Genomic DNA, 56959 nt, shown 5'->3' with positions numbered 1-56959 from the left:
CTGATGCCGCCCATGTTGCCCTCGACAACGATGCGGGCGGTCAGGGTGCAGGCTTTTGCGATCTCTTCCACCACCATGGTGACATCCAGAAAACTCGCGCCCTGCCCACCATATTTCTTGGGAATGGTCATACCCATGATGCCAGCATCGGCCAATTCGCCAACATTCTGCCAGCAATACCTGCGCGATCTGTCCCAATCTGCGGCACGTTTCTCAAATTCTGGGGCCAGTTCTTTCGCAACGTTCACAAGCGGATGCGGCATGCGTATCCCTCGTCTCTGTTTTTTAACAGAATACGCTTGCAGTAATACAACACAATCGAATAAAATTGGATATCTAATCCAGTATACTTTAACTTATGCAGACACGTTCTCTCAGAACCCTCATACGGGTCTCGAATGTCGGCTCCTTTGCGAAAGCGGCCGAGCAGCAAAACATGACATTGTCTGCACTTTCAATGCAGATGAAGGCGCTTGAGGTGGAGCTTGGCGTCGACCTCTTTGACCGCACCGTACGACCACCGCGACTTACGCCAATCGGCCGGAGCGTCGTCGAGGCATCGATCCCGCTCCTGCAGCACGAAGACAGCCTTCTCAAAATCTGTCGCCCGACGGACACGCTTGTCGGGCATTTCCGAATAGGATTTGTCACAACTGCTGCCGTTCGCTTGCTGCCGAACTTCCTGAACAACGCAAAACGTCAAACACCGCAAGCGACCTTCTCATTCGAAACCGGCCTGTCCAAGGTTCTACAAGAAAAGGTTGTAAGCGGTCAGCTTGATGCCGCCCTTCTTACAGATGCAGAAGGTGTTCCAGACACGCTTGCGGAAAAGGTGCTTCGAGAGGAACCCTTTGCCTTTGCAGCCCATGAGAAATTGCTGAAAGACGGCCTCGCGGGTTTATTGAATGCACAGCCCTTCTTTCACTTTATGCCCGACACCGGGATCGGAAAACTCATTGCTGGAGAGATGCTTAAGCACAAAAGACCAAAGGGTTCCGAAACCATTGTCCTTGATAACCTTGAAGCGATTATGGAATGTGTTTCGGCAGGCCTGGGATTTACGCTTCTGCCTGTCCCCGATGTTTTGCGGTATCGGTCTGACGACGTCAAAAATATTTGTCTCCCACAATCGTCGGCTCGGAAACTTGTTCTTGCGACCGTGCGCAAGGGCGCGCTGGCTGGAAGTGAGGCGATGCTTGCCGCGCTATTCTCGACAGACGAGGCCGTCGCTGCGGGCGAATAAGAAACACCTTTCCTGCACTCGCGGCTTCGGCTTGATCGACTCAGGTCTTGAAACCCTCTTTTGGGTTCACGCAAGAACGACCGGAACCGGCCTTGGATAAACCGTTTAGATGCTGCGATGCAGCCTGTCTAACTAGCCACTCGCTACGGGAGCGATGGCCGCATTCACGGGAACTCAAAAATCGCGGAACAGATCAGGCTATTGCAATTGTAAAAGGCGTGTCCGCCTCGTGCATTTCTCCAAACTGGCGCCGTGATGTCTTAAGGCGCGCTTGACCAATATTGGGATCATGTTTCCCAAGGTGGATTTGAGCCAATCTCTGCGATCAGAAAATCCATGAATACCCGAACTTTGGGGGATAATACGTTGGACTTGGGATAGATAAGCCATAAAACATTGTCTTCCGTAGCCTCAAAGTCTGGCAGAATTTGCAACAACCGGCCCGATTTCAGGTGATCATACACGCTCCATAGTGCGTTTAGGGATATTCCGGCGCCGGCCAGAGTGGCGCAGACCTGGCTTTGGCCGTCGTCGATGATCAATTGACCCTTAGCCATCGCTGGGTCAAATCCGGCTTTCTCACCTGCCTTTCCCGTTAGCGTGCGCAATTGGCGATTTTGGAAAGCGATCAGGTGGTGGCTTTTCAGATCGGCAGGTGTTTTGGGTGTGCCGTATGTGTCAAGATAGTGCGGCGCAGCGCACAGTATGCGTCGGTCATCAGCCAATTTTCGGCCTTTCAGGCTGGTGTCGACAAGCGGCGCATTTCTTAGTGCAAGGTCGTAACTCCCCTCGATAAGATCGAACTGCACATCCGACAGGCGCAAATCGAGCGTCAGATCGGGGTGCTGTTGAAGAAATTTCGGTAGGATTGGTGCAATGTAGAGCTGAGCAAAGGTGCTGGGTGCAGCGAAGCGCAATGTACCGCGGATGGTCGCTGTTTGTTTGCCCAACGCCGTAAGTGCCGCCTCTTCCTGCGCAATAATCTCTCGGGCGAAGGGCAGGAAATCGGCACCTTCAACAGACAGCGACACTTTGCGCGTTGTGCGATGTAACAGTTCGGAACCCAGGCTTTGCTCCAACTTGGCAAGCTTTGCGCTCGAGACAGCTGGAGCCATGCCCAAAGCGCGCCCCGCCGCACTGATGTTCAGCCTTTCTGCCGCCGCCACAAACAATCTCAGCGCGTCTGTATCAAGCCCCATTATATCGCAAACCCGAATTATCAATCCATGAATGGGCAGTTTATACGCAAATAGATTAGCGTTAAATCCCCTTCATGGATGCAACTCGGCATGGGAAGGAGACGCAGATGACGCGAACAGCCACAGTCAACTACCACGTTCACAAGCCCTGGCGGCAAGCCTTTGAACTAGATGCAGGCGGGATTGCTGGTAATTTGATTTCGCCCGAACTGGCCAGCACGGCTGTTGCATTGACAGATGCCCGCACCACGAGCAACACAGTTACATTTGCGTCTGATGCTGTTGAGTTCGCGCTGCTGGAAACGCAGGTACAAGATTTTACCGGCGAGGTCTGGAAACCGACATACGATGCGGAACTAACGGCAATGCTCTCGTACAAGTTAGGTGCGCGCGAGGTTGTGGTTTTTGATCATACGGTTCGGATAGATGACCCAGGAGCGACGCGCAAACCCGCGCGCAACGTCCACAGTGACTATAGCAAGGACGGAGCCGAACAGCGGCTTGTCGATCTTTTGGGTGCCGAGGCCGCAGCGGAGTGGGCGCGCGGTCACTATGCTTTTGTTAATGTGTGGCGCCCTGTGGATCATCCTATCAACTCAGCACCCCTGGGCTTTGTTCGCCCGTCATCAGTTGAACCGTCTGATTGGATTTTGCTGGACCTGATCTATCCCGACCGCAATGGGCAAATAATGGGGCTGGTAGGAAACCCCAGGCATGAATGGATTTATCAATCGAAGATGACGCCGGATGAGGTCGCGATCTTCAACATCTATGACAATCAAGGTGCTCCGTCGATCGCGCATAGTGCGCTTGATATGGTCGAAGACTCAAACGTCAACACCATTCGCAAAAGCATCGAGAGCCGCACACTGGTGCGCTATTAAAGGAGAGCCGGACATGTTGGATAAAATGCAGCCTGCTGATTTTGCCCAAATCAACGTGGCCTATAACCGGGTATTTCGACCGGGACGGCTGAGCGTTGGCCTTGTGTTGCCGCTCGAAGCATATGCAGTCGGTGCAGAACCGACGCTTCGCGATCATCTGGAAGCGGCTCGGAAAGCGGAGAACCTCGGGTTTGCATCACTTTGGCTGCGCGACGTGCCATTCAACGTTCCAAGCTTTGGTGATGCAGGACAGATTTTCGATCCATTTGTCTATCTGGGTGCGCTTGCTGCGGTGACGGACCGAATTGCCCTTGGAACTGCGAGCGTGATCCTGCCATTGCGTCACCCCGCTCATGTAGCCAAGGCGGCGGCGAGCGCGGATGTGCTCTCGGGCGGACGGTTGCTCTTGGGTGTAGCCTCCGGGGACCGGCCTGAGGAGTATCCGGCTATGAACCAGAGCTATGATGACCGCGGGGCACGTTTCCGCGACAGCTTTGACTATATCCGCGCCGTTGGATTGGACTATCCCGAGCGTGAAAGTGCACAGGGTACGCTGTCTGGCGGGATTGACCTGCTGCCAAAGCCGCATGGGACCCGCCTGCCGATGATTATTACGGGTGGTAGCCAGCAATCCCCCGATTGGGTGGCGCAGAACGGCGATGGTTGGATGACCTATCCGCGCAATGCGACTGCCCAAAGGCAGGCTATTGCGGACTATCGGAGGCGCGGTAAGGAAGCGGGCCAGCCAGACAAGCCTGTCATGCAATCCCTGTATATCGATGTCGTTGCCGATCACGCCGCACCACCGCGCCCGATCCATCTTGGGTTTCAGTCTGGCACCGATTTCCTGCGTAGCTATCTACGTGAAATAGAAACGCTTGGGGTCAATCACGTTGCACTGAACCTACGGTTCAATCAAGCGCCCATCGATACGACCCTCGAACACTTGGCAGATACCGTACTGCCCGACTTTTCCTAAAGGATCAGATCAATGACCAAGACTATACTCATTACAGGTTCAACCGACGGCATTGGTTTGCTCACGGCAAAGAAGCTGGCCGCCGATGGACACAAAGTACTTCTGCATGGACGCAGTACCTCCAAATTGGACAGCGCTGCCACCGACGTCGGCGGCGATGTCGAAACTTATACCGCTGATCTGAGCGATCTGTCCGCAGTGCGAGAACTGGCTGAAAGCGTAAAGGCCAAACATGACAAACTGGACGTGTTGATCAACAATGCAGGTGTGCTGAAAGCTCCGCAAACCGTGCTTGCGAATGGGCAGGACATCCGCTTTGTCGTCAACACACTCGCACCCTATCTGCTCACAGAATTGCTGATGCCGATCATTCCCGCCGACGGGCGCGTCGTGAACCTGTCATCGGCAGCGCAGGCCCCGGTGAATTTAAATGCACTGGAGGGCAGTGTTCCGCTGGATGATATGGAGGCTTACGCGCAAAGCAAGCTGGCGATCACCATCTGGACCCGGGAATGGGCCAAATCTCTGTCCGATGCACCCGTCATGGTCGCGGTAAATCCGGGATCGCTGTTGGCCTCAAAGATGGTGAAAGAAGGATTCGGCCTAGCCGGGAACGATATGAACATCGGCGCTGATATCCTGATTGACGCAGCATTGGGTGATCGGTTCGCTGATGCGTCAGGTGCCTATTTTGACAATGACAGCGGTGCCTTCGCGAATCCACATGCCGCAGCACTGGACAAAGCACATGTTGCCGACGTCATGAACTCGATCAGAGGTTTGATTAACCAGACCAACTGACCCGCGCTGCGCTAAATCCAGACGCGCTTCCAACTTTAACCTCCCTTGCCCCTCGCGCGTGCCGCGTCGAGGCCCAAGAAAGGACTGTCTGATGAAATATGAGAGCTTTCAAACCTTTGACGTTGCTGTTGAAAACGGCATCGCAACAGTCACATTCAACTTTGGCACCGTAAACGTGCAAGGCCAGGAAATGCTGGCCGACCTCAACAGTCTGGCCATGCGGCTAGAGCGAGACCGCGAAACCAAGGTCGTGATCTTTCAATCCGCCAACCCGGAAATCTGGGTCTGCCACTACGATACCGAGCTGCTCAAGGATATGTCGACTGAGGCCGTATTCCGCGAGGACGCACAGCTTTTGGACCTTCAATCGGTCTGCGAGCGGATCAGCAAGGTGCCACAAGCCACCATCGCAAAGCTGGAAGGGTTCGCACGTGGTGGCGGACACGAGTTGGCGTTGGCGCTCGACATGCGATTTGCGGCGCGGGGTAAGTACAAGTTCATGCAGATGGAAGTTGGAATGGGCATCCTGCCTTGCGGCGGCGGTGCTTCGCGCATGGCACGTCAAACCGGCCTTGGAAAAGCGCTTGAGATCATCCTGAGCGCACAAGACTACGATGCGGATGATGCAGAACGTCTGGGCGCCATAAACAAGGCTTTGGAGCCAGATGAGATTGGCCCGTATGTGACGGCTCTGGCCGGGCGGATCGCAAAATTCCCGGCAGAGTCGATCAATGCCTGCAAGCAGATGGTCTATGAATCCATTGACAAACCAATTGATGAAGCGCTGAAGGCCGAAGCCTATTGGCTGTATCAGGCCACAAGCAAAACCCCGGCGGTCAAACGGTTCACCATCGCGGATGAACAGGGTCTGGAACACGACATCGAAAACCAGCGCAAGTGGGGCGATCTGGTTATGCAGGTTCAGGATATCAACTGATCCGTCCTCCAACACAATGATCACGTCAGGCGTGCGCTGTTCAAAGCCGCGCCTGACACTTCGCTAAAAAAGGAATATCCCAATGAAAGCAATGGTTCTGAACGCCTACGGACCCGATGCACCGTTCGAGCTTGTAGAAATGCCTGACCCGGTCGCAACGTCTGGGCATGTAGTCGTCAAAGTGGCCGCGGCCAGCGTCAATACCGTCGATACAATGATCCGAAGCATGGGCGCGGATCTACCTCTGTCCCCCAATTTGCCCGCGGTCCTTGGCATGGATTTTGCTGGCACAATCACCGCCGTTGGCGAAGGTGTTACAGGTTTTTCCATAGGCGATGAGGTGTATGGCTGCGCCGGTGGTTTGATGGACCTCCCTGGTTCGCTAGCCGAGTACATCAATGCGGATGCCCGCCTGATTGCACACAAACCCAAGACGCTGAGCATGCGAGAAGCCGCGGCGCTGCCTCTCGTAGGCATCACCGCCTACGAAGGATTGACGCGCGCCGGTGTCGGCGAAGGGCAAACCGTTCTGGTTCAAGGCGGTGCCGGTGGCGTTGGTCATGTTGCCGTTCAAGTTGCGCGCCACCTTGGCGCAACCGTGTCGGCAACAGGTCGCGGAGCGGATCAGCTAGCCCTGATCGAGGGTCTCGGTGCGCGCCCGTTGGATTTCACAACCCAAAAGGTCGAGGACTACGTGGCCGAACACACTGATGGCGTAGGCTTCGATGTGGTGTTTGATAGCGTGGGTGGGCCTAACATGACGAACTCGTTCGAAGCGACCAAGCTCAATGGCCAAGTCGCCTCAACCGTCGCGATGGTCGAGATTGATCTGACACCTGTGCATTTCAAAGGTCTGTCTCTGCACGTCGTCTTCATGCTGATCCCGATGATGCATGATGTCGGGCGTCAATCCCATGGTGACATCCTGAAAACTCTGGCGGAAATGGCGGACGCGGGCCAACTCAAACCAATTGTTGACGAACAGAAGTTTGGGTGGACCAATGTCGATGCAGCCTATGAGCACCTGACAAACGGAGCGGCGGTCGGGAAAGTTGTTGTAGAGCTGTGAACGGAACCGGCCGGGATTGGTGCGCAGAGATATAATTGTGCACCATTCCAGTAGGGCCTGATATTGATATCGACCATCAGTACTCAGCCAAGCTGAATGCAAGTTGCAGCTCAGATTGCTATGAACTCAAAGCACTGGTCGGAGCTGACGCAGCACATGGATCCCCTCCGCTGCTGGCGATACTAACTGGTACCGCCATTGCGGTTTCCAGTCCCAAGAACCTTTACTTCCAGCCAGTGGAAACCAAATGCGATCACGCCCGCGACGAGAATATAGAATACGGCCAACAGGATGAGCGGCTCGTAAATAATGAAAGTGTCGGAGCGCACACGTGAAGACACGGCGTAAATGTCGACGACAGTGATCGTCGCAACCAATGGAGTTGCTTTGAGTTGCAATATGGTTTCACCGCCCAATGTCGGCAGGACGTTGCGGATAGCCTGCGGCAACCAGATACGGCGAAACATGGTGAAACGTGGCATGCCAAATGCCTTGGCTGCCTCAAGCTGACCCTTGGCGACCCCTTTGAAGGCACCGCGCATCACCTCTCCTTCGTAGCCGGCATAGGACAACGTCAGCGCCAGTACTGCATAAGGCCAGGCCTGCCGCAAATAGGGCCACAACTCGGAAGAGCGTATCCAAGGGAACTGCGGAAACAAAGACCCAAGCCCATAATACAATAACCAGAGTTGCAGCAGCAGCGGTGTGCCGCGGATGATAGTGCAAAATGCCTTGGCCGGGGCGGCAAGATACCAAGGCCCAACCGCCTGTGCCAATCCAAGTGGAACGGCGAGTAGGAAACCCAAAACTACGGTGACCACCAACAGCCAGATTGTCGTCCAAATGCCCTGAAGGGCGAGCGGCGCATATTTCGGGATCCAGTCCCACTGAAGAGAGACGGCGCACCAGACAACGATTCCAGCGAATATCAGCATCATCACAATGCGATGTGGTTGCATCAACGATCTGAAATCAATCATCTGCCCCCTCCTTTAAGGGAGGGTTGGCCGCGACGCGCCCATTTCTCAATCCGAGCGAAGATGCCGCCCGAACACAGCGTTACCATGAGATAAAGAAAACCCGCTGCCAGAAAGAAAGTAAAATAGGCGCGTGTACTGCTTGCAGCCTGGCGGGTTTCCAGTGTCAGCTCGTTGAAACCCACAACAGCGAGCAACGCGGTATCTTTGGTTGCAATCAGCCACAGGTTGGCAAGACCTGGCACGGCGAAGCTCATCATGGCCGGGATTGTCACGCGGCGCATGGTCATAAAGGCGGGCATACCGTAGGATTTGGCGGCTTCGATCTGACCGGGCGGAACCGCCTGAATTGCGCCGCGCAAAATCTCGGTCGCGTAAGCACCCTGGACAACACCCAGCACCCATATGCCTGCGCCAACACCACTGACCTCAACCCGACCCCCGCCCATTGCGGCGGAGATTTTGTTTATGATGTCAGATCCCACGTAATACAGGATCAGTATCAGGACCAGCTCGGGCACAGCCCGGATCACCGTCGTGTAGATGGCGAGAAGATCGCGCGTGACCTTCCCGCCATAGAGTTTGCCATAAGCTCCGAACAATCCGATCACGAGACCGAGGGCATAAGCGCCGAAAGCGATCTGCAATGAGTGGGACAATCCGCGCAGCAGATTGGCCCCCCATCCCGGCGGCGAGAGCGACAAAAGCTCTGCGCTCTGCGCCAATCCAAGTGAATCCAACAGTCCGTTCACAGCAGCGGCTTAGTAAATGCTGGCCGAGAAATAGTTCGACGTGATCTTCTCGTGCGTGCCATCGGCAAGAATTGCGGCGATGCCTTTGTTCAGCGCCTCACGCAGGTCATCTTGCCCTTTGCGCACGCCAGCCCCAACGCCGCGTCCCAGAATAGCGGGATCATCTGCAACGGCGCCTTTAATTTCACAGCAAGCGCCCGCATCCGAGTTTACAAAGTCGGCCATGGCGATGCTGTCTGCTTGAGTTGCATCAATACGGCCTGCGAACAGGTCCTGATTGGCCTCATCCTGTGTCTGATAAACCCGCAGTTCAGCATCCTTGAAATATTCCTGCGCATAGGCCTGGTGGATGGTCGAAGCCTGAATGCCAACAACTTTACCCGCCAGCGACTCCGGTGTCGCTTCGATATCCATCGATTTGTCCGCAACGATTACAGCGGGTGTGTTGTAGTAAGGATCGCTGAAATCAATGGTTTTCAGCCGCTCCTCGGTGATCGACATAGAGGCCATGATGGCGTCGATTTGCTGCCCGGTCAGCGATGGGATGATACCGTCCCAGGCTACAGGCGTTATAACACAGTCCAGTTCGGCAGCTGCACAGACGGCATTGATAACATCGATCTCCCATCCAACCCAGTTGCCTGAGCTGTCAAGCGAAGCGAATGGTGGATAAGGTTCAGCCGCGATACCGATCTTGACCTCTTCGGCACTGGCGACACCAGCTGAAAGGATGGCGGCGGCAACTCCGGACGCAAGCAGTTTCTTAAGGTTCATTTTGTTACTCCCTTTTGGTTCATTAGTTTGTTTTGACTGGATCAGGCGACCGAGCTGAGGAACTGCTTCAACCGCTCTGATTTTGGATTACCGAAGACCTCGGCAGGTGGACCCTGCTCTTCAATACGGCCTTCGAAAAGATAGACAACGTGGCTGGCAACTTCGCGCGCAAATTTCATTTCATGGGTGACGAGCAGCATGGTGCGTCCTTCACCAGCGAGATCACGGATCACGTTCAAGACTTCGCCGACCAACTCGGGGTCCAGCGCCGATGTGGGCTCATCAAAAAGCATTACCGTAGGATCTACGGCAAGCGCTCGGGCAATGGCGGCACGCTGTTGCTGACCGCCAGATAGATAGGCCGGAAAGGTGTCGGCCTTGTCACCAAGCCCTACCCTTTTCAACAGGTCGTGCGCCCGCGAGATAGCCTCTGCCTTTGGCACCTTGAGGACATGTATCGGCACTTCGATCACGTTCTCCAAAAGCGTGCGATGCGTCCACAAGTTGAACTGCTGAAAAACCATTGCCAGCCGCGTCCGGATACGCTCGATCTGGCGGCGGTTCGCAGGACTGCCATCGGCGTGCATTTCAATCAATTCACCGCCAATGGTGATTTTTCCCGAGCTCGGCGTTTCCAAGAAGTTGATGCAGCGCAGCATGGTGGATTTGCCCGAGCCTGATCCCCCGATGATTGCGACAACGTCCCCCTTGTTGGCAGTCAGGGAGACACCCTTCAGGACCTCTAGCGCACCAAAGGATTTGTGCAGGTCCTCAATCTTTATCGCCTCAATGGACGCAGTGGCTTCGGGTGTGGGTGATGCTGCTTCGGCTGTGTCCATATCTAACAATCTTCTGATTTCAGCTTGCAGTAAGCCTCGAATCTCGCAATTATGCAAGTGTATAATAACTCCATGCCATGGATGACACTGACGTGCAGGACGACAGCCGCAAATTTAAACGTGAGTCTGCTGAGTTTCGGCGCGAGGCGCTGATATTGGCGACTTTGGACCTGATCGCCGAGATGGGCGTCCGCGGTGCCACGGTGCGTGAGATTGCAGCCCGCGCGAACGTGACCCAAGGGTTGATCCGTCATTATTTCTCTTCAAAAGAAGAGTTGGTTCAAGCGGCGTATGAGCACCACATGAATACGCTAACCGATCAGACAGCAGCTTCGTCAGGAACGGGAAGCGCAGTATCTCAGTTGACCAACTTCGTTGACGCGTCGCTACGACCACCAATCGTTGATCCAAGCGCCGTGGCGTTGTGGGCCAGCTTTCTGAACAAGGTGCAACATGATTCAAAAATGCAGCGCATTCACCAGCAGACCTATAACTATTTCCGGGGTCACCTCGAGGAACTGATCGTCGCCGCATTGCTGGAAACCGGACGTTCAGTTGCTGCAACGGAGGCAACGCAACTGGCCATTGCTTGCAACGCGGTAATCGACGGCCTTTGGTTGGAAGGCGGTGCGCTTCCGGACGCGTTTTCCGAAGGGCAACTGGCGCAGATCGGCTTAGACTCGGTAAGCGCCATCTTAGGGATTCCAATAAACAAAGAGGCGGAGCAGCCATGAAGACCACATCTGTGACTGAGCGTTTAGCGGGGTTGGGTGGTGCCAAATGGGGTGTACACCTGAAAGCACGCGATCTTATCAAAGCCGGAGCGGATATCGTCGAAATGACGATTGGAGAACCGGATGTGCCCGTGCCAGCCGCATTGGTAGAAGCCACCGTAACCTCCTTGCGGGCACAACGGACAGGGTATTCCAACGGGCGCGGTGAAGCCGGACTGCTTGACGCGCTTGCTGCTCGCTATTCAACCTCTCGTGGGCGGCCCTTCGGACCCGAGAACTTTTTGTGCTTTCCCGGGACGCAAACCGCCCTTTTCGCAGTGATGTCCGGGATTGCAGAGGCCGGAGACGAAGTTTTGGTTGGTGATCCGATGTACGCGACATACGAAGGAGTCGTGCGTGCATCCGGGGCGGATATGGTGCCTGTGCCGCTTCGGCCAGAGCACGGGTTTCGCATGCAAGCCGAAGATATTGCCGCACGCATCACTCCACGCAGCCGCGCCATTCTTCTGACAACGCCACACAACCCGACAGGTGCAATTCTGACTACCACGGAAATTGCCGAAATCGGGCAGCTCGCCATGGCGCACGATTTATGGATCATCTCGGACGAGGTCTATGAAGAACTGATCTTTGACGAGGCCGAATTTGCTTCACCATTGGCAGACCCGAAACTGGCGGATCGTGTCATAGGTGTATCATCCATCTCGAAATCACATGCTGCCCCAGGGTTTCGTAGCGGTTGGTGTGTCGGACCAGCAGCGTTTTGTGAAGCGCTGCTGCCGTATTCCGAAACAATGCTCTTTGGCAATCAGCCCTTCATCGCGGACATGACCGAATTGGCAATCCGCGACGGGTCCGAGGTTGCGCCCGGCATGGCCGCTCGTTTCTCTGGCCGCGCCACCCTGCTGGCTGATCGTCTTGAAGCAGAAACGGATCTGACGGTTCATCGCCCAGAGGCGGGAATGTTCGCCCTCATCAACGTTTCCGCCACCGGGTTTGATGGCGAAGCTTATGCGTGGGATCTGTTACAGGCCGGGGTGGCTGTCATGCCAGGGTCCGCCTTTGGCGGCGGTCTGAAAGACTGGGTCCGGGTCGCGCTGACGATTAGTGACGCCGATTTTGCCACAGCGGTTTCTCGCATCATTGATCACGCCAACAGCAAATCACGCGAGGTTGCATGAGCGGAATGACAATCGGTGAAGCTTTGGTTGCCAAGCTTCGCCAAAGAGATGTGACCTGCGTCTTCGGAATTCCGGGCGTTCACACGGTCGAACTTTACCGCGGTCTTGCTACTTCGGGCATTCGTCATATCACGCCCAGGCATGAACAGGGTGCTGGTTTCATGGCTGATGGCTACGCGCGTGTTTCGGGGAAACCGGGTGTGACCTTTGTGATCACCGGCCCCGGATTGACCAACACCTTGACACCGATGGCGCAGGCGCGCGCTGATTCAATTCCGATGTTGGTGGTCTCTGGTGTCAATAAAACCGCTTCACTTGGCAAGGGCTTGGGACATCTGCATGAATTGCCAGACCAACTGGGACTGGCCAGAACAGTTGCGTTGGTGTCAGAACAAGTTCCCGACTCCAACGCTCTGGACCCGGTCTTGGACCGTGTTTTTCACGATCTTGCCAACGGTCGCCCAGGGCCGGTGCATATAGAGATCCCGTTGGATGTAGCAGCAGAAAAATATCAAAAAACACCAGTCGAGACGCTCGATCCAGCACCCCCGTTCAATCCAGATTTAATCTCACAAGCGGCAAGGCAACTGGCTAAAGCAAATCGAGTTGTCATTCTGGCGGGCGGTGGCGCGAAAAAAGCGGAAACCGATTTACAGACATTGGCTGAAACCCTCGATGCCCCCGTCGTGCAAACCGTCAACGCACGGGGCCTGATGCACGGACATCCACTGACCGTTCCTGCCAGCCCGAGCCTCAAAGCAGTACGCGAGCTGATAGAAAGCGCTGATTGCGTTCTGGCTTTGGGAACCGAATTGGGGCCAACCGACTATGACATGTACGCCACCGAGCAAATAGCAGGAAGGTCAGGCCTGATCCGGGTGGATCGCTGCAGCGATCAACTGGCGCGACATGAGGCAGCGCTAGCCATTCAAGGTGACGTTAATTTGGTTGTACCGGCGCTGTTTGGGGCATTGTCCAATGAGGCAAAGCAAGACGACGGTGCCGAACGCGCCAGCAAAACACGCCGCGCCGCCTGGGAGGAAATTGGTCCGGACTATCGCCATCAGGTCGAAATCCTGAACGCCATTCGCTCGGCAGTTCCGAATGCATTGATGGTCGGAGACTCAACCCAACCAATTTATGCCGGCAATCTTTTCTACGACCACGACCGGGCCGGAGGTTGGTTCAACGCAGCAACGGGATATGGCGCGCTCGGCTACGGGATACCCGCTGCCATCGGCGCGTCGATCGCCGATCCGACAGCAAGGGCGATCTGCATTGTCGGCGATGGAGGTGCACAGTTTTCATTGCCTGAAATCATGGCCGCAGCAGATGAAAACCTGCCGGTCACCTTCGTGATCTGGAACAATCATGGATACCAGGAAATTGCCGCGTCGATGCGGGATGTGGGTGTGACCGTCATAGGTTGTGATCCTTCGCCCCCGAATTTTTCTGCATCAGCCAAGTCTTTTGGCATTCCATTCACCAAGGTTCCGGCCGAACCACAGGCTGTCGCGCAGGCGTTGCGCGAAACTGTCGCTTTAGATGGGCCTGCAATGATCGAAGTCATCGCTCCGAAATGTGAACCTCAGAAAGATTGAAACATGTCAGACCCGACCTTTGAATTCTCCCGCGCCATCACCCGCCGCCCGGCTGCGACCATTGCTGGCGGTTTGCGTGCAAAGGATATTGGAAACCCCGATTTCGAAGGGATGATGGCGGCACACAAGGCTTACGTGGCTGCACTGAAAAGCACCGGGGCTGAAGTGATCGAACTTGATCCCCTCGACGCGTTCCCCGACGCGCAGTTTGTCGAGGATACGGCCCTTTGCCTGCCGCAAGGCGCTGTGCTGATGCGGCCAGGCGCACCATCGCGGATGGGTGAGGTGGCAGAAATGGCGCCAAATCTTCGCGCTTGCTACGAGACGGTTCTGGAAATCAACGGCCCCGGCCATATCGAGGGCGGAGATATTCTTGTAACTGGCCGCGAAATTTTGGTGGGCAGATCAGACCGCACGGACGTTGAAGGTGTCGCCGAGCTGTCTAAAATCACCTCCGCGTGGGGCCACAAACTGCGCGAAGTGTTTACACCGGAAGGCGTTTTGCACTTCAAGACAGATTGTTCACTGATGGATGCAGAAACAATCCTGTCTACTCGAAGACTTGATGCATCAGGCTGCTTTGAGGGCTACCGAGTGCTTCATGTTGCTGATGGGGAAGAAGCTGCTGCCAACGCGATCCGCTTCAACAATCTGGTGCTGATGGCCGCAGGCTTCTCGCGCACAGCAGACATGTTGGATCGTGAAGGGTTTGAAATCGTAGAAATTGACAACACCGATTGCGCCAAGCTGGATGGCGGCATGTCATGTCTCTCGCTAAGATTTTGAAGGGTTATTCGCCAACTTTTGGTCATCGGCGGTCTTTTAGTTGGCGAATGAATATCAAGCCGCACGCTATCTGCGACAACCGGGCCGTTCTAAGAATCGGTTCATCGCGGCAGGACAAGTCAGCTATGCATATCCGCATCTATGATGGCGCGGATCCGTTGCAAATCCTCAAGTTCGATGCTCGTGATTTCGTCATAAAGGTTGCGAAACTCGGGCTCATCCATCAAAAACTCAATCTTAGCCTGGTGCCAGGCAACAGCTCTTTCGTGTAGCTGCGCAATCTGCGGAATGGCTAGCAACGCTTCCATCGCCACTGACAATCTGGCCAGGTTGCGTTGGATAGTAACGTCCTGATACTGGTTCCAATCCATCCGTATCCAATAGTTGCGCCCGACAGTGCGATCCACATGCAGGGCCCGTCCACGCTGGCGCTTGACCAAGAAAGACTGCGCAGATCTTAGTGCGTAGTGGTTTAGCTGGACCAGCTCATAGCCGATGGTCTTGATATCGGACCTCCAGCCATTCTTTGCCACTTTGTGCGTGATATCCTGACCCGATCCATTGACCCATAGCACCTTTTCGGCTTTTGCTTCTTTCAGCTTATTTGGCCGGTGACAGCTTAGTTTGCGATAGGCACGAATATTCCTGGTGGCGGTCTTGAAGCCCCAAGCGGTATGCGGTTTGGGCAGATATGACGGAGCGCATCGGTCAAATTGCGCCAGGACCGGCCTGTCTTCGTAGGTCTTTATCCCGGCCGACCCAAATTGCCGCCAGGTCATGGCAATATTGCTGACTCCCTCGGGCAGGCGCCTATAAAGTTCCGGCAGTGTCCCGTTACCAAAGCGGATGTTGATAAACTCATCCACATCAATATGGATAACCCAATCAGCACGTTTGACCACCTTGAGCTTTGCAGACTGGTTCAGAGCCCACTGTTGCGGGGAATTGCCCTTCCATTTGTTGTTGTCGACATGCGTGACCAGACCGGTTTTGGCCAGCGCATCCAGCATCAGATCCGTGCCATCCTCGCAGCCATTGGTATAGATAACAAAGTGATGCACCCCGATCGATTGGTGGTATGCAATCCATTCCAATAAGAATGGGCCTTCGTTTTTCATGCAACCGATCAGCACCGTGCCGCTGGAACCCTCTGGCGGCCTGAGGTCCACCGGCACCGTGTCACCCATGGGTCGACTTTCGTCAAAACTTGTCAGGTCATTGCGCGGCAAGAAGCGACGGGCAAATGGCAGCACTTCTTTTGGAGTGGATTCTTCTTTTGCAGAGGAGGCCAGGGTAAAGAATGCAGGAGGCTGCGCAGTCAGATCATCTGGCCATTCAATCCGGTTAACTATCGCATCGGCACCAAATTGTGTGGCCCAAATTCTGGCGCGATCAGATCCTGAATCAAGATCAGTCAAAATCAGGATGTCGGCCGCCAATTGCCCCAAAACTTCGTGGACTCGACCAACAGAGACTTCCGTGGTGAGGTTTTCTGCTAGCCCTGGCATGGCCAAAAGCATGAACCGCGGTCGCTCATTAGCAATCGCACTGGCGAGTGCGGGCAAAAATTCGGGCGGCTCGGCCTTTGCACGTCTTCGCCGCGTAATCTGCGCGAACGTAACCAGTTGCTGCTGCAAATCCGCATTATCGATACTCAAAACAGACGCAACCCCATTGGCTTGGCGCGCCTGATCCCGAGCTGTGTCGCGTATATCCAGGATTAGCTGCATTAGTCAGCGGGCTCTTGATGGATGGGAACCAGCTGGTCGCCAAGGGCTTTTTCCAGTTTTCGGATGGTTCGCCGCCGCTGCCGCCAGAACATTTCTTCCCAGGCCAGATCAGGTGAGACAAATCCTGCATCGGCAAGCATTTTATGCAATCTGGACATGTCAAGCTCTCCAAGTGAATGGCGGTTGGGCCGACCGCGCGAAGCCAATACCCAATCAGTGCGAATGGCATTGGCGACTAAAGGCTCTTGCCCGCAAAAGGCCGCTAGCTGAGCTGAGATATTGTGATGCACCGAAGAAGTGCGGCGCGGGATCATTGCAACCTGCTGATCTGGACGGCCTACCAGAGCAAAAAGATGCAGTGCCGACCCGTCTAGTGCAACGATCTGACGGGCGGCTTTGTAACGCGCGATCTGCTTTTCCATCGGGTGTTGTTCCGGATAGAAAATCTCGTACCCGTTCTGGCGCAAATTCTCTTCGAGAAACTCTTCTCCGATAACGCCACCCCGCCGTATTCCAAGACCTGCGCGCGAGATATAAAGCCGCTCCGGCCCATCAGGGGGAACGTCGGCGCCAAAATTTTGATGGATCAAGGCACGATATTCAGGCGTTCCCGCCACAATCGGACCCAGCCCAAACCCCTGACCGGGCACATGCAGATGTTCTATCTGAGTTGGCTCGGTCACCACTTTGATTGGAAGATCAATACCCAGAAGCGTAAAAAAATTATGCTGCATAGGGCGTGTTTCATCCCCATTGGCGGGTCGCTTGGGGGTAAAGAGGACCCCATCAATATCCTTCGCGATTGCCGGCAGCGGCCAAAGACGTGCGGTGCTTTCAGCCAGGAAATGACCAAAGTGTACCCATAACAGCCCGGCATAAAGCCAGCGACCCGACAATTGCGGCAAAGGGTCTGTTGGCGATACCGGTTGGGTGGTCATGGCACGCTTTCCCCGCCAAAGCGCCCCATGCGCGCAATATTCCCGGTCTTCAGTCAGAACACCGGCTTCCTGCACCGTATCGGAGACTGCGGGCGGAACCACGATAGCCCGCTCAAGTGCAACAAGTTCACGTGACCATCCTTGATCAGGCTGAGGAGGTTGGTTCAGATCATTATCGTTAAGCGTAGACATCTTTGTTCACACCCGGTCAGAGCGACCGGGTCGACAAAGACATGCTTTTAGTCGGTCTTCTGGTGTTAAAGGCCGGGATAGATGATCGGCGAATATCCTTGTGATCTGTAGCCAGCTTCTTTGACATTCGCCTATCCCATAAACTGGACCCCAGATTAATCCAAGATCTGTGTTCGGGCTTCATAACATTCGGCCCTATTCACCCCAGTATTCTGATATGGCCGTACCTGCGCCGCTGCAAGTAATCGTAGTGAAATTTCTACGCCAGAAAAAGTAAAGGCTCCATCCGCAGTAGGACAATCGAATATGTTGACAGTGTCGCAGTTTATCATCCTTGCCTGAAGCGACCGCCATTACTTTGATTGCCAAGTTGTTGCACGTTGTACTCAATACAGTGGCCGGTTGGGGAACTGTCTGCCGAACAACTTGGCACTACGGTGTTAGCAGATGACGCCTAGTGTTTTTGATTCCGATCGTCCGAAACTTGGACACATACTGGCGCTTCTGACTTGCCCAGACATTTTAATCTTGGTCAACAGACTTCAGCACATCCTGTGGCATCGCCTTAGAGGGATCGATGTCATGTTTCTTGCATAGCTTGGCGACCTGGCTGTTGGGATGCGGCAAAGGAAACCCACCATCCATATTGTATTTCTTGCGCATGCTCGAGCCGCCAATGTGATGAACCCCCAACGCGTTTTCATCGAGCGATATGCGGGAAAACCGCGGCCGGAAATAATTCAAGCGCATGGCCGTAGGTTCTTGGGAATAGAATGACTCGGGTGGCAGGGCGTGTTTAACTTCACCGTTCTTGCCCAAAAAATAAGAGATAGCCTGAGGCCCGAACGTATAAAATGGCAGCTGCGACAGGTTTTCCAACGGTACCGAGAAAGAGCCGTCTTCATTGGACTTGCCGATGGAAACATCAATATTTTTTTTCCACGGCCAGTCATTGGGGATCACGATCTCGGACCCGTTCATAAAGTCATGCATACCCTGCAATGTTGGAGAACTGTGCGGCAGCCGGAGAGCCGCATTGTTAAAATAGCGTTTCTCTTTTGCGAAAATATACGGAATGTCGGGGATCGGCTGCATACACAACATATCGCAATCCATCCAGATTTCGTCGGATTCCCGAAGCATGTTGATCCTGAAAAAATCCGACAACGGGGCATAAGCGCTGTTTCGCTTTTCGTTTCGCCATATTTTCAGGTGGTCAGGCAAGAAAATACGTGCATCCGCATTTTCAACGCCCGGTGGTGTATTCGTGATTTCATTCAAAGAGTACAACTTGACCTTATGGCCGTGATCCACAAAGCTTTTGAGGCAGAGTTGCTCGAAAAAAGTCAGACTGGATCCATGCCAAAACGATGAAATTACTGGAGAAATATCCATGCTGGATCGATGCCCGTTATGTTTTTCACTTGCTCCGCATTAGCATGGCTCCGGTATTCGATCCACTGGTTTAATGATCCCGATACAGCCGCAATTGTGATGGTGACCCAACCGTCCAATATGAACTGTCTGTAGCGCAGGTCCGTTAGTCAGAATTCTCGCACCTTTGTGTTTCGCGAAAAAGAACGAGCGGTAACGATCAAACTATAGGGGCTCGCAATAAGCAGTAATTGTTTGGTTACCTCAACTTTGGTCCAGTTTTCTCAGTCCTCCCCGACAAAGGTCGCAAGATCACCCAAACTGTCTTAAATCGGATCGTCCAATAAGACCTCAGGATGCTCTTGCTTAAGGCGGAAAATTCACCGATCAAGGTTGCCACAAATCCAGACTTACTGGGCAATAGAGGAAGCCGGTGACTCTAAAGACGTGCAATCAGCGAATTTGGCTCTTCCCAAACACAGGACTCCTTTGAAGATGGCCACCTGGGGTGTCGTTACCATGGTCAAAGAGCCGCCAGAGCTGGTGGCTATATTTGCTTCCTATTATGCGTCACTCGGCGCGCAAGAGATCTTTATCTTTCTTGATGGTGATGATCCGAAAGCGCGGCAACTTCTGGCTCAGATACCGAACTGTCGCGTTGAAGTGATGGATGACACGTTTTTTCGAAGAAACTGGGACTATGCTTATCCAGAAAACAGTTTCAGACGCCAAAGGCTGATAGCGACAAAAGCCTATCGAGAAGCAAAAGTCGATTGGATGCTTTTCCTCGATGCGGATGAGTATCTGCAAGCCGATGACTTTGCACAAGAGCTTGCTGACCTGCCCTCGGATGTCGATACGATTTCAATTCCTAATGGCGAGCGTGTGTTTTCAACCGAGGACACCACACCCGGACTTTTTGGTGGTCTTATGCTGAAGCCTAAGCACACCCGCGGCTATGTCGCCCGAAGCTTATTCGGAGAAGAACGACTCAAGTACAGCGACAGAGGATTTTGTGCGCATCGTTTCGGAAAAAGCGCCACCCGAACGGGGAAAAACATCAAGTTAGGTGTTCATGCGCCACAGCGGTGGAGAGGCAACATCAAGCGACATGTTTCTCAACAATCGGTCATTTGTCACTTTGACGGACTGACCGAAATCCACTGGATGCTCAAATTGCTGAGATATCATGATATGGGCACATATGAATCACCTAAGGGCAGCAACGATTTCCGCTATGAACAGGTCCAATTCCTGAAAAATTCATCTTCTATGAATGCTGTTCAAGAGCTTCATGACATTATCCGAAAATACGACAAGGACACCGAAGAAAGACTAAGGGGTCATGGTCTTCTCGATGATGTGCAGGTCCGCCCTTTCCGGGGTTTGGATACTTATTATCCTGAACACGAGTTTGACTTGTCGGTTGAGTGGTTCAACGATGTTCTGAAGATGAATATGTCGGACCTCTATGCGAGATTACCGACATGATGTTTGATGCAAATAGTCTGACCTTATGCAAAACATGCTCTACCGACCGCTCATCCTTGGAATGGAGCAAGTATGACCGAAACGAACCCTGATGTTGCGATCCAGTACCGTGGATTGAAGATACCTTCATCGCCATTTCTGGACGAAACGATCATGAATCTGATCGAGCAGGACAACTATGAAAGCTGGGAAATGGATGGCGCTTTGAGCGTCGTTCAACCTGAGGATCGTATTCTGGAAATGGGCGCCGGTCTGGGTATCGTGAGTGGTGTTGTCGCGCTCGAGAACAAACCAGAGGCTATTCTCAGTTTTGAAGCCAATCCAAATCTAATTCCACACATCCGTCGTTTACATGCCCTAAATGGGCTTTCAGACCGGATCGAAGTCCGGAATGCGATACTAAGCGCCAATCCAAAGGATCCCGACTCTATTCCGTTTCATATTGACGCTTCATATCTAGGGTCTTCAGTTTTTGATAATGAAGGTGAATCAACAACATCAGTGCGCGTAGCTAAAGCGGACTTCGAAGCGGTGAAACGAGAGTTCGCTCCGACGGTTCTTGTGATGGATATTGAGGGGGCGGAACTGGATTTCTTGAGGAATGCGGACCTGTCGGGCATTCGAGCCATTGTTATTGAATTCCATCGCCTCATTTATGGGCACAAAGGTGTCCGGGCCTGTAAAAGGATTCTTTCGAACGCGGGTTTTCTACGGCTGGACGATTTGTCCTGGAGGGTTGTTTGGACCTGCACACGAGATCTTGGCTGAACCGCGTCATTGAGACGAGCATTTTCGAACTATGCGAATTGGCCAAGGCAGTTGAGCGCCCTGAAATGAAACGTTTAGCCGACTTGTGACCTGAATTTGCCCATAGCAATTTATTCGTTGCAACTATGTGCATCTGCGGACGGGAACTTGTGACAAGACCTCAAAGAACTGTTTCTGCCTACAATCTCGGATCGCGGGGCTGGGTCAACGACCACGATGTCGGCGCTGGGTGTCCCTGTCTTATTGTGCCGTTTTCCGGTCATAGCATCTGGAAACACCACCATTTTGCGACACCGGCGACACCCCGAGTTAACTGCAAAGCTCAAAGCGAAGCCGCACCCATCATACGGTGTGCAACAAAACTGTTGACGAGACCTGATCTCATCAATAATCGGTAACCATCTGTTGGGGTGCCCCTCGGGGCTGAGATGCAGACATGCAAACCCATTGAACCTGACCCGGTTAGGACCGGCGGAGGAAACAGGCATACCGGGCGCCCCGTGTCACAACTCGTGTCACAACGCAGGCTACGGGTCTTTCCACGCACATCCTGACCATGACAATGAGGGATGTGCCATGGTTGCGACAGCATTGACGATTGCCGGTTCCGACAGCGGGGGCGGCGCGGGAATTCAGGCAGATCTTAAATCCTTCGGCGCAATGGGCGTGTTCGGTTGCAGCGTGGTGACCGCGATAACCGCGCAGAATACCTGTGACGTGACCGCAGTACATCCGGTACCCGACAATGTGGTCGCGGCTCAGATCAAGGCGGTCCTAGACGACATCCGCATAGACGCCATCAAGATCGGAATGCTGGGTACGCCATTATTGGTCGAAACAGTGGCCCGTGCATTGGAAGGTTTTTCCGGACCTGTCGTCCTCGACCCCGTCATGGTGGCGAAATCCGGGGTCGCCCTGCTTGAAGATCAAGCGATTGCCGCGCTGAAGCAGTATCTTCTGCCGCGCGCTGACCTGCTGACACCAAACCTGCCCGAGGCGGACAAGCTGCTGGGACAAACCCATAAGGGCGACAGTGCCGGACTGGTTGCGCCGTTGCTAGCGCTAGGTCCTAAGGCGGTTCTAATCAAGGGCGGCCACGCCGATGGCATTGAGTGCCTTGATGTGCTGGCAAAGTCAGGGTTCGTTGTCACGCTGGGGGCACCGCGGATCGCGACCCGCAACACGCATGGTACTGGCTGCAGTTATTCCGCAGCAATTGCGGGCTGCCTTGCGCGGGGCATGGATCTTGAGACTGCGGTGCGGCGGGCGCATGGCTGGCTGCACGCTGCAATAAAACGTGCCGACGGGTTGGAGATTGGACAAGGCCACGGCCCGGTGCATCATTTTCACGAGATGTGGGCATGAGCGCTGTCACCATACTGGGTGCAGGGGTTGCCGGGCTTTGCGTTGCAGCCGAGCTGGTGTCACGCGGTGTTTCCGTACGGATGATCGACCCGGCAGGTCCCGTGAATACGCATTCCTGCAGCTGGTGGGCCGGGGGCATGTTGGCACCGGAATGCGAGGGCGCTGTCGCCGAACAGCCCGTTGTGGAACACGGGCGCAAAGCAGCGGATTGGTGGCAAAAGCAGGGGGCGCAGTTCGGCCAGGATGTGATCCGGAACGGTACCATGGTTGTCGCTTTGGGTCGGGATCAGAGCGAGCTGGTGACATTTGCACGGCGCACCGAAGGTGTGGAATGGCTGGACCGTGAGGGCATCGCCCTCCATGAGCCACATCTGGCCGAGCAATTCGGCAAGGCGTTGTTCATCGCGAGTGAAGCGCATCTCAATCCCCGCCCGATGTTGACCGGGTTGCATGCGCAGCTGGTGGCCTCGGGCGTTGAGTTTCTGACCACAAGCGAAACGCTGGGTCAGGTCATCGACTGCCGTGGTCTGGCCGCGCAGGATCGGCTGAGCGATTTGCGCGGGGTAAAGGGTGAGATGCTCATCGTGCGCTGCCCGGACCTGTCGCTATCGCGTCCCGTGCGGCTGCTGCATCCTCGTTTCCCGCTCTACATCGTACCGCGCGGCGATGGCGTATTCATGTTGGGCGCAACCCAGATCGAAAGTGGGCAGCGCACCCGCGCAAACCTGCGATCCGTGATGGAACTAATGAATGCGGCCTATGCGCTGCACCCGGCATTTGGTGAGGCCGAGCTGCTGGAAATTGGCGTCGATGCCCGCCCGGCCTTCGCGGACAATCAGCCGCGCATCCGCCATTTCGAAGATCGCATCATGGTGAACGGGCTGTTCCGGCATGGCTATCTGCTTGCTCCGGCGTTGGCGGAGATGGCGGCAGATCTGGTGACCTGCGGCACGCAGCCCGCGCTTTGGTACGAGAACTGCGAAGGCACGAAAAGCGCGTATGAAACACCGGGGAGAACCACATGAAACTGATGGTGAATGGTGAGGTCACCGAGGCCAAGGGCCCCAGCCTTGCCGATCTTCTGATCGAACTTGGCAAAGGCAATGACAAACTGGCCACGGCGGTGAACGAGGTGTTCGTTCCGGCATCAACACGTGCGGCGCACATGCTTTCCGATGGGGACCGGATCGAGCTGGTTTCGCCGCAGCAGGGGGGCTGACATGCCGGAATTCTACGGCAAGGAAATAGCGTCGCGCCTGATGTTGGGCACCGCGCAGTATCCGTCGCCCGCAGTGCTCGCCGATGCGTTTCGACGTTCGGGCGCAGGCATTGCCACGGTGTCGCTGCGTCGCGAGGCGGGTGGTGAAAGGGCCGGGCAGGATTTCTGGTCTCTGATCCGTGATTTGGGTGTCGAGGTGTTGCCCAACACCGCCGGGTGCCACTCGGTACGTGAAGCTGTCACCACAGCGCAGATGGCGCGCGAGTTGTTTGAAACCAACTGGATCAAACTGGAAGTGATCGGCCATGCCGACACGCTGCAACCCGACCCGTTCGGCCTTGCAGAGGCGGCGCGCATTCTCGCCGACGAAGGGTTCGACGTCTTCCCCTATTGCACTGAAGACTTGGTGCTGTGTGAGAAACTGATCGAGGCTGGCTGTCGTGTGTTGATGCCTTGGGGGGCGCCGATCGGCACCGGACTGGGGCTGAACAACCTTTACGGCCTTCGCTCGGTACGGGCTCATTTTCCCGAGGTGCCTCTTGTGGTTGATGCAGGGCTGGGCCTGCCATCACAGGCGGCACAGGCCATCGAAATCGGCTATGATGCGGTGCTGCTGAACACGGCGGTCGCTAAGGCAGGTGATCCGGCGGCGATGGCCCAAGCGTTTGCCCGCGCGGTTGAAGCCGGTGCCTTGGCCTTCGGTGCCGATGCTATGGAACCGCGCGACATGGCCGCGCCCTCAACACCTGTTTTCGGAAAGGCCATGCTGTGACGCTGCCGTCGTTCTACCCGATATTCGATGACATCTCATGGCTGCGCCGAATGCTGCCGCTCGGAGTGCGGTTGGTGCAGCTGCGCATCAAGGAACATCCCCTGGATGCGGTGCGCGCGCAGTTGGCGGAGGCGCGGGATTTGTGCCGCGACCACGGCGCGCTGTTGGTGGTCAATGACTATTGGGAACTGGCGATTGAGCTTGGCTGCGACTGGGTGCATCTGGGGCAGGAAGATCTGGACACCGCTGATGTTGACGCGATCCGGGCCGCCGGGTTGAAACTTGGCGTCTCAACCCATGACGAAGCAGAGCTTAAGCGTGCGCTGGTTTTGCAGCCGGACTATGTGGCGCTTGGGCCGGTGTATCCGACCATCCTCAAGAAGATGAAGTGGCACCAGCAGGGTGTCGAAAAGCTGACCGACTGGAAGGCGCGGATCGGACCTATTCCGCTTGTGGCGATAGGTGGCATGTCGGTCGAGCGCGCGCCGGGTGCTTTCGCCGCCGGGGCCGACATCGTGTCCGCCGTGACCGACATCACCTTGAAGGACGACCCAGAGGCCCGTGTACGCGAATGGCTAAGGATCTGCCCATGAGCCGCTATGCCCGCCAGATTGCTGTACCTAGCTTTGGCGCGTCGGGGCAGGAAAGCCTGCGCACCGCGCATGTGCTGGTGATCGGCGCAGGAGGGCTTGCCGCACCGGTACTGCAATATCTGGCTGGGGCCGGTGTGGCCCGCATCCGCTTGGTTGATGCTGATAAGATAAGCCTGTCGAACCTGCACCGCCAAACGCTGTTCCGCGAACGCGACATTGGGCAGCCCAAAGTGCAGGTGGCAGCGCGTGAAATGATGGCGCTGAATGATGAGGTGCGGATCGAACCGGTCGAAACCCGCTTTGATCCGGCCAATGCCCAGCAACTTTGTCAGGACGTCGATCTGGTGCTGGATTGCGCCGACAGTTTTGCCGCCAGCTATGTGGCCTCGGATGTTTGCCTTGCTGCCGATTTGCCGCTGATCAGCGCCAGCGTGGTGGGCTCGGAGGGCTATGTCGGGGGCTTCTGCCACAAGGCTCCGGGTCTGCGCGCGCTGTTCCCGGATCTGCCTGCAAGGCTGGTTTCCTGTGACGCCGATGGCGTGCTTGGCCCGACGGTGGGTATGATCGGCAGTCTGCAAGCGCAGATCGCGGTTGCGGTGCTGAGCGGGGACCTTACGCCAATGGGGCGTCTGGTGACCTATGAGGCCACCAGCATGCGCTTTGGCGGTTTTCGCTTTGACGGCGCACCGGATCCTGCACCAGAGCCGGACTTCATAGCGCGCGAAATGCTTCGGGCCGACGATCTGGTAATCGACCTACGCGCCGCAGATGAAACTGGCCCGGAGCTGGCCGGGGCTCGGCGCCTCAGTGTCGATGAAATCGATCCGCGTGACCCCCTTTTGCAAAACAACAGACGCCTCATCCTTGCCTGCCGTTCCGGTCTTCGGGCCTGGCAGGCGGCGATGCGGATTTCCACGAAAAACGGGCCCGAAATCAAACTTCTGGCCCTAGGTGACAACAACTGAAACGAGGAAACCGAATTGAAACATTTTCTGACCGTAGCGGCGATGCTGATGGCTACACCGGCGCTGGCACAAGACAAGATGACTCTGCTGCTGGATTGGTTCGTGAACCCTGATCACGGTCCGATCATCGTGGCGCAGCAAAAGGGTTATTTCGCAGACCAGAATCTTGAGGTCGAGATTGTGCCGCCTGCTGATCCCTCGGCCCCACCGAAACTGGTGGCCGCTGGGCAGGGTGACATCGCCGTGAGCTACCAACCAAACCAGCACCTACAGGTAGCCGAAGGTCTGCCGCTGATGCGCGTAGGTACACTTGTGGCGACACCGCTCAGCTGTCTTCTGACACTAAAGGACGGCCCGATTCAAGAGATCAGCCAGCTAAAGGGCGGCAAGATCGGGTTCTCAGTTGCCGGCGTAGAAGAAGCGGTGCTGAGTGCCATGTTGGGCAAGCACGGCGTCGCGCTGGACGAGATCGAGATGATCAACGTCAACTTCTCGCTCAGCCCCTCGGTCATGTCCGGGCAGGTCGATGCGGTGATCGGTGCCTATCGCAATTTTGAGGTGAACCAGATGGAAATTGAAGGCGTCGAAGGCCGATGCTTCTATGTCGAAGAAGAAGGCGTGCCGACATATGACGAGCTGATCTATGTCGCCAACCCCGAGCTGATGGACAAGGACAAGGTGCGCCGCTTCCTGCGCGCCACCGAGCTGGCCACGCAATACATCGTCAACAACCCGGATGAAAGCTGGGAGGTTTTCAAAAGCTACGCGGAAGAGCTGGACGACGAGCTGAATGCAAAGGCCTGGGTCGACACCCTACCCCGCTTTGCCTTGCGTCCTGAGGCGCTGGACGAAGGCCGCTACATCCGCTTCGAGGAATTTCTGGCCAAAAGCGGCCTGGTCGAGGGCACCCGCCCGGTATCGAAAATCGCGGTCGATCTGGGGGCACAATGAACTACGGTACCTCATTTGAGGCGTGGCGAGCGGCGGCCGGGGAAACCTGGCCTGCCTATACCCGCCACGCATTCGTGCGGGGCATGGGTGATGGAACCCTCCCGCGCGCAGCGTTTCTGCACTATCTCAAGCAGGATTATGTCTTTCTGATCCATTTCGCCCGCGCTTGGGCGCTGGTGGTGACCAAGGCCGAGACCGTCGCGGATATGCGCCTCGCCGCGGGGACCGTGAATGCACTGATCAATGACGAGCTTGCCCTGCATATCGGCATCTGTGCCAAGGCTGGGATTTCCGAGGAAGAACTTATTGCAACGCAAGAGCGTCAGGCTAATCTTGCCTATACACGCTATGTGCTGGATGCCGGGCATTCAGGGGATATGCTTGATCTGCTGGCCACACTGGCCCCCTGCGTCATGGGCTATGGTGTGATCGGGGCGGAGCTTTCGGTGGCAAAGACCTCAGAAACCTATGCCGATTGGATCAACACTTATGGCGGGGAAGATTACCAGCAGGTCTGCTGCGATGTTGGCGCGCTGATCGATGGCGTAGTAGCGCGGCGCATCGGGGATGACCCGCAAAACTGCCCACGTTGGGCAAATCTTTGCGACCGCTTCCACAAGGCGACCGAGCTTGAGGTCGGCTTTTGGGGCATGGCATCGCAGCCATGAGCCCGGCCCCCGCCCTGTATCTGCGCGGATCACTGTCGATTGGCGACACATCCATCGCGCGCGGCATTGATCTGCGACTTGATGCAGGGCGTTGGACCTGTCTTCTGGGGGCCAGTGGTGTCGGCAAATCTACAGTGCTCAAGCTTCTGGCCGGACTGGGAGACCATGTTTCTTTGGACGGTGAAATCTGGGCCTCGGACTGTGGCGCGCTGGCCGGGCGGGTGGCCCTAATGGCGCAGAGTGATTTGTTGCTGCCTTGGCTATCAGCGCTCGACAATGTGGCAATAGGGGCACGATTGCGCGGCGAGACGCTTGACCGGGATCGAGCCGAGCACGTGCTGGAGCAAGTTGGGCTAGGCGCGCATCTAGACAAGAAACCGGGAGAGCTCTCCGGTGGGCAGAGACAGCGAGTGGCCTTGGCCCGAACCCTGATGGAAGACCGCCCCATTGTGCTGCTGGACGAACCTTTTTCCGCCCTTGATGCCCTGACTCGGGTGCATATGCAGGACCTCACCGCACAGCTGCTGAAGGGACGTACGGTGCTGCTTATCACCCATGACCCGGCCGAAGTGGCGCGGCTGGGGCAGAACATCATGATCATGACGCGCGACGGGCTGCACCCGGTCGAAACTCCAATGGGCAGCATCCCGCGCCCTGTTGATGATCCGGGCGTGCTGGGCATCCAGGCCGCGCTGCTTCAACAACTCAGGACGAACAGATGAGCGCAAGCGAAACTCTCAGGGCGCTGAACCAGGACGACTGGACAGCGGCCACGACACATGACTTTACCAATGCGCTGGCAACCGGAATGCTCGATCACGACAAAATGGCTGGCTATTTACAGCAGGATTACCTTTTCGTGGAAGGCTTTGTGCGGCTGCTGGCCTCAGCAGTGGCGCATGCACCCAACCTCGCCGATGCTGTGCCGGGCGCGCGCTTTCTGGGCCAGATCTGCGGGCCAGAGAACACGTACTTCCTGCGTGCATTAGACGCGCTGGACTTGCCCCAGGCAAGCGAAGCCGCACCCGAAACCCTGGCGTTTCAGGCCCTGATGGACGAAGCCCGCACATCCGGGCGCTACGAGCGGATGCTGGCGGTGTTGGTGGTCGCGGAATGGGTCTATCTGGATTGGGCCAGCCCGGTCGAAGCCCGCGCCGAAGATCTGCCGTTCTGGCTGGGGGAATGGATCACTCTGCACTCAGGCGACGGGTTCGAAAGTGTGGTCGCCTACCTACGTGGGCAATTGGACGCGATCTGGTCGACCCTTTCGGACCAGGCACAGGCCGAGGTCGCTGCAACCTTCGGCAAGGCCGTCGCCCTTGAGCGTGCCTTTTTCGATGCCGCATGGGCAGGCTTCCCGGTAGCCCGATGACAGGTTGGCGTGCGGGTATCGCCGCCACCGCAATGGCAGTAGCGCTTTGGCAACTGGTGGTTTGGGCCACCGGCTTGCCGCGTTTTATCTTGCCCCCGCCAGCGCTGGTTTCCGAAACCATTTGGAACAGCCGCAACCTTCTGCTGGAGCATGGGCTGGTCACCGCGACCGAAGTGCTGATCGGGCTGGCCCTTGGCGCAGTGCTGGGCGGGCTGTCGGCCATCGGCCTTGCCGCCTCACCGCTAGCACGCGCGCTGGTGCGACCGATTTTGGTGTTTTCCCAGACCATCCCCGTCTTTGCCCTCGCACCGATTCTGACCCTGTGGCTTGGCTTCGGGCTCGAAGCTAAGATCGCTATGGCTCTGCTGATCATTTATTTCCCGGTCACTTCGTCTTTCTTTGATGCACTAATGCGCAATAATCGAGACTGGCTGGATCTGGCTCGGGTCATGGGGGCGTCGCCCGCCCGAGTAATGTGGCACATCCGTATTCCATCTGCTCTGCCCGGATTTGCCAGCGGCCTGCGTCTGGCTGCTGTCTATGCTCCCATCGGTGCCGTCATCGGTGAATGGGTCGGAGCGTCGCGTGGGCTGGGATATCTGATGTTGTTGGCCAATGGCCGTGCCAAAACCGACCTGATGTTCGCCGCGCTGATTGTGTTGGCGGTACTTACCATCATCCTGCACGCAACGGTCAACGCCCTGTGCAATCGGTACCTGGATCAGCGTGATCAGATATGAACAAAGTACTGACCATCAGTATACGCGAACGCGGAGATCGAATTTAATCGTGCCACCAGCTGTGATGAAAGAGCTCAATGCTAGAGTACATTGATTTCCAGAGCGTCATGTTAAACAAAGCTAATTGGTCGAGCGGCGAACACAAAGTGTGCCGCAGTCACTTGTCCAAGAGTCCTACCGTAAGGATCAACTTGAATTAAGCCGAACCAGAACGCGTAGCGTCATGGTCTGAAGGTGGTTTATCATTGCCAGTGGCCACTACTTCCGCTGGTCAGGCCTCCGCAGCCAGAGAAGCCGAATGGTTTCCGTAATTTTTGCAACGCGGATCACATAGTGAACGCCCCACACACCAAAAGCCTGTTTGGTTGACAGATCCTGATTCCTCAGAAGGTTTTTCAACGTCTTGAAGGAAGGGATCAATTTCTGCAAAGGCGGGATGTAATTTACGATGCCGCGCTTGGCATTGCGGCGCAGCCTAGCACCCTCAATACGACGGGCTTTGGTGATGTGATCCCCAAGACTGTCGCGCGCCGGGTGACGGACGATGGCGTCTTCGGCAAACACAATCGCTTCGCCCGCAGATTGTGCACGATCATTCCATTCCATGTCCCCGCCGGACAACACCGTGTCGTTGAACCGACCGATGCGATCCATAAGCTCCCGCCGAACGATCAGATTGGCCGTAACCGCGCGCCCACGCTCCACCCATTTTTTTTGCTCTAATCCCAAATGAACATCATAGAGTTCGGTCGTCTTCCAATCCTGCCCGTTCGGGATCAGCACAACATTGCCACCAAAGCGATTAACCTCGGGGTGGTCTTCGGCTATTTTCAACCCGGCCTCTAGATAGAGTGGGTCAGGCTGACAATCGGAGTCGGTGAAAAACAGTAGCTCCGAGGCGGCTTCTTCGATTCCCCGGTTGCGCGCTGCGTATGAGCCGGGTTTTGCCTCACTTAGGATGCGGGCGTTGGCGGGCAGGCGAAACCCGTCTGGCATGGGGTCGGTCGGATCATTGTTGACTGCAAGTATCTCGAACTGGTTTGTGTTCAGTGTCTGAGAGGCGAGCCCATCCAGACAAAGCTGCAATTGGTCCCAGCTTTGATAGGTCGGGATGATCACTGACGCGCTCAGGGGCGAACGCGCCTGTGTAATGTCAGGCCGTTGGATCACGTCGGGATCATTCGGCATTGACGGCGTTCGAGTACTGATGGTCATACAGGGTTTTGAATGGCCCCGGTTTCTTCAGCAACTGTTGGGCGCTGCCCTGCTCAAGAACTTCACCAGCCTCAATCACGACGATCTTGTCCGCATGCATGATGGTTGAAAGCCTGTGAGCCACGATGATTGTCGTACGCCCTTCGGTCAGGCGGCCCAAGGCTTCCTGAACCAGATGTTCCGACCGCGAGTCCAGCGCACTAGTTGGTTCGTCCAACAGCAGGATCGGGCTGTCGCGCAGAAGCGCGCGCGCAATCGCAAGGCGCTGTTTTTGACCACCGGACAGGAAGGCACCATTTTCGCCAACCAGAGTGTCAAAGCCTTTCTCAAGCGACATGATGAAGTCATAGGCATTCGCGGCCTTGGCAGCCTCGATCACGTCGTCTTGCGAGGCACCCTCACGGCCAAATCGGATGTTGTCGGCGATTGAGGCCGAAAACAGAAACGTCTCTTGCCCGACGAACGACATGTTCTGGCGCAGTGATTTGAACGAGGCGTATTTGATATCCTGACCATCGATCGATACCGAGCCACTGGTCGGGTCATAGAGGCGCAGGGCCAAATTCAGAATGGTCGACTTGCCGCCGCCGGACAGACCAACGAGAGCGGTGGTTTGTCCGGCTTCGAATGTAAGCGAAAGACCCTTCAGAATCGGATCGCTGCGGCGATACCCGAATGTAACGTCGTCAAACACGACCTCTCGCGGGCCGTCGGGCAGGCTTTTGGGATTGGCCTCTTCCGGTAGGGTATCCGGCTCGTCCAACATATTGAACAGCATTTGCACCCGGCGCAGACCCAGCTCCATTTTAACCCGCACTTTGGTCAAGCGCTTCGCGGGCTCATAAGCCATCATCACAGCTGTCACGAATGACATCAGTTCACCCGGAGTGGACGCTGCAGCGCCAAACAGCTTGCCAGCGCTCAATCCGATGACCGAGGCGATTGCAAAACCGGCCAATATATCCGTCAACGGGCTCGTCGCAGCTTGCAGACGCGCAAGCTTGTTGCGGCGCTTCTCAACGCTTTTCACCGCCGAATTCATCTCGAGGGCCATGCGTTCCTCCAGCCCGAAGGACTTAACCACGCGAATACCTGCCGAGGTTTCCTGAATGACCTTCATGATCGTTCCCATCCCCTGCAGTTCCATATCAGCAATCTCTCGAACTTTGCGGAGAAGCTTCCGAACGCCTAGAATCGCCAAAGGGCCGACGATCAGGGTAAAGAGCGACAAGATTGGCTGCTGATAGAACATCACGGCGAGCAATCCGATCAGGGTGAGCATGTCACGAACAGCGGTAGTAACCATGATCTCGATCACAGTGCGCGCAGCAAGGGCCGTTTGCGTCACCTTCAACAACAGATCCGAGCTTTCGGTCAAATTGAAGAATGACACCCCTTGCCGCAAAAGCTTGTCGTAAAGCTTGATCTGCTGTTTCGAGACAATCCGGTTCCCAGCACGTGTAAGGGCCACAATCTGGACGTAGGTTGCAATGCCTTTGACCAGGAAAATCGTGAACACGGTCATCGAAACGCCAAAAATCTTGGCTGAGTTTTCACTGTCAAACAGCGAATCCACCACATCACGCATGATAAAGGCGATACCTGCTGTGGTTGCCGCAACAAATACCATCGCGATGATCGCGATCGTATAAGGGACCATTTGCTCGCGCATATTTTCGGAGAGCAGTCGCCACAGGACGGAATCACTCAATACGGCCGCAAATTTTGATTTGATCTTTTGCAATGCACATGTCCACTGTGATCAGGATCGAGCTATGTCACATCTGACGCGCTCATAAACAGTTTCCGCTAGATAGTCGCCTGTTGCCAGTTGAGCAAGCCCGCGCCCTATTCTGCCGCTTCAATGCGGATTGTTCGAACCGAAGGGTCTACACGCGAATAAGCGGCCAAAACCCTCCCCGACCATTTCTGTGCGATGTAATCCGCCATGAAACGCGTTGGTGCAATCAGAGTCGCCAGGCCCCCTGCCCTTTCGGCTTCGTTCAGATGCTTGAACCAACTGGACCAAAGTTCTGGGTCACGCTCATGTAGGATCGATTGAACCTGTGCCCAAACGTCTTCACCCTGTGGGGGCGGGATCGATGGCTTTGACTGAAATGGCACAACATTGGTATCGCGCTCTGGCTTCTGCTGCATTCGTTCTTGGAAATCCGTCCCGATGACGGGCCAGGTTTCCATTGTGTCCAGCATGATCTGCTTGAGGTCGAGTTCATAAACCGCAACCCGACCCCGAGCGGCGGGTCGTTTGACCGCAATCCAGCCTGCGCTGCGCAGCTTAGCCATCTCACGTTTAACTGTGCGTTCGTTCACGGACCACAACCGAGCGATCTCTTCCCGACCAATCGACAGTTCATTGGAGCGCCAGTTATAGCGCGTGGTAATTAATGTCATGATGCGAAGAACACTGCGATGACGATGCTTGTCACCTGATAAGGCGTGAACGGCGAGCGCCGACAAGATATCGTACTTCAGTGCAGGCGCATTTCGCCCGACCGGTTTCGCAACCTGCATCCGTTTCCTCACCGCTCTTTTTTGCCTCATGCGGGTTGATCCCGCCGTAATCGCGCCGTTTCCCAACGCTTTTCGTGATTGTTCACTGATTAGCGTCCAATACTTCGATTCTGTCAAGAGTTCGTTGAGATCACGCTATTTGGTAGCTGCTATTCGCTATCAAAAAATAATAGAAATAGGTGAATTTATGGTGATGGGGGACATACTGGGTGTCCCCTTATCGAGCAATAATGTCCCCCTATATGCCGTATTTGCTTGAGTTGTGTCCCCCTAAATCTGGTAGGATATCCGAAGTCAGGAGGATCGCAGAAAGAAGCAGCGTTCCGAATCGGTCAGCACTAGATACGGCCATATTTTCTTACCCGTGGGTAACATCACAACCTTACAATAATTTCTTTTGCCAAATATGCAAATCGGGCGTAAATAACAAAAGAGAGAAAAATAACGTCCAGAAGAATGAGAACTGAGGCATGTACACGCACGAAGACCTGAATGCATTGCGCACCCAGTCCCTGAAATTGCAGGGCTGGATTCGCCAGCAGACTTTCAGCCCTGAGATGGAGAAGACGCTAAGGCGGTTCTCAAGCTGGGAGGTGTCTGAGCTGATCTTTAAGGTGAACCAATCGACTTTCCGAGGAAAGCTGGCTGCCGATCCTTCATTGCCGGGAGGCGAGGTCGAGCCTGATGGGCGGCAGCGTTGGTTTAGTCTGGAAGAGGTAAATGAGCTCAGGCGGCGGCTTAGGGTTAATCGCAAAGCGCTCACTCCCCCACGCCCTGCGGGCAAGCGGGCGGTTCGGGCCGCTGTTGCCAATTTCAAAGGGGGGGCTGGCAAGTCGACCGTGGCGTTGCATCTTGCGCACGCCGCTGCTCTGGACGGCTACCGAGTATTAGTGGTGGATTTTGACCCTCAGGCGACGCTCAGCCATTCGATGGGTCTGACCGATGTCGCTGAAGATTTCACCGTCTGGGGTATCATGGCGCGGGATCTGATCCGTGAAACCGAGCGCATGAATAACCGCCCTGCGGCTGCGGAGTCAGGAACCGCCCTGCCCCGCCGAGAGTTACCACCTTCCATCACGGATATGGGCCTCGGCGAACTGCGCATTTCTGATTTTATCAAGCAGACCTCATGGTCAACGATTGATGCGATCCCTTCTTGCGCCAATGCTGCTTTCGTCGAATTCGCATCAGCACAATATCGGCACCTGAATCCTGAGTGGTCTTTTTTTGCAGCTGTGTCTCGCTATCTGGATCAAATACCGAATGATGCTTATGACCTGATCCTGTTCGATTGCCCGCCTGCGATAGGATACCAATCGATGAATGCGGTGTTCGCAGCAGACATGTTGTATATCCCGTCGGGGCCCGGATACTGGGAATACGATTCAACCACCTCATTCATTGGACAGTTGGCTGAAGCCCTCGAAGATCTGGCCTATGGTTTCGACAAGACCTTACCCACGGGTAAGATTGGTTTACCCAAGACATTCTGCGAAATTCGGTTTTTGCTTACACGCTACGAACCGGGGAATGCACTGCACACAGCGATGTATGACGCATTCCGCAAAGTCTTTGGTGAGCACCTTGCCGAGCACCCGGTCGAGATGACGCGTGCGGTCGAGCAATCTGGTCGGTTCCTGAGTTCAGTTTATGAGATGGATTACCGTGAGATGACGAGGGAAACTTGGCGTCGCGCGCGTTCGACATTTGATAATGTTTATGATGAATTCCGGGGCGTCATGCTATCGGCCTGGGACAAGCTGGAGGATGACGTATGAGCCGAAAACGCAGAATGTTCGATATCGATATGCCAGCGATGGAAGAAATCCCGGTTGGCAAGGTTCCGGATAAAGCGCTTGAGAAAAGGCGCGGACCAATGGCTACTGCAATCTCCGAGAACGCTAATGCGCTACGCGACCAGCAAACTACCGAAGATGCAATCAGAGTCGAAAATGACAGGTTAGCGCACGAGCTTGTACGACTACGTTCAGAAGGGTATGTTACTGAACAGATCGCATTGGCGGATGTTGTTACCGAGCGCCTGACGCGCGACCGCAAGCCTGGCCCTGATCCTGAGTTGGATGAGTTGAAGGCTTCTATTCAGGATGTGGGTCTTTCGAACCCGATCCGGGTCGAGCGTCGCAACGATGGACGCTTTGAGTTAATTCAAGGAATGCGCAGATTATCGGCATTTCGCGCATTACTTGAGGAAACTGGCGACGCGCGATTTGCGACGATTCCGGCCGGTGTTTCTGACGTTGCAGAGCTGGATGATAGCTATCGTCGCATGGTCGATGAAAACCTGATCCGAAAGGATATCTCGTTTGCGGAAATGGGCGCGCTTGCGCGTGCCTATGCGCAAGACCCCGCCAATGATTGTCCGGATGTCGACAAAGCGGTTTCAACCTTGTTTAAATCTGCAAGCTATACCAAGCGCAGCTATATACGGGCGTTTGCGAGTTTGCTGGCCATGTTGGAAAAGGTTCTTATGCACCCAAACGACATTCCACGGAATGTGGGCGTTGATCTCAAACGAAAGCTCGACTCTGATCCTGGATTGATCCGACAAGTCAGTGCGGCTTTGGTGAGTGAACCAAATCGCGACAGCGTGCGCGAAGTGGCCATTCTTCGCGATTTTCTCACAATCGAAAATGCGACCGCCGCTAAGCCAAAGGCTGAAGCCGTAGGTAAACCACGCCGCGCGAAGACAACGTTTCAGGTAAGGGGCAGGGCAGGGATTGCAAAATGTTCTGCATCCAGCGGAAGGATCGAACTTCGCTATGATCTCGACTTTACCCGTGTCGATAGGGCTAAATTAGAACGTGCTGTGGCCACTTTGATCGAGGATCTGCGAGAAGAAGACGATCTTACCCACGGGTAAGACGGGCTTAGCGAGATAGATCCGAAGCGCGGCGCTGGTTAATTTCAGCGCCGTTTTTTTTGCATAAAAAGACCAATCGTGTAATACGGTACCCTGGGAGACCATCTAAACGCTTAGCTTTTACCGCCCGGCCTCAGATTCTTGTTTTGTAGTTCGGGCAGGTACGTTCCGAGCAGAGTTGACGAATACAAGTTCAGGCCATCAGTAGAAGGTTTCTTAACGTATTGATATGGAACTAGGGCAGATAATCTACAATTTATGTAGTTAGTCGCGGCTGAACAGATACACAGTTTTCGCGGCAGGGCAGGGACGACGCCATCGCTTCTATCTTCGAGCGCCCCGGCACTACATTTCAACGGGAAGACCAACATAGCGTACCGAAACATATTCGAGGCGCGTGAGCATATAACGGATTGGCCGTGAGCACCTATCAATGATGGATATGATTGCGCTGTGGCTTGCCAAAGAAAGGGCGGCGATGGGTTGAATGATTGACTGAGTAGAAGGTCATTTGGGCGTAGTGTGCAAAATACTTTAATAAGTATTATTAAGAGCTGTATCGGTCTGCTCACCTTAATGCGAAGGCGCCCCATCTAGCCGGCTTAGGGGCCTGCTGAATCGTGATTTAAGGACAGGCTTTGTTAAAGCTTGCTAAAAAACAATGACTCTTCTCAGTATTGAAACGCCCGAAGCAAACAGAAAGATGTTCGGTAACCTGATCCGATACTACAAATACCGGATTAATCGCGCGAGAAGCGCCTATAAGAATATATACTGGCCTGATAGATAATCAGTATACGGGCGGCGTTATCTGAGACAAAACCTTCTCGCTTACTTTTGTTGCTTCAAGGCTACATATGGCATTCGCCAACAGCGCGCTCTCATCCCTGGATGACGTTCTGACGTTGCGTGCCCAGACCCTGAATACCAAGCTCCATTTTGTCGCCGGGATTCAAGTAGGTCTGCGGGTTCTGTCCCATACCAACACCCGGGGGTGTGCCTGTAGAAATTACGTCACCGGGTTGCAAAGACATAAATTGCGACAGATGCGAGATGACCGTCGCTACGCCAAAATGCATCGTTTTGGTTGATCCGTCCTGATATCGGTGCCCGTTTACCTCAAGATACATCGGAAGGTTTTGCGGGTCGGGGACTTCGTCTCGTGTTACCAGCCAGGGGCCAATTGGGCCGAACGTGTCCGCAGACTTTCCTTTGACCCATTGGCCAGAGCGATGAAGCTGAAAGTCACGTTCTGACAAATCGTTCACTACGCAGTAGCCGGCGACGTGGTCTATGGCTTCCGCCTCAGAGACATATTTGGCCTCTTTGCCGATAACGACGCCCAGCTCAACTTCCCAATCGGTTTTGACCGATCCGCGCGGGATTTCTACGGTATCGTCGGGGCCGGCGATGGCCGAGGTGGCTTTGAAGAAGATCACGGGCTCAGCAGGCAAATCCATGCCGCTTTCTGCTGCGTGATCGGCATAATTCAGGCCAATGCATATGAACTTTCCAACATTGCCAACGCAAGGACCGATGCGCGGGTTGCCGTCTACCAATGGCAGGCTGGCCAAATCTAGTGCGCGGAGCTTTTCAAGAACGACATCGCCAAGAGTATCGCCCGAGATATCATCCACCACACCGGAAAGGTCGCGAACCGAGCCGTCTGAGGCCAAAATGCCGGGTTTCTCAGCGCCCTTCGGGCCATAGCGTAGTAGTTTCATTGTCAGGTCCTTCCTGCTCAGATCGTCCAGCCGCCATCTATGGCAAAGGGCTGGCCCGAAGTGTATTTGCTGGCATCACTGGCCAAATACAGAGCCAGTTCAGCGATCTCTTCCGCTGTGCCAATACGGCCCATCGGTTGGCGGGCGATGAAATCAGTCATTGCCTGCTCATAATCCCCGGTGGTGCGAAGCCGGTCATGCAGGCTGGGGCTGTCCACCGTACCTGGACAAATCGCGTTGCACCGAATGCCCTGGGTCACAAAATCGGATGCCACAGACTTGGTCAGGCCAATCACCGCTGCTTTTGACGCGCAATACGCAAATCGGTTGGGCACGCCTTTCATGGACGATGCGACCGACGACATATTGATGATCGATCCTCCGCCTGCTTTCAGCATTCCGGGTAGAGTCAGTTGGATCAGTCTGAACATGGCCTTTACGTTGAGGTCAAAGCTGAAATCCCAATCCTTTTCAGTGCATTCAAGAATTGATCCCCCCGCTACATAACCTGCGCAGTTAAACAGAATGTCCAGTTGCGGCAGATTGACCGCTGCATCTGTAACGGCCTTATCGTCCATTACGTCCAGTTGCAGCGGTTCGATACCCGGAATACCGCCCAATTCGGCAAGCGCAGCATCGTTGATGTCGCTGGCTATCACCCGTGCGCCTTCGGCAGCGAACAATTCGGCGGTTGCACGGCCAATGCCTTGGCCAGCTGCTGTGATGAGAGCGGTCTTATCTGCAAGCCGGTTGGATGGGTTGATTGTCGACATAAACAACCTCACAATTTCTCGGGTAGAAGCTCGGATGGGATGTCCTGATAACAAACCGGCCGCAGGAAACGGCGGATCGACAGTGTTCCCACGGATGTAGCGCCAAAGTTGGTTGAGGCGGGGTAGGGGCCTCCGTGAACCATGCTGTCGCAAACTTCGACCCCGGTCGGAAAGCTGTTGGCCAACAATCGCCCAGCCTTTCGTTCAAGCAGCGGCAGCAGTGCCTGAGCGTCCGCTTTGTCACCTGCGTCCAGATGCAGTGTGCAGGTCAGTTGCCCTTCGATGGTCCGGGCAATCCGTTGCATCTGAGCGCGGTCTTTCACACGCACGATGATGCCTAATGGGCCGAAAACCTCTTCTTGCAGCTTCCGATTGGCCAGCCAGTCATCACCAGAAACAGTGAACAGGTAAGGGGCCGCATCGCGTGACTTGCAGCTTTTGCCCATAATCTTCGATACACCGGTACCAGCAGCTACACGCGAAACTCCGTTTCGGTATGCCTCCGCAATTCCATCGGTCAGCATTGTCTGCTCGGCCACCGAAGACAGGCCAGCCTCTGCCGCTACTTGAAACGCGTCAGCATCCGGACCTTCGATGATCACGGCGATACCGGGATTGGTGCAGAACTGTCCAGCGCCCATGGTTAGGGACGCGGCCCAGCCATTGCCGATTTCAGCACCGCGCGCGGCCGCCGCTTGCGGCAGTATGAACATCGGATTGACTGAACCCAGTTCGCCAAAAAACGGAATGGGTTCATCGCGTTGCGCGCATAAATCGAACAGCGCCCGTCCACCTCCGAGGCTGCCCGTAAAGCCAACCGCCCGGATCAAGGGATGTTGCACCAATCGCGTGCCCACATCCCGTTTGCCACCCTGTACCAATGAAAACACTCCGGGATGAATTCCTGTCGCTTTGATGGCGGCGTCGATTGCCTGGGCGACAATTTCGCCAGTGCCGGGATGGGCCGAATGGCCTTTGACAACGACAGGGCATCCTGCGGCTAATGCTGCGGCTGTATCACCCCCTGCGACTGAGAAGGCCAATGGGAAGTTCGAAGCGCCGAACACCGCAACAGGACCCAGCGGGCGCTGTATCATGCGCAGGTCGGGGCGGGGTAGGGGTGCACGATCCGGCATGGCCGGGTCATGGCGCATGTCCAGATAATCGCCCGCTTCGATGTGATCGGCGAATAGGCGCAGCTGGCCGACGGTACGGCCACGTTCCCCTTGCAGGCGTGCCTCGGGCAAGCCGGTTTCCTGAGTGCCGATTTCGGTGATGGCATCCTCGCGGGCATCAATCTCATCTGCGATCTTGCGCAACAGCGCGGCGCGTTCGATACGAGATGACCACCCGAAAGTGGCAAATGCCGACTCTGCTGCCTCCACTGCGTTATCAATTATCGCCGCTGTCCCCACAGAAAAGTCATGGCTTGGTCCATGCGCTGGTTCCGACGCAAAAGTGGTGTCTGCGCCGATCCATTCGCCAGCTATCAGGTGTTTTCCGGTCAACATATTCGTTCTCTCTTACAGCAGGCCGCGATGGGCGAGGTTTCGCATCAGGTGTGATGCCCCAAAGGACCATTCGGGGCATTCCGTCGACAGGCGCACGGTGTTTGTCAGCGCTCCAAGGCGCGTATTGGAGATAGTGACGACATCGCCAATTTTGTGAGTGAACCCACCGCCAGGTGTGTCACGGTCTTGGGTCGGGGCGAACAGAGTGCCAAGGAAAAGCATCAGCCCATCAGGATATTGGTGATGGCGCCCGATAGTCTGCTTCACAAGGTCTGCAGGATCGCGACTGATCTGGGACATAGATGAGCTTCCGTTCAGCACAAATCCATCCGATCCGGTCACGGTCAGCGCAAGTTCAGCCTGGCGTATATCGTCCAGTGTGAACCCATCATCGAACAACCGGATCATCGGTCCGATCGCGCAAGAGGCATTGTTGTCCTTTGCTTTGCTCAGCAATAAAGCCGAACGACCTTCAACGTCACGCAGGTTGAGGTCGTTCCCCAGCGTAGCGCCCTTAATCTCGCCCTTAGAAGTAACGGCCAGAACGACTTCGGGCTCGGGGTTGTTCCAGGTCGAAATCGGGTGAAGACCGATTTCTGAACCAAACCCGACCGAAGACAAAACTTGTGCTTTGGAGAACACCTCGGCATCGGGGCCGATCCCGACTTCAAGGTACTGACTCCAGAGGCCTTCGGCGATTAATGCTTCTTTGACATCTGCGGCGGCGTCTGATCCTGGCACGATGTTCGAAAGGCTGTCGCCGATCCGGTCTCCGATGCGCGCCCGGATCGCGTCGGCTTTAGCGGGATCACCGGCGGCTTGTTCCTCGATTACGCGTTCGACCATGGACCCGGCAAATGTGACACCACAGGCCTTGACCGCCTGCAGGTCACACGGGGCCAGCCATTGGTGGTCGGCGTCCAAAGGGCCGATATCTTCACCTTGGGCGTTGCGCACATGATCTGCTTCATCGTCGCGTTCCAGAATGTCCCTGACAGTTGGTGCCGTTTTTGACGTGATATCGATAATCCGCCCTTTGCGCAGGGTCACCACGCTGGGGCCGATTCCGCTGCGCTCAATACGGCCGAGCCACAGCCCGTTCGAATCCAATGTACCTATGGTCATTTCAATTCCTGAGGTTGTAGGCGCGGGCGGCGTTGCCACCCATTATTGCCTGTCGTTCTGCGCTGCTCAGATGTTTCAGCAACATGTCGGTGGTTTCACACCAGCGCTCATAGCTACTGGCCAAGGTGCAAACTGGCCAATCGCTACCCCAGATCAGACGCGATGGACCGAAGGTGTTCAGCAGGTGATCCACGTACGGGCGCAGATCGTCGATCGTCCAGTCTGTAGCAGCCTCGGTCACAAGGCCTGAAAGCTTGCACCATGCATTTGTATCTCGGGCCAAGGCGGTCATGTTGTCGGACCAGTCACCCAAGATTGCGTCTTTGATCAGCGGTTTCGATCCATGGTCAACGACAACACTCATATCGGAATGATGCTGAAGAAGTTGCCTGAGCGGGCCCAGGTGTTGAGGCAAGGTCAAGGCATCAAATGTCAGGCCATGCCGTTGAGCTGCCTCGAAAGCGGGCGTTAGCGCGTCGCCTAGCATCCAAAGCGGGTCGGCGATGTCCTGTATCATCGGACGTAGACCGACAAATGCCTTGTGGGTAGCCAACGCGGAAATCTTTGCGGGTGCATCAGCGGCTTCAAAGTCAACCCAGCCCACAACACCTTTGATAAACGCATTCTGATCGGCCAGAGCGAGCATGTATTCAGTCTCGGCCATTGTGGGTGCTGCCTGCACAAGGACCGTGCCATCAATCCCGGCGGCGCTGAGTAGAGGCATCAGGTCGTGCGGTGCAAAATCCCGGTAGATCTCGCTCAGATCGGGCGTCAGCCAGCCATAGTCGCCCCGCGCCAAAGCCCAGAAATGCTGATGCGCGTCGATCCTCATTCGATCACACCCTTTTTCAGGATGATGTTGCCATAAAGCCTGCGTTCGCCCGTTTGAACGATGGCAAACGCGTTGGCTGCACGCTCGTAGAATGCAAACCGTTCCAAGCCCTGAACTTTGGCCGGGTTGTCGGCGGTCGTGTCGATGATGCGTTGAAAGTCCGCGACTGCGTCGGGAACCGCCTCCGCGTCGCCGACAACCTGCATGGTCAACGCCGGATCAGGAACGAATGTGTCCAAGGGCATCACCGACAAGACCGCTTGCAACACTTCACTGGCCGAAGATCCATCCGCCCGAATGCAGTCCGGCCCGCTGCTGGAACCCGGGAAGTTCGCATCTGCAATAACGATTTCATCCCCGTGGCCCATGGCCCTGAGGGTATACAGCAGCTCCGGCGACAGGATCGGATCGATGTTACGCAGCATCTGCAGTCTCGCTTGGCAGTGGCGCATCCGGTCGGATCAGACCTTCGGATCGTAGGTCCGCCCACAGGCCCGGGGGAATGTCACGCTCCATCAATGCCACATTGGATTGGACTTCGGATGCGTTTACAGCCCCGGGTACAACTGTTTTGACGCATTGATGGCCCAGAACAAATTGCAACGCCGCCGCAATCAGCGGAGTGTTGTGGGCTGCGCACACGGCTTCGATCTTGCGGACCCGGTCCAGAATGTCTTCTGGTGCGTCTGCATAATTGTACTTGGCGCCGGGTACAGCTCCGGTGGCGAGAATGCCTGAATTGTAAGGCCCCCCGAGGATAATCCCGACATCGCGCTGCTCACAGAGTGGCAGAAAACTGTCGAGCGCTTCCTGCTCCAGCAGCGTATAGCGCCCGGCCAGCAGGAACCCGTCGAAATCCCCCAGTCCAAGCAGCCTTTCGCAAACCTGCCATTCGTTTACGCCCGCGCCGATTGCAGCGATCTCGCCTGCGTCGCGCAGTTCGGTTAGCGCTTTGTAACCCCCACCATCAAAAAGTTCGCGCACCTTGGCGTCCGACATTTCCTGACTGCCCTGGCTGAAGACACAGACATCATGGACCAGAAGAATGTCAGAATTGGCAACGCCGATCCTGTCGCGGCTGGCCTCGTAAGACCGCATGACCCCGTCATAGGTATAGTCGAACACAATCCGTTTCTGCGGCACATCGACAAAGGCTTCGGGTGTCACTTCATGCGGTTTGCAATCCAGTAATAAACGCCCGATTTTGGTCGAAAGCTGAATGTTCTTGCGACCGAACCGGTCGATCGCCTGCCCAAACCGATGCTCTGACCGGCCAAGCCCGTATTGCGGCGCGGTGTCGAAAAAACGGATGCCTGCGTCATAGGCGGCTTGCAATGCAGCCTGCGCGTCCTCGTCCGAGACTTTGCGGTACAGGTTCCCCAACGGCGCTCCGCCGAACCCCATGCGGGTCAGGGGAACGGGCCGCGTGGTCCGGTTGTTCAGTAATTCTGTTTGGGAAACGGTCATCCTGCCTCGCTATTCAGCTGTGGGGTGAGGTTGAACAGATGCGGCTTCAGTTGCTCCAACTGCTCAATGCGCGGCATCAACTGCCCGAGGTGGGCGCGCATAGCGACCTGCGCGGACTGTTCGTCGCGATTACTGATTGCTTCGAAAATGGCCCTATGTTCCTCTAGTGTCTCGGCAATTCTGCCGGGGGTGGGCAGCAATAGCATGCGTGCGCGGCTGACCTGTAAGGAAACGGTTTGGGCAACGTCGGCGAGGCGGCGGAAGCCTGTAAATTCCATCAGAAGACTGTGGAACTCTTCATCAGCCTGATAAAAGCCTGGGATATCATCATCCATAATCAACAGTTCCTGCAGACGCATGTTGCGGCTTAACCTTTTACGCTGAACGTCGGTTATGTCGCGCGCGACTTTGGCGACAGTTGCAAGTTCAAGCGCTTCACGCAGGAATACGCCTTCGCGGATCTCGTCCATCGAAAAGTAGGATACGCGAGTGCCTGATTGCGGCACTACATCCACCAGCCCTTCCGAGGCCAAACGCGCAATCGCATCGGCCACAGGTGCGCGCGACACTCCCAATCTTTCACACACAGGTGCCTTCCTGAGGTTCGCTCCGGGTGGGAAATCCAGTGAGAGAATCGCCTGCTTCAATGAGTGGTGAACCCGCTGAGCGAGCGGTCCTTCGATCGTTGTGATCTCGGGCAACAGTTCGGCATCAATATCTTGGTGTTTGTTCATACTGCATAAGTTAGCATTCTAACATGTTAGTTGACAAGTAGAGATATTGGATTTAGCAACATTGACCAAGCAAGTGGAGAAGAGATGCGAGCGAACGGCAGCATAAACGTTTTGGAAGAGGCGGCTCGCGATGTCGTAAAGCTAAATCCGCAGGACAACATCGTTATTGCTTTGCGTGACTTGCAAGCGGGTGAGCAGCCGGCACATGTTCCCGTGCAATTGGCTGCGCCCGTTACCCGCGGCCACAAGCTAGCCGTGTCATCAATCCAAACTGGCGAGAATATTGTCCGCTACGGTCAGATCATCGGGCAGGCCAAATGCGATATAGCGCCTGGCGAACATATCCATGTGCACAACCTTGGCATGGGGGCGCATCAGCAGGACTATGCACATGCCAGCGCCAACACCCCGCTGCCTGTTCTGACTGAAAAGCGTACATTCGACGGATACCATCGATCTGACGGTAAAGTGGGAACCCGAAACTACATCGGGATTCTAACCACCGTGAACTGCTCGGGTTCGGTAGCGCGTTTTATCGCCGACGCAGCGGAAAAGACCGGGTTCTTGGAAAGCTATCCCAATGTTGATGGTGTGGTCCCGATTGTGCACGGGACCGGATGTGGAATGTCCAGCAAGGATGAGGGTTATGCCACCCTGTTTCGGACGTTGGCCGGCTATGCACAGCATCCGAATTTCGGGGGTATTCTGCTGATCGGTCTGGGCTGCGAAGTCATGCAGGTGGCAGATCTTGTCGGCGGTCGACCAATCCGCGCTGACGGCGCGCTGCGTTATATGACCATTCAGAACGAGGGCGGAACACGCCGCACTATCGAACGGGGGCTGGCGGAGTTGCGCGGCATCGCCCATCTGGCCAATCAAGCCGAACGCGCTCCGGCTCCGATCAGTGCCATCACGGTCGGTATGCAATGCGGCGGCTCGGACGGGTATTCTGGGATAACCGCGAACCCGGCGCTGGGGTATGCGTCGGATTTACTGGTGCGCCATGGCGGAACAACGATCCTGTCGGAAACCTCGGAAATCTACGGTGCCGAACACCTGCTGACCCGGCGGGCCGAGACGGTTGAGGTGGGTGAAAAACTGATCGAACGCATCCACTGGTGGGAGGACTACACGGCCCGAAACGGCGGTGAGATGGACAACAACCCAAGCCCAGGCAACAAGCGCGGGGGGCTCACAACCATTCTTGAGAAATCGCTTGGTGCCGTAGCTAAGGGAGGCACCGCGCCACTGCGAGACGTCTACAAATTCGGTGAGATGATCGACAAGAGCGGGTTTGTCTTCATGGACAGCCCCGGTTTTGATCCGTGTTCGGTCACCGGGCAAGTCGCTTCGGGTGCGAACCTGATTGTGTTTACCACCGGGCGTGGTTCGGTGTCTGGATATCAGCCAACGCCCTGCATCAAGCTGGCCACCAATTCCGAAATGTATGCCCGCATGGCCGAGGATATGGATCTGAACTGCGGTGACATCGTGACAGACGGGATCAGCATCGAGAGCAAGGGCGAAGAACTGTTCGAAATACTGATCCGTGTCGCCTCAGGCAAGAAAACCAAAAGCGAGGAACTTGGATTTGGGGGCGTTGAATTCGTCCCCTGGCAAATTGGTGCGGTGATGTAAACCGCGTTGGCCCAAGGGGAGAGGGGCAAATGGGAGGCAATAAAAATAGACTGGTCGAAATGACGGGGATTGATAAGTTTTTCCCCGGCGTGCACGCGCTGAAATCCGTGCAATTCGATCTTGAACCGGGTGAAGTTCACGCGCTGATGGGCGAGAACGGTGCCGGTAAAAGTACGTTGATGAAAATCCTGTCGGGTATTTATCAACGTGACGGTGGGACCTTGAAGATAGAAGGGCGCGAAGTCAGTCCGACAGCCCCGCGCGAGGCGCAGGATCTAGGTATTGGGATCATCCATCAGGAACTGAGCCTGATGAACGACCTGACTGTAGCCCAAAACATTTTTATCGGACGCGAACCGCGTAAGAGCTTTGGCCGTTTGGACGAGGCGGCGCTGAATGCGCAGACTGCCGAAATCTTTGCTTCGATGAACCTCAGCCTTGATCCCAAGGCGTTGGTTGGCAGCCTGACCATCGCAAAACAGCAAATGGTCGAGATCGCCAAGGCACTGTCCTTTCGGTCCAAGGTGCTCATCATGGACGAGCCAACAGCGGCCCTGAATGACGCCGAGATTGCTGAGCTGTTCGTGATCATCCGCCGCCTCAAGGCTGAAGGTGTAGGCATCGTTTACATTAGCCACAAGATGGACGAGCTGAAGCAGATCTCGGATCGCGTGACGGTTATGCGCGATGGGGAATATGTCGGAACAGTTGGGGCTGCTGAAACCCCGATCAGCCAGATCATCGCCATGATGGTGGGCCGAGAGGTCAAGGAAGAACCGCTGGACGTGCCCGATCTGGGTGATGCGGAGATGTCTCTGCAGATCACCGGGCTGAGCCGGAGCAACGAAATTCAGGACGTCAGTTTCTCGGTCCAAAAGGGTGAAATTCTGGGCTTCGCCGGTCTTATGGGCGCAGGTCGCACCGAGGTCGCGCGCGCCATATTTGGGGCCGACCCCAAGGATAGCGGAGAAATCCGGGTACATGGTCAGGTGGTGTCGATCAAATCACCCACTGACGCCGTCAAAGCGGGGATTGGGTACCTGTCCGAGGATCGAAAGCATTTCGGCCTCGCTACTGGTATGAATGTACGCGACAACATCGCGCTTGCCTCGATGGACCTGTTCACCGGCGCAGGCGGGGTTCTGCACGATGGTGAAATCAGCGACACCGCCAAAAGCTACATCCAGCAATTGGGCATTAGAACGCCATCGGATGTGCAGGAGGTTCGCCTACTGTCAGGCGGCAATCAGCAGAAGGTTGTCATCGCCAAATGGCTGCTGCGCGACTGCGATATTCTGATCTTTGACGAACCGACCCGCGGTATCGACGTCGGCGCGAAATCCGAGATTTACAAGTTGCTGGAAGAACTGGCAGGGCAGGGCAAGACGATCATCGTGATCTCGTCTGAACTGCCCGAAATCATGCGCCTCAGCCATCGCATCGCCGTGATGTGCGAAGGGCGGCTGACCGGCATTTTGCCCGGCGGAAAAGACACAACTCAGGAAGACATCATGCATCTGGCCACGCAACGTGCGGCGGCGATGCAGGTAACAGGGACAGTCCAATGACCACAGCAACCGACATCGAAAAGAAAAAGCCATTATCGGGCCTCGCGGACAGTGGCGCCTATCAAAAGCTGTTGGCCTTTGCCAGTTTGATCGTCCTGCTGATCGGATTTTCTATTGCGTCGCCGAATTTCATGCAGACATCGAACATGATCGCCATTCTGCAGGCGACATCAGTGAATGGCGTTCTGGCCGTCGCCGCGACGCTGGTCATTATCACCGGCGGGATCGACCTTTCAGTCGGAACACTGATGACCTTCTGTGCTGTGATCGCCGGGGTGGTCCTGACATATCTCGGCATGCCCTTGCTGTTGGGTGTGGCCGCAGCCATTGCGGCGGGCGCATTTTGCGGACTTTGCTCGGGCACTTTCGTAGCGAAAATGAAAATTCCGCCATTCATTGCGACGCTTGGAATGATGTTGATCCTCAAAGGCCTGTCGCTGGTGATCTCGGGCACGCGACCAATCTACTTCAATGATACGCCGGGCTTCGATCTGATTTCGCGCGGGTCGCTGATCGGAGAGGTTTTCCCGTCGCTGCCCATCCCCAATGGGGTCTTGATCCTGTTCCTGGTTGCCATCGCGGCCTCGTACATTCTGGGGCGCACGGTTCTAGGCCGGTACACCTTTGCACTTGGCTCAAATGAGGAAGCGGTGCGCTTGTCCGGCGTGAACACCGACATGTGGAAGATGCGCATTTACGCTCTGGCCGGCGCGATCTGCGGCATCGCCGGAATCCTCATCGCCTCGCGCCTGAATTCCGCACAACCGGCATTGGGACTGGGTTACGAGCTGGAGGCGATCGCAGCTGTGGTGATCGGCGGCACCTCCTTGTCCGGTGGACGCGGGACGATCCTGGGTACGCTGATCGGTGCGCTTATCATGGCCGTGCTGACCAACGGATTGCGCGTGCTGTCCGTTGCGCAGGAATGGCAGACCGTTGTGACCGGCGCAATCATCATCCTGGCCGTCTATGCCGATATGGCACGGCGCAAGAAATCGGGATGACCTAGCAGCTAATTCAAAGACCAAAACGACCAACTGGAGGAGAAAACATGTTATCACGTCGTTTCATTCTGGGTGCGCTGAGTGCAGCCACCCTGGCAGGACCCGCCTCGATGGCGGCAGCCGAAGAGATCTACATCCCGCTGGTATCCAAAGGCTTCCAGCATCAGTTCTGGCAGGCCGTGAAGTCGGGTGCGGAGCAGGCAGCTGACGAATTTGATGTCACCATCACATTCGAAGGCCCGGACAATGAGACCATGGTGGACCGTCAGATCGACATGCTGGCTGCCGCTCTGGCCAACAACCCCAAAGCCATTGGTTTTGCCGCTCTGGATAGCCAAGCTGCAATCCCGCTTTTGAAGCAGGCCAACGAAAAGGGCATTCCGATCATTGCTTTCGACAGCGGCGTTGACAGTGACATTCCGCTTTCAACCGCGACAACGGACAACCTGGCGGCAGCGGGGTTGGCAGCAGACAAGATGGCTGAAAAAATCGGGGGCAAAGGGAAGGTTGCTGTTGTCGCCCATGACCAGACAAGCCGCACAGGTATTGATCGTCGCGACGGTTTCGTCAATCGCATGGCTGAGAAGTATCCGGATATCGAAGTTGTCACGGTTCAGTACGGCCAGGGCGACCACCTGAAATCGACCGAAGTCACCAAGGCGATCCTGACGGCTAACCCTGATCTAAGTGGTATCTTTGGCACCAACGAAGGCTCTGCTATTGGTGTTGTAAACGGTGTTCAGGAGCTGGGCACCGAGGGTTTGGTGATCATCGGTTATGACAGTGGCAAGGCCCAGAAAGACGCAATCAAGAGCGGTCTGATGGCGGGTGCGATCACGCAAAACCCTGTGGGCATCGGCTATGAGACTGTGAAAGCAGCGGTTGCGGCTCTGAATGGAGAAGAGGTTCCAGGTCTGATCGACACAGGCTTCTACTACTACGATGCCTCGAATATTGACGACCCGAAGATCTCGGCCGTTCTGTACGACTAAAAGTACTTATTAACACTGTCCGGCCTGCCTTTTTGGTGGGCCGGACAACCAATGTTCATCGTTCAGGTGAATTATGTCAGTTTTTGCGGGGCAACGGCGTTTGGGTCGCAACACCGGTCTGTCGCTGCTCTGCGCATGTCCTTGGTGCGTCGATGATGGGTTTAAGCCTAAATAGCAGAAATTTTGGCAAATTGATTTAATACTCGAAGTCTGGACATAAGCTAACCTGTTGCAGACGATTAACTTTTCAGCTTTCAATCAGCAAGCTCTATACACCAATATGTTACAAGCTATTGACCATCGACGAATGCGCCACCAGCGCGGGAGTGGTTCGCGGTATCGCCGCGTCGAAGGCACGTTCGTGATCTCTTACAATGGCGATTAGTCAGGTCTGAAAGGCGTGACGAAATCCCAAACTGCTGTAAACAAATGCATGAATCGCTATCAATCTAAATACCCCTGCCGATATGGGAATATCTGGAATGCAGGATGCATGCCCGCTTCTACGATGTCTGGTTTGTGATGGCGGTACAGGCTGCGCCAATGAGGTTGGATCGTCACTCTCTCAACACCGTCCTGCAAAGCGATGTCTCTAGAACAACGCTCAGGTTACAAACCGTCGGCCTGACCAGCGGTTTCTCAACCAAGCGAAGGCATGCGTGAGGGTGTGATCGGGCCGACGAAATTGAAATTCGCGAACCATATCGTTCTTGTGGCTGAGTTCTCTTGGCTCGATGGTCTCAATTTCCACCCACAATGCCCCAAGTTTTTTTGTGAGTAGTTTTGCAAAAGGGCGCATATATCTTGCCAGAATGACATTTTCGCAGGAATGGTTCCCGATGACCAAGATCACTCCAGAATTGCTTGAACAAATCCGTGCCCGATTTGCGCAGGTTGACCACTGCCCGCAGCAGGGACCGCGTATTTTCTTTGAAAACGCGGGTGGGGCGCTGACGCTGAATTCGGTTGTGGGCACCTCGCAGGCTTATGCTGCGATCCCTGACAATCAGGGCCGCGACAACCCGGGAAGTCACGAACTGGTGCGGGTAATCAACAAGGCCAAAGAAGATATGGCCGTGTTCATGAACGCCCCCGGTGGCCAGTTCTTTGTCGGCGAAAGCGGGACCGAGCTGCTGTTTCGTTTGATAATGAACGCCTGTCTGGGCACCGCCACCGGTCGGGTCCTGGGCACAACATTGGAACATCCCGCGACCCGAAGCGCTTGCGCGCGTTGGGCCGGGGTGGCCGGGCAAGATCATGTTCTGGTGGTCCATGACGACGCCACAGGCACCGTCACCGCAGATGCTTATGCGGCGCAGGTAACGCCGGACACAAAGGTTGCGACTATCGTGCACACCTCGCCGGTGACCGGTATGGGCGTGGATGTCGCCGATGTGGTTGCTGAGATCCGCGCCGTTGCGCCCAATTGCTTCATCATAATCGACGGTATCCAGCACGCTGCGCATGGCCGGATCGACCTGACCGCCTATGATGTCGATGGCTATGTGATCTCGCCCTACAAGGTGTTCTCGCGCCATGGTTACGGGGTGGCCTGGATTTCTGACCGGCTGACCAAGCTGCCACATAACAGCTTGATCGACGGCCCCGCCGACAATTGGGAAATGGGGACGCGTGATACCGGCTCTTACGCTACAATGTCTGACGTAATCAGCTATTTCGAATGGCTGGGCGCACAGGTCAGCGACGCCACCGACCGGCGCGCAAAATTCGTCGCTGCCGGAGAGGCGATCCATGAGCAGGAAAAAGCGTTGACTGATGCGATGATCCGCGGAACCGGCAACCTGCCCGGGCTGGCCGAGATGGAGAAGGTGACCATTCTGGGCGGTGTCGATAACCCAGCACGCGAGGGGCTGGTGTCACTGCAGGTCGAGGGCGTGCCGTCGGTCGATGTGGTCAAGCAACTGAACGAACAAGGCATCCGTACGCATTTGCGCAAGGCCGATCACTATTCGGGCAACATCTTGACACCGCTTGGCATGGACAGCTGCGTGCGTGTTTCGATGTGCCACTACAACAGCGTCGCCGAAGTGGCCCAGTTTCTGGGTGCAATGAAAACCATCGCCGCCTGAGGCATTTGAGAGGGGAAGCACATGAAAACGCATGCGCAAGCGGTTGTAATCGGCGGTGGCCTAGCCGGCTGTTCAATTCTGTATCATCTCGCCAAGTTGGGTTGGACCGATGTGGTCCTGCTAGAGCGGGACGAACTGACCAGCGGCTCGACCTGGCACGCGGCGGCCAACATTCATGGGCTGCATGACAACAACAATATCACCCGCATCCAGCACTATACGATGAATCTATATAAAGAGCTGGAACAGGAAACCGGTCAGAGCTGCGGCGTGTTCCAGCCAGGTTCGCTCTATTTAGCGCAAACCGAAGAACGCGAGCATCAGCTGCGCCTACAGGAAGCCAAGGCTAAATTCTATGGTTTGAATTTCCACGAGGTCAGTCGCGAGCAGGCCAAGGAACTGCACCCGCTGGCGCAGTTCGACGATATCCGCTGCATCATGTATGAACCCGATGGCGGCAATGTGGATCCCTCGGGCGTGCCCCACGCCTATGCTGCCGGTGCCCGCGCCATGGGAGCAACCATAGAACGGTTCTGTCCGGTACTAGGTACGGATCAGCAACCCGACGGGTCTTGGATCGTGCGTACCGCAAAGGGCGATATTCACACGCAATGGGTGGTGAATGCCGCTGGTCTTTGGGGCCGCGAAGTTGCGGCGCTGGCGGGGCTGACTCTGCCGTTGCAACCGACCGAGCACCAGTACTTCGTGACTGAATCCATCGAAGAAGTTGCCAATCTGGGCCGTCGCCTTCCGTCAATTGCAGACCGGGATGGCGAGTACTATTTCCGTCAGGAAGGCAACGGATTGCTCATCGGGGCCTATGAGAAGGACATGAAGTTCTGGGCCGAGGACGGTACGCCGCTGGACTTTGCCCATGACCTGTTCCCCGACGATTTGGATCGGATCATGGAAAACGTGATCCGCGCTACCGAACGTGTGCCAGTTGCCGCCACCGCAGGGGTCAAACGGGTGATCAACGGGCCAATGATCTGGTCTCCGGACTCCAGCGCCTTGTGGGGTCCGGTGCCCGAACTGAAGAACTATTTCCTCTGCGGCGGACTGATCCCGGGTTTCTCGCAATCGGGTGGTCTGGGCCTGCTGGCGGCGCAGTGGATGATCGAGGGCGAGCCGCAATACGACATGTTTGCATGGGATCTGGCCCGCTTCGGCGACTGGGCCGACAAAAAATTCACCAAGGCACGGGTTGAGGACCAGTATACCCACCGTTTTGCCATCCACTTCCCGAACGAGGAGCGTAGTGCAGGTCGCCCCGCCCGAGTCCGCCCTGCTTTTGAAATGCAGAAAGACATGGGCTGTGTCTTTGGTCTGAACTGCGGCTGGGAGCATCCCCTATGGTTCGCCGATCAGCCCGGTGTACAGGAAACCAACGGCTTCACACGCCAGAACTGGTGGGAGCCGGTGGGACGTGAGGTACAGATGCTGCGGGAGAATGTGGGCGTCATCGACATATCGAATTTTGCGAACTACATCATCAAAGGACCCGGCGCGCAAGATTGGCTGGATCGCTTGGTCGCCAACCGCGTACCGACCGTGATCGGGCGGTCTTGCCTGACGCCGCTGATCTCTGTCCGTGGCGGCGTGGCTGGCGATTTCACCATAACCAAGGTGGCCGATGACGAATACATGATGATCGGATCGGGCATGGCCGAGCGCTATCATCAACGCTTCTTCAACATGATCGACCTGCCAAAGAACACAACCTTCGAAGTCGCCACCGACCGCATAGCAGGGTTCAACGTCGCCGGTCCGAAAGCGCGTGACCTGCTGCAGCGGCTGACCAATGCAGACCTGTCGAACGAGGCGTTCCGCTTTATGCGCTCGGCCACAATCGAGGTTGCAGGTGTCACCTGTCTGGCCATCCGCGTCAGCTTTACTGGCGATCTAGGGTGGGAGTTGCACTGCGCCGAAGAAGATCAGACCCGCCTGTACGCTGCGCTTCTGGATGCGGCCAAGCTGCTGGATGGCGGCCCCGTTGGCGGCCGCGCGCTGGGGTCGTTGCGGATCGAAAAAGGTTATGGCTCATGGGGCCGTGAGTATTCGCAGGAATACTGGCCGCAAGAGGTCGGGCTGGCGGGCCTGATCAAGCTGGACAAGGATTTCCTGCACAAGGATGCGTATCTGTCGGTCAAGGACAACGCCGCGCGCGAAGTGCTGTCAATCTTCGAGGTCGAAGTCTCCGAGGATGCCGACGCTACCGGCGGTGAGCCGATTTTTACCCCGGATGGTACCCCGGTTGGCCGCGTAACATCCGGTGCATACGGCTATTCGGTCGGCAAATCGCTAGCGCTTGGCTATATAAGTCCTGAGGTCGCGCAATCTGGTGATACGGTCGAAGTGTTCATCCTTGGCAAGCCCCATAAAGCGAAAATCCTGTCCGAGCCTCCTTTTGACCCGGATGGAAACCGCCTGCGTGATGTTAAACCGGCACTGGAAGGGGCTGCCTGAGCCGCCCCGTTGCAGGTCAGCGGTTCATGCTGGCGGCGGTGTTTAGCAGCCAGTCCTGAAACAGCCTGACCGACGGTGAAACGGGTTTTTCCTTGAGACGCACGAAATAGGCCCAGGGGCTGTCCAAATCGAATTCGAACGGTTCGATCAGCAGCCCCCGGTCCACATAAGACCCGGCCAAAGAGCGGGGCAGAGCGACGCAGCCCAACGACTGCGCCGCCATCTCCATTGCCAGATTTGAAGCGTTGGTCCGCAGCCCTTCCTTCTGGTTCAGGTCTGCCAGATCAAAATGACGTGCGACCCGTTCCCAATAAGCTGGACGACCCAGAATATGGATCAGAGGTGCCTCTTGCAGTTGCGCCGGATCGGTCAGCTGCGCGCCATTGACTGTGAATTCGGGTGCACACACGACCGCAAGCTTTTCGGCCCACAGCTGCCGTGCGCCCACCGTCACATCGTCAATATGATTGACCGTTATCGAAATGTCCGAGACGTTCGGCTCGACATCAATCCAGACGGTGCCGTGTACCGTCAGGTCGATATCCGGGTGCTGGTCGCTAAAGCCCCGGATTACGTCCGGTAGCCAATTCTCGGCCAGGCTGACCGGGCAAGACACAACGACTTTGCGGGTGTGTGACCGCTGGATGACCGATTGTGTGGCCACGTCAATCTCATGCAGAGCATGCCGCACTGAAGGCAGATACGCCTCGCCCACGTCGGTCAGCGACAATGACCGGGCATGGCGCACGAACAGAGGCCGCTGCAAAAACTCTTCGAGCGAACGCACATGGTTGCTGACGGCCGATTGGGTGCAGTTCAGCTCATCTGCCGCGCTGGTAAAGCTGAGGTACCGGGCGGCGGCCTCGAAGGAGCGCAGGAAGATCAGGTGGGGCAGGTTCATCATGGCGACAGGTTCCTGGGCGAGCGGGTAGGTGGTGCGCCGGGAATTCTGTTTCGCGGCGGGAATTGATCTGGTTCATATGCTACAATGGAGCGGAGCCAAAGCTACAAATTTTCCGGGGCCATTGCCCTCGTATTGTTTTCGTGCTGCGATGGGCAAACACACTTAGGTTTTGGCCGAACCCGAAACCTCATCTGTAGGGCATCGTGACCAACACATTTCAAACTATCGCAAAGTTTGCGCTAAATCGAAGGGTGCAGGATTTTCCCGACAGCGCGCTCGAAGCGGCGGCACTGATGCTGCTGGACACGATGGGGATCACCATCGGGTCCGGACCGATGCAGGCCGGTCAGATCGCGCGTGACAGCGCAGTGGCGCTTTACGGTGCGGGCGATCCGGGCCTTAGCGCACGGATGCTGTTCGATGGCCGCAAGGTTAGCGTTGCCGGCGCGGCTTATGCCGCTGCGACTCAGACCGATAATCTGGATGGCCATGACGGCTATAACCCCACCAAGGGCCATATCGGTGTTGCCGTTGTGCCGGCTCTGGCGGCTTTGGCGGAAACGGTCGCGGATTTTTCCGGCCCCGAGGCGTTGGCGACCGTGACTATTGGATACGAAATCGCCGGGCGTGCCGGGATTTCTTTGCATGACACGGTCAGCGACTACCACACTTCCGGCGCATGGAACGCGTTGGGGGTTGTGGCCGTTGCCAGCCGTCTGCGCGGGCTGAGCGCGGAACAGATGCGGCAGGCCATGGGCATCGCCGAATATCACGGACCGCGCAGTCAAATGATGCGCGAGATTGCCAACCCCACCATGCTGCATGACGGCTCGGGCTGGGGCGCGCTGGTGGGTGTATCCTCGGCAGTGCTGGCCGAGAAGGGATTTACCGGCGCGCCGGCGATCACCATAGAGGCGGATGAGGTCGCGCATCACTGGCGGGATCTGGGCAGCTTCTGGCAGATGGAACATCAATATGTGAAGCCCTATCCGATCTGTCGTTGGGCCCATGCGGCGATTGACGCCACTAGGGCGCTGATGCGTGAATATGGCCTGTCTCATCAGGACATTGCCGCGATTCAGGTGAACACTTTCCACGAAAGTGCCTGCCTGTTTCAGGGTATGCCGGATGACACTTCGAAGGCGCAGTATTCGCTGCCCTTCGCTGTGGCGACGATGGTGGCGCACGGCCGTATCGGGGTCGAGCATATCACCGGCGCGGGCCTCTCCGATCCGCTGGTCGCGGCGATTGTCGACCGTATCTCGGTGGCCGAGACCGCGCGCCATTCCGACCGCTTTCCTCAAAGCCGCGTTGCTGATGTCGTCATGACCTTGACGGATGGGCGGGAACTGGCGTCGGGCGACGTCCACGCGCGCGGCGGGCCCGAGGCACCCATGGACCGTGACGATGTGATTGCCAAGTTCATGGAGTTCGCCACTCCACCGCTGGGGGTCAGCCGTGCCGCCGCCATACGCGACGCGGTTCTGGGGTTGCAGTCGCCGGACGCCAAATTCTCGGATCTCGGCGCGCTGATTTATGACGCCGCTGCCAACCGCTGAAATCAGGACAACAAAAATGCCGCTAAGGCTGCTGAAATACGGGCTATCCG

At 55.9% G+C, this 56959-nt stretch carries 54 protein-coding genes and 1 riboswitch (2 of these 55 only partly in view); of the genes, 33 read left to right on the top strand and 21 right to left on the bottom strand.

Features of this window, described 5'->3' with window-relative positions; genetic code table 11:
* A protein-coding gene (acdA, locus tag ACR0EN_RS08345; RefSeq protein WP_170818224.1) for a 3-sulfinopropanoyl-CoA desulfinase crosses the window boundary here: on the bottom strand, window positions 1-263 show its 5' portion. 955 nt of this gene lie to the left of the window's left edge; 263 of the gene's 1218 nt are visible here — the first part of the coding sequence; it begins with the start codon at window positions 261-263; the stop codon falls past the left edge of the window.
* Window positions 264-358: 95 nt separating this feature from the next.
* Here acdA and ACR0EN_RS08340 point away from each other — a divergent pair, with 95 nt between their 5' ends.
* Window positions 359-1243, top strand: a complete 885-nt coding sequence (locus ACR0EN_RS08340) for a LysR family transcriptional regulator (protein ID WP_170818225.1) — start codon at window positions 359-361, stop codon at window positions 1241-1243.
* 287 nt (window positions 1244-1530) lie between these two features.
* Here the strand turns inward: ACR0EN_RS08340 and ACR0EN_RS08335 are convergent, their stop codons facing one another.
* Window positions 1531-2442 (bottom strand): LysR family transcriptional regulator, encoded by a 912-nt coding sequence (locus tag ACR0EN_RS08335; RefSeq protein WP_170509419.1) that lies wholly within the window; start codon window positions 2440-2442, stop codon window positions 1531-1533.
* Window positions 2443-2549: 107 nt separating this feature from the next.
* On the opposite strand from ACR0EN_RS08335, the gene ACR0EN_RS08330 reads away from it, so the two are divergent.
* The 5 genes from ACR0EN_RS08330 to ACR0EN_RS08310 all read left to right on the top strand — a co-directional run bounded on the left by ACR0EN_RS08330 (window position 2550) and on the right by ACR0EN_RS08310 (window position 7112).
* Window positions 2550-3326, top strand: coding sequence for a CmcJ/NvfI family oxidoreductase (locus ACR0EN_RS08330; protein WP_170394217.1), 777 nt, complete (start codon window positions 2550-2552; stop codon window positions 3324-3326).
* A 13-nt stretch (window positions 3327-3339) separates the two neighbouring features.
* Window positions 3340-4305 (top strand): LLM class oxidoreductase, encoded by a 966-nt coding sequence (locus ACR0EN_RS08325; RefSeq protein ID WP_170423030.1) that lies wholly within the window; start codon window positions 3340-3342, stop codon window positions 4303-4305.
* Window positions 4306-4317: 12 nt separating this feature from the next.
* On the top strand, window positions 4318-5106 hold the full coding sequence (locus tag ACR0EN_RS08320) for an SDR family NAD(P)-dependent oxidoreductase (RefSeq protein ID WP_170818226.1): 789 nt from the start codon (window positions 4318-4320) through the stop codon (window positions 5104-5106).
* Window positions 5107-5197: 91 nt separating this feature from the next.
* Window positions 5198-6043 carry an enoyl-CoA hydratase/isomerase family protein gene (locus ACR0EN_RS08315; RefSeq protein WP_480586159.1) on the top strand — a complete coding sequence of 282 codons (846 nt, stop codon included), beginning with the start codon at window positions 5198-5200 and terminating at the stop codon, window positions 6041-6043.
* Between the two features lie 82 nt (window positions 6044-6125).
* Window positions 6126-7112 carry a zinc-dependent alcohol dehydrogenase family protein gene (locus ACR0EN_RS08310; RefSeq protein WP_170818228.1) on the top strand — a complete coding sequence of 329 codons (987 nt, stop codon included), beginning with the start codon at window positions 6126-6128 and terminating at the stop codon, window positions 7110-7112.
* Window positions 7113-7294: 182 nt separating this feature from the next.
* On the opposite strand, the gene ACR0EN_RS08305 is transcribed toward ACR0EN_RS08310, so the two are convergent.
* Genes ACR0EN_RS08305 through ACR0EN_RS08290 form a run of 4 tightly spaced genes read right to left on the bottom strand, consistent with a single transcriptional unit; the run spans window position 7295 to window position 10454 of the window.
* Entirely contained in the window at window positions 7295-8092 is a 798-nt protein-coding gene (locus ACR0EN_RS08305; RefSeq protein ID WP_170407528.1) for an ABC transporter permease, read from the bottom strand.
* Entirely contained in the window at window positions 8089-8841 is a 753-nt protein-coding gene (locus ACR0EN_RS08300) for an ABC transporter permease (protein ID WP_170423024.1), read from the bottom strand. The genes ACR0EN_RS08305 and ACR0EN_RS08300 overlap by 4 nt, the downstream gene beginning before the upstream one ends.
* A gap of 9 nt (window positions 8842-8850) precedes the next feature.
* Window positions 8851-9615: a transporter substrate-binding domain-containing protein gene (locus ACR0EN_RS08295; RefSeq protein WP_480586155.1), complete on the bottom strand. Its 765-nt coding sequence runs from the start codon at window positions 9613-9615 to the stop codon at window positions 8851-8853.
* Window positions 9616-9656: 41 nt separating this feature from the next.
* Window positions 9657-10454, bottom strand: coding sequence for an ATP-binding cassette domain-containing protein (locus ACR0EN_RS08290; protein WP_170818230.1), 798 nt, complete (start codon window positions 10452-10454; stop codon window positions 9657-9659).
* Between the two features lie 77 nt (window positions 10455-10531).
* Here ACR0EN_RS08290 and ACR0EN_RS08285 point away from each other — a divergent pair, with 77 nt between their 5' ends.
* The 4 genes from ACR0EN_RS08285 to ACR0EN_RS08270 are packed head-to-tail and all read left to right on the top strand — an operon-like array spanning window position 10532 to window position 14756.
* Complete coding sequence (locus ACR0EN_RS08285) at window positions 10532-11188, top strand: TetR/AcrR family transcriptional regulator (RefSeq protein WP_480586152.1); 657 nt, start codon at window positions 10532-10534, stop codon at window positions 11186-11188.
* Window positions 11185-12369 carry a pyridoxal phosphate-dependent aminotransferase gene (locus ACR0EN_RS08280; protein WP_170818231.1) on the top strand — a complete coding sequence of 395 codons (1185 nt, stop codon included), beginning with the start codon at window positions 11185-11187 and terminating at the stop codon, window positions 12367-12369. Before ACR0EN_RS08285 ends, ACR0EN_RS08280 begins: the two co-directional genes overlap by 4 nt.
* The gene (locus ACR0EN_RS08275; RefSeq protein ID WP_170818232.1) at window positions 12366-13970 is read left to right on the top strand and encodes a 5-guanidino-2-oxopentanoate decarboxylase; all 1605 of its coding nucleotides are present in this window, start codon (window positions 12366-12368) and stop codon (window positions 13968-13970) included. Before ACR0EN_RS08280 ends, ACR0EN_RS08275 begins: the two co-directional genes overlap by 4 nt.
* Window positions 13971-13973: 3 nt before the next feature.
* Window positions 13974-14756: an arginine deiminase family protein gene (locus tag ACR0EN_RS08270; RefSeq protein ID WP_170818233.1), complete on the top strand. Its 783-nt coding sequence runs from the start codon at window positions 13974-13976 to the stop codon at window positions 14754-14756.
* A 119-nt stretch (window positions 14757-14875) separates the two neighbouring features.
* Here the strand turns inward: ACR0EN_RS08270 and ACR0EN_RS08265 are convergent, their stop codons facing one another.
* The 3 genes from ACR0EN_RS08265 to ACR0EN_RS08255 form a co-directional block, all read right to left on the bottom strand.
* Entirely contained in the window at window positions 14876-16414 is a 1539-nt protein-coding gene (locus ACR0EN_RS08265; protein WP_480586148.1) for a glycosyltransferase family 2 protein, read from the bottom strand.
* Window positions 16415-16485: 71 nt separating this feature from the next.
* Complete coding sequence (locus tag ACR0EN_RS08260; RefSeq protein ID WP_170596297.1) at window positions 16486-17616, bottom strand: glycosyltransferase family 61 protein; 1131 nt, start codon at window positions 17614-17616, stop codon at window positions 16486-16488.
* 522 nt (window positions 17617-18138) lie between these two features.
* A complete protein-coding gene (locus tag ACR0EN_RS08255; RefSeq protein ID WP_170647002.1) occupies window positions 18139-19011 on the bottom strand; it encodes a hypothetical protein in 873 nt (290 codons plus the stop codon).
* Window positions 19012-19485: 474 nt separating this feature from the next.
* On the opposite strand from ACR0EN_RS08255, the gene ACR0EN_RS08250 reads away from it, so the two are divergent.
* From ACR0EN_RS08250 to ACR0EN_RS08190, 13 genes are all read left to right on the top strand, one after another.
* On the top strand, window positions 19486-20481 hold the full coding sequence (locus ACR0EN_RS08250; protein WP_480586145.1) for a glycosyltransferase family 2 protein: 996 nt from the start codon (window positions 19486-19488) through the stop codon (window positions 20479-20481).
* A 72-nt stretch (window positions 20482-20553) separates the two neighbouring features.
* The gene (locus tag ACR0EN_RS08245; RefSeq protein ID WP_170509380.1) at window positions 20554-21249 is read left to right on the top strand and encodes an FkbM family methyltransferase; all 696 of its coding nucleotides are present in this window, start codon (window positions 20554-20556) and stop codon (window positions 21247-21249) included.
* Window positions 21250-21645: 396 nt separating this feature from the next.
* Window positions 21646-21746, top strand: a riboswitch (TPP riboswitch).
* 79 nt (window positions 21747-21825) lie between these two features.
* Window positions 21826-22614, top strand: coding sequence for a bifunctional hydroxymethylpyrimidine kinase/phosphomethylpyrimidine kinase (gene thiD, locus ACR0EN_RS08240; protein WP_480586142.1), 789 nt, complete (start codon window positions 21826-21828; stop codon window positions 22612-22614).
* Window positions 22611-23639, top strand: a complete 1029-nt coding sequence (locus ACR0EN_RS08235) for an FAD-dependent oxidoreductase (protein WP_480586139.1) — start codon at window positions 22611-22613, stop codon at window positions 23637-23639. The genes thiD and ACR0EN_RS08235 overlap by 4 nt, the downstream gene beginning before the upstream one ends.
* Entirely contained in the window at window positions 23636-23833 is a 198-nt protein-coding gene (thiS, locus tag ACR0EN_RS08230) for a sulfur carrier protein ThiS (protein ID WP_170423083.1), read from the top strand. The genes ACR0EN_RS08235 and thiS overlap by 4 nt, the downstream gene beginning before the upstream one ends.
* A gap of 1 nt (window position 23834) precedes the next feature.
* Window positions 23835-24605 (top strand): thiazole synthase, encoded by a 771-nt coding sequence (locus ACR0EN_RS08225; RefSeq protein WP_170423085.1) that lies wholly within the window; start codon window positions 23835-23837, stop codon window positions 24603-24605.
* On the top strand, window positions 24602-25198 hold the full coding sequence (locus ACR0EN_RS08220; RefSeq protein ID WP_480586135.1) for a thiamine phosphate synthase: 597 nt from the start codon (window positions 24602-24604) through the stop codon (window positions 25196-25198). The genes ACR0EN_RS08225 and ACR0EN_RS08220 overlap by 4 nt, the downstream gene beginning before the upstream one ends.
* Entirely contained in the window at window positions 25195-26163 is a 969-nt protein-coding gene (locus ACR0EN_RS08215; RefSeq protein ID WP_170596314.1) for a HesA/MoeB/ThiF family protein, read from the top strand. The genes ACR0EN_RS08220 and ACR0EN_RS08215 overlap by 4 nt, the downstream gene beginning before the upstream one ends.
* A 42-nt stretch (window positions 26164-26205) precedes the next feature.
* Complete coding sequence (locus ACR0EN_RS08210) at window positions 26206-27114, top strand: ABC transporter substrate-binding protein (protein ID WP_480586471.1); 909 nt, start codon at window positions 26206-26208, stop codon at window positions 27112-27114.
* Complete coding sequence (gene tenA, locus ACR0EN_RS08205) at window positions 27111-27782, top strand: thiaminase II (protein ID WP_170407472.1); 672 nt, start codon at window positions 27111-27113, stop codon at window positions 27780-27782. The genes ACR0EN_RS08210 and tenA overlap by 4 nt, the downstream gene beginning before the upstream one ends.
* On the top strand, window positions 27779-28504 hold the full coding sequence (locus ACR0EN_RS08200; RefSeq protein WP_170407469.1) for an ABC transporter ATP-binding protein: 726 nt from the start codon (window positions 27779-27781) through the stop codon (window positions 28502-28504). Before tenA ends, ACR0EN_RS08200 begins: the two co-directional genes overlap by 4 nt.
* Window positions 28501-29154, top strand: a complete 654-nt coding sequence (locus ACR0EN_RS08195; RefSeq protein WP_480586132.1) for a TenA family protein — start codon at window positions 28501-28503, stop codon at window positions 29152-29154. The genes ACR0EN_RS08200 and ACR0EN_RS08195 overlap by 4 nt, the downstream gene beginning before the upstream one ends.
* Complete coding sequence (locus ACR0EN_RS08190; RefSeq protein ID WP_480586129.1) at window positions 29151-29894, top strand: ABC transporter permease; 744 nt, start codon at window positions 29151-29153, stop codon at window positions 29892-29894. Before ACR0EN_RS08195 ends, ACR0EN_RS08190 begins: the two co-directional genes overlap by 4 nt.
* Window positions 29895-30152: 258 nt before the next feature.
* Here ACR0EN_RS08190 and ACR0EN_RS08185 read toward each other — a convergent pair whose 3' ends face one another.
* The 3 genes from ACR0EN_RS08185 to ACR0EN_RS08175 form a co-directional block, all read right to left on the bottom strand.
* Window positions 30153-31082 (bottom strand): glycosyltransferase, encoded by a 930-nt coding sequence (locus ACR0EN_RS08185; RefSeq protein WP_170625835.1) that lies wholly within the window; start codon window positions 31080-31082, stop codon window positions 30153-30155.
* Window positions 31072-32769 (bottom strand): ABC transporter ATP-binding protein, encoded by a 1698-nt coding sequence (locus ACR0EN_RS08180; RefSeq protein ID WP_480586126.1) that lies wholly within the window; start codon window positions 32767-32769, stop codon window positions 31072-31074. Before ACR0EN_RS08180 ends, ACR0EN_RS08185 begins: the two co-directional genes overlap by 11 nt.
* Before the next feature lie 188 nt (window positions 32770-32957).
* Window positions 32958-33641, bottom strand: a complete 684-nt coding sequence (locus tag ACR0EN_RS08175) for a DnaA N-terminal domain-containing protein (protein ID WP_170394163.1) — start codon at window positions 33639-33641, stop codon at window positions 32958-32960.
* A 470-nt stretch (window positions 33642-34111) separates the two neighbouring features.
* Between ACR0EN_RS08175 and ACR0EN_RS08170 the strand changes: the two genes are divergently transcribed.
* Both ACR0EN_RS08170 and ACR0EN_RS08165 read left to right on the top strand, forming a co-directional pair.
* A complete protein-coding gene (locus tag ACR0EN_RS08170; protein WP_480562138.1) occupies window positions 34112-35419 on the top strand; it encodes an AAA family ATPase in 1308 nt (435 codons plus the stop codon).
* Window positions 35416-36522 (top strand): ParB/RepB/Spo0J family partition protein, encoded by a 1107-nt coding sequence (locus ACR0EN_RS08165; protein WP_480586123.1) that lies wholly within the window; start codon window positions 35416-35418, stop codon window positions 36520-36522. The genes ACR0EN_RS08170 and ACR0EN_RS08165 overlap by 4 nt, the downstream gene beginning before the upstream one ends.
* A gap of 881 nt (window positions 36523-37403) precedes the next feature.
* Here ACR0EN_RS08165 and ACR0EN_RS08160 read toward each other — a convergent pair.
* From ACR0EN_RS08160 to ACR0EN_RS08125, 8 genes are read right to left on the bottom strand one after another with little or no spacing between them, the layout of a single operon-like run.
* The gene (locus ACR0EN_RS08160) at window positions 37404-38246 is read right to left on the bottom strand and encodes a fumarylacetoacetate hydrolase family protein (RefSeq protein WP_170818246.1); all 843 of its coding nucleotides are present in this window, start codon (window positions 38244-38246) and stop codon (window positions 37404-37406) included.
* Between the two features lie 17 nt (window positions 38247-38263).
* Window positions 38264-39019 carry an SDR family oxidoreductase gene (locus tag ACR0EN_RS08155; RefSeq protein WP_170611774.1) on the bottom strand — a complete coding sequence of 252 codons (756 nt, stop codon included), beginning with the start codon at window positions 39017-39019 and terminating at the stop codon, window positions 38264-38266.
* Between the two features lie 8 nt (window positions 39020-39027).
* Window positions 39028-40530: an aldehyde dehydrogenase (NADP(+)) gene (locus ACR0EN_RS08150; RefSeq protein ID WP_480586120.1), complete on the bottom strand. Its 1503-nt coding sequence runs from the start codon at window positions 40528-40530 to the stop codon at window positions 39028-39030.
* Window positions 40531-40542: 12 nt separating this feature from the next.
* Complete coding sequence (locus tag ACR0EN_RS08145) at window positions 40543-41655, bottom strand: fumarylacetoacetate hydrolase family protein (protein ID WP_480586117.1); 1113 nt, start codon at window positions 41653-41655, stop codon at window positions 40543-40545.
* 1 nt (window position 41656) lies between these two features.
* Window positions 41657-42487: an amidohydrolase family protein gene (locus ACR0EN_RS08140; RefSeq protein ID WP_480586114.1), complete on the bottom strand. Its 831-nt coding sequence runs from the start codon at window positions 42485-42487 to the stop codon at window positions 41657-41659.
* Complete coding sequence (locus tag ACR0EN_RS08135; protein WP_480586111.1) at window positions 42484-42912, bottom strand: RbsD/FucU family protein; 429 nt, start codon at window positions 42910-42912, stop codon at window positions 42484-42486. The genes ACR0EN_RS08140 and ACR0EN_RS08135 overlap by 4 nt, the downstream gene beginning before the upstream one ends.
* Window positions 42902-43954, bottom strand: coding sequence for an aldo/keto reductase (locus ACR0EN_RS08130; protein WP_480586108.1), 1053 nt, complete (start codon window positions 43952-43954; stop codon window positions 42902-42904). The genes ACR0EN_RS08135 and ACR0EN_RS08130 overlap by 11 nt, the downstream gene beginning before the upstream one ends.
* On the bottom strand, window positions 43951-44688 hold the full coding sequence (locus ACR0EN_RS08125) for a GntR family transcriptional regulator (RefSeq protein ID WP_170407425.1): 738 nt from the start codon (window positions 44686-44688) through the stop codon (window positions 43951-43953). Before ACR0EN_RS08125 ends, ACR0EN_RS08130 begins: the two co-directional genes overlap by 4 nt.
* An 84-nt stretch (window positions 44689-44772) precedes the next feature.
* Between ACR0EN_RS08125 and ACR0EN_RS08120 the strand changes: the two genes are divergently transcribed.
* The 6 genes from ACR0EN_RS08120 to ACR0EN_RS08095 all read left to right on the top strand — a co-directional run bounded on the left by ACR0EN_RS08120 (window position 44773) and on the right by ACR0EN_RS08095 (window position 54446).
* The gene (locus ACR0EN_RS08120; protein WP_170394141.1) at window positions 44773-46326 is read left to right on the top strand and encodes an altronate dehydratase family protein; all 1554 of its coding nucleotides are present in this window, start codon (window positions 44773-44775) and stop codon (window positions 46324-46326) included.
* Between the two features lie 29 nt (window positions 46327-46355).
* Window positions 46356-47894, top strand: a complete 1539-nt coding sequence (locus ACR0EN_RS08115) for a sugar ABC transporter ATP-binding protein (protein ID WP_480502973.1) — start codon at window positions 46356-46358, stop codon at window positions 47892-47894.
* A complete protein-coding gene (locus ACR0EN_RS08110) occupies window positions 47891-48898 on the top strand; it encodes an ABC transporter permease (protein ID WP_170423121.1) in 1008 nt (335 codons plus the stop codon). The genes ACR0EN_RS08115 and ACR0EN_RS08110 overlap by 4 nt, the downstream gene beginning before the upstream one ends.
* A gap of 47 nt (window positions 48899-48945) precedes the next feature.
* The gene (locus tag ACR0EN_RS08105) at window positions 48946-49890 is read left to right on the top strand and encodes an ABC transporter substrate-binding protein (protein WP_170818253.1); all 945 of its coding nucleotides are present in this window, start codon (window positions 48946-48948) and stop codon (window positions 49888-49890) included.
* Between the two features lie 839 nt (window positions 49891-50729).
* Entirely contained in the window at window positions 50730-51980 is a 1251-nt protein-coding gene (locus tag ACR0EN_RS08100; RefSeq protein WP_170818254.1) for an aminotransferase class V-fold PLP-dependent enzyme, read from the top strand.
* Window positions 51981-52001: 21 nt separating this feature from the next.
* A complete protein-coding gene (locus tag ACR0EN_RS08095; RefSeq protein WP_170818255.1) occupies window positions 52002-54446 on the top strand; it encodes an FAD-dependent oxidoreductase in 2445 nt (814 codons plus the stop codon).
* Window positions 54447-54462: 16 nt separating this feature from the next.
* On the opposite strand, the gene ACR0EN_RS08090 is transcribed toward ACR0EN_RS08095, so the two are convergent.
* Window positions 54463-55350 (bottom strand): LysR substrate-binding domain-containing protein, encoded by an 888-nt coding sequence (locus ACR0EN_RS08090; RefSeq protein ID WP_170818256.1) that lies wholly within the window; start codon window positions 55348-55350, stop codon window positions 54463-54465.
* A gap of 203 nt (window positions 55351-55553) precedes the next feature.
* Here ACR0EN_RS08090 and ACR0EN_RS08085 point away from each other — a divergent pair, with 203 nt between their 5' ends.
* The gene (locus ACR0EN_RS08085) at window positions 55554-56909 is read left to right on the top strand and encodes an MmgE/PrpD family protein (RefSeq protein WP_170818257.1); all 1356 of its coding nucleotides are present in this window, start codon (window positions 55554-55556) and stop codon (window positions 56907-56909) included.
* 16 nt (window positions 56910-56925) lie between these two features.
* Window positions 56926-56959, top strand: the start of a protein-coding gene (locus ACR0EN_RS08080; protein ID WP_170818258.1) for an FAD-dependent oxidoreductase. It continues 1208 nt past the right edge of the window; only the first 34 of its 1242 coding nucleotides appear in the window; its start codon is at window positions 56926-56928; the stop codon falls past the right edge of the window.

This window comes from Ruegeria sp. AB7 (assembly GCF_056542625.1).
This window is presented reverse-complemented; position numbering and strand designations above follow the sequence as displayed.

Excerpts from the sequence above, each read along its gene's own strand:
- ACR0EN_RS08340 (WP_170818225.1), top strand. The coding sequence starts at position 359 with ATGCAGACACGTTCTCTCAGAACCCTCATACGGGTCTCGAATGTCGGC.
- ACR0EN_RS08335 (WP_170509419.1), bottom strand. The coding sequence starts at position 2,442 with ATGGGGCTTGATACAGACGCGCTGAGATTGTTTGTGGCGGCGGCAGAA.
- ACR0EN_RS08330 (WP_170394217.1), top strand. The coding sequence starts at position 2,550 with ATGACGCGAACAGCCACAGTCAACTACCACGTTCACAAGCCCTGGCGG.
- ACR0EN_RS08325 (WP_170423030.1), top strand. The coding sequence starts at position 3,340 with ATGTTGGATAAAATGCAGCCTGCTGATTTTGCCCAAATCAACGTGGCC.
- ACR0EN_RS08320 (WP_170818226.1), top strand. The coding sequence starts at position 4,318 with ATGACCAAGACTATACTCATTACAGGTTCAACCGACGGCATTGGTTTG.
- ACR0EN_RS08315 (WP_480586159.1), top strand. The coding sequence starts at position 5,198 with ATGAAATATGAGAGCTTTCAAACCTTTGACGTTGCTGTTGAAAACGGC.
- ACR0EN_RS08310 (WP_170818228.1), top strand. The coding sequence starts at position 6,126 with ATGAAAGCAATGGTTCTGAACGCCTACGGACCCGATGCACCGTTCGAG.
- ACR0EN_RS08305 (WP_170407528.1), bottom strand. The coding sequence starts at position 8,092 with ATGATTGATTTCAGATCGTTGATGCAACCACATCGCATTGTGATGATG.
- ACR0EN_RS08295 (WP_480586155.1), bottom strand. The coding sequence starts at position 9,615 with ATGAACCTTAAGAAACTGCTTGCGTCCGGAGTTGCCGCCGCCATCCTT.
- ACR0EN_RS08290 (WP_170818230.1), bottom strand. The coding sequence starts at position 10,454 with ATGGACACAGCCGAAGCAGCATCACCCACACCCGAAGCCACTGCGTCC.
- ACR0EN_RS08285 (WP_480586152.1), top strand. The coding sequence starts at position 10,532 with ATGGATGACACTGACGTGCAGGACGACAGCCGCAAATTTAAACGTGAG.
- ACR0EN_RS08280 (WP_170818231.1), top strand. The coding sequence starts at position 11,185 with ATGAAGACCACATCTGTGACTGAGCGTTTAGCGGGGTTGGGTGGTGCC.
- ACR0EN_RS08275 (WP_170818232.1), top strand. The coding sequence starts at position 12,366 with ATGAGCGGAATGACAATCGGTGAAGCTTTGGTTGCCAAGCTTCGCCAA.
- ACR0EN_RS08270 (WP_170818233.1), top strand. The coding sequence starts at position 13,974 with ATGTCAGACCCGACCTTTGAATTCTCCCGCGCCATCACCCGCCGCCCG.
- ACR0EN_RS08260 (WP_170596297.1), bottom strand. The coding sequence starts at position 17,616 with ATGTCTACGCTTAACGATAATGATCTGAACCAACCTCCTCAGCCTGAT.
- ACR0EN_RS08255 (WP_170647002.1), bottom strand. The coding sequence starts at position 19,011 with ATGGATATTTCTCCAGTAATTTCATCGTTTTGGCATGGATCCAGTCTG.
- ACR0EN_RS08250 (WP_480586145.1), top strand. The coding sequence starts at position 19,486 with ATGGCCACCTGGGGTGTCGTTACCATGGTCAAAGAGCCGCCAGAGCTG.
- ACR0EN_RS08245 (WP_170509380.1), top strand. The coding sequence starts at position 20,554 with ATGACCGAAACGAACCCTGATGTTGCGATCCAGTACCGTGGATTGAAG.
- thiD (WP_480586142.1), top strand. The coding sequence starts at position 21,826 with ATGGTTGCGACAGCATTGACGATTGCCGGTTCCGACAGCGGGGGCGGC.
- ACR0EN_RS08235 (WP_480586139.1), top strand. The coding sequence starts at position 22,611 with ATGAGCGCTGTCACCATACTGGGTGCAGGGGTTGCCGGGCTTTGCGTT.
- thiS (WP_170423083.1), top strand. The coding sequence starts at position 23,636 with ATGAAACTGATGGTGAATGGTGAGGTCACCGAGGCCAAGGGCCCCAGC.
- ACR0EN_RS08225 (WP_170423085.1), top strand. The coding sequence starts at position 23,835 with ATGCCGGAATTCTACGGCAAGGAAATAGCGTCGCGCCTGATGTTGGGC.
- ACR0EN_RS08215 (WP_170596314.1), top strand. The coding sequence starts at position 25,195 with ATGAGCCGCTATGCCCGCCAGATTGCTGTACCTAGCTTTGGCGCGTCG.
- ACR0EN_RS08210 (WP_480586471.1), top strand. The coding sequence starts at position 26,206 with ATGCTGATGGCTACACCGGCGCTGGCACAAGACAAGATGACTCTGCTG.
- tenA (WP_170407472.1), top strand. The coding sequence starts at position 27,111 with ATGAACTACGGTACCTCATTTGAGGCGTGGCGAGCGGCGGCCGGGGAA.
- ACR0EN_RS08200 (WP_170407469.1), top strand. The coding sequence starts at position 27,779 with ATGAGCCCGGCCCCCGCCCTGTATCTGCGCGGATCACTGTCGATTGGC.
- ACR0EN_RS08195 (WP_480586132.1), top strand. The coding sequence starts at position 28,501 with ATGAGCGCAAGCGAAACTCTCAGGGCGCTGAACCAGGACGACTGGACA.
- ACR0EN_RS08190 (WP_480586129.1), top strand. The coding sequence starts at position 29,151 with ATGACAGGTTGGCGTGCGGGTATCGCCGCCACCGCAATGGCAGTAGCG.
- ACR0EN_RS08185 (WP_170625835.1), bottom strand. The coding sequence starts at position 31,082 with ATGCCGAATGATCCCGACGTGATCCAACGGCCTGACATTACACAGGCG.
- ACR0EN_RS08180 (WP_480586126.1), bottom strand. The coding sequence starts at position 32,769 with ATGGTCCCTTATACGATCGCGATCATCGCGATGGTATTTGTTGCGGCA.
- ACR0EN_RS08175 (WP_170394163.1), bottom strand. The coding sequence starts at position 33,641 with ATGCAGGTTGCGAAACCGGTCGGGCGAAATGCGCCTGCACTGAAGTAC.
- ACR0EN_RS08170 (WP_480562138.1), top strand. The coding sequence starts at position 34,112 with ATGTACACGCACGAAGACCTGAATGCATTGCGCACCCAGTCCCTGAAA.
- ACR0EN_RS08165 (WP_480586123.1), top strand. The coding sequence starts at position 35,416 with ATGAGCCGAAAACGCAGAATGTTCGATATCGATATGCCAGCGATGGAA.
- ACR0EN_RS08160 (WP_170818246.1), bottom strand. The coding sequence starts at position 38,246 with ATGAAACTACTACGCTATGGCCCGAAGGGCGCTGAGAAACCCGGCATT.
- ACR0EN_RS08155 (WP_170611774.1), bottom strand. The coding sequence starts at position 39,019 with ATGTCGACAATCAACCCATCCAACCGGCTTGCAGATAAGACCGCTCTC.
- ACR0EN_RS08150 (WP_480586120.1), bottom strand. The coding sequence starts at position 40,530 with ATGTTGACCGGAAAACACCTGATAGCTGGCGAATGGATCGGCGCAGAC.
- ACR0EN_RS08145 (WP_480586117.1), bottom strand. The coding sequence starts at position 41,655 with ATGACCATAGGTACATTGGATTCGAACGGGCTGTGGCTCGGCCGTATT.
- ACR0EN_RS08140 (WP_480586114.1), bottom strand. The coding sequence starts at position 42,487 with ATGAGGATCGACGCGCATCAGCATTTCTGGGCTTTGGCGCGGGGCGAC.
- ACR0EN_RS08135 (WP_480586111.1), bottom strand. The coding sequence starts at position 42,912 with ATGCTGCGTAACATCGATCCGATCCTGTCGCCGGAGCTGCTGTATACC.
- ACR0EN_RS08130 (WP_480586108.1), bottom strand. The coding sequence starts at position 43,954 with ATGACCGTTTCCCAAACAGAATTACTGAACAACCGGACCACGCGGCCC.
- ACR0EN_RS08125 (WP_170407425.1), bottom strand. The coding sequence starts at position 44,688 with ATGAACAAACACCAAGATATTGATGCCGAACTGTTGCCCGAGATCACA.
- ACR0EN_RS08120 (WP_170394141.1), top strand. The coding sequence starts at position 44,773 with ATGCGAGCGAACGGCAGCATAAACGTTTTGGAAGAGGCGGCTCGCGAT.
- ACR0EN_RS08115 (WP_480502973.1), top strand. The coding sequence starts at position 46,356 with ATGGGAGGCAATAAAAATAGACTGGTCGAAATGACGGGGATTGATAAG.
- ACR0EN_RS08110 (WP_170423121.1), top strand. The coding sequence starts at position 47,891 with ATGACCACAGCAACCGACATCGAAAAGAAAAAGCCATTATCGGGCCTC.
- ACR0EN_RS08105 (WP_170818253.1), top strand. The coding sequence starts at position 48,946 with ATGTTATCACGTCGTTTCATTCTGGGTGCGCTGAGTGCAGCCACCCTG.
- ACR0EN_RS08100 (WP_170818254.1), top strand. The coding sequence starts at position 50,730 with ATGACCAAGATCACTCCAGAATTGCTTGAACAAATCCGTGCCCGATTT.
- ACR0EN_RS08095 (WP_170818255.1), top strand. The coding sequence starts at position 52,002 with ATGAAAACGCATGCGCAAGCGGTTGTAATCGGCGGTGGCCTAGCCGGC.
- ACR0EN_RS08090 (WP_170818256.1), bottom strand. The coding sequence starts at position 55,350 with ATGATGAACCTGCCCCACCTGATCTTCCTGCGCTCCTTCGAGGCCGCC.